Origin of the sequence: Streptomyces scabichelini (assembly GCF_011045015.1) — a bacterium.
GTDB lineage: Bacteria > Actinomycetota > Actinomycetes > Streptomycetales > Streptomycetaceae > Streptomyces > Streptomyces scabichelini.
Map to the genome: position 1 here is coordinate 1 of NZ_JAAKZY010000079.1, position 43,267 is coordinate 43,267.

At 70.1% G+C, this 43,267-nt stretch carries 45 protein-coding genes; 20 read left to right on the forward strand and 25 right to left on the reverse strand.

Annotation, left to right across the window (positions count from 1 at the left end; all coding sequences use genetic code 11):
• The 5 genes from G5C60_RS24110 to G5C60_RS24130 all read right to left on the reverse strand — a co-directional run.
• On the reverse strand, positions 1–451 hold a 451-nt coding region (locus tag G5C60_RS24110; protein ID WP_165262732.1), incomplete at its 3' end, for a TerD family protein.
• A 96-nt stretch (positions 452–547) separates the two neighbouring features.
• Positions 548–1,225 carry a VOC family protein gene (locus G5C60_RS24115; RefSeq protein ID WP_241267027.1) on the reverse strand — a complete coding sequence of 226 codons (678 nt, stop codon included), beginning with the start codon at positions 1,223–1,225 and terminating at the stop codon, positions 548–550.
• Between the two features lie 41 nt (positions 1,226–1,266).
• On the reverse strand, positions 1,267–2,082 hold the full coding sequence (locus G5C60_RS24120) for an SAM-dependent methyltransferase (RefSeq protein WP_165262736.1): 816 nt from the start codon (positions 2,080–2,082) through the stop codon (positions 1,267–1,269).
• 135 nt (positions 2,083–2,217) lie between these two features.
• On the reverse strand, positions 2,218–2,964 hold the full coding sequence (locus G5C60_RS24125) for an MBL fold metallo-hydrolase (protein ID WP_165262811.1): 747 nt from the start codon (positions 2,962–2,964) through the stop codon (positions 2,218–2,220).
• Between the two features lie 103 nt (positions 2,965–3,067).
• The gene (locus tag G5C60_RS24130; protein ID WP_165262738.1) at positions 3,068–3,343 is read right to left on the reverse strand and encodes a YkvA family protein; all 276 of its coding nucleotides are present in this window, start codon (positions 3,341–3,343) and stop codon (positions 3,068–3,070) included.
• 152 nt (positions 3,344–3,495) lie between these two features.
• Between G5C60_RS24130 and G5C60_RS24135 the strand changes: the two genes are divergently transcribed.
• From G5C60_RS24135 to chvE, 3 genes are all read left to right on the forward strand, one after another.
• Positions 3,496–6,726: an amidohydrolase family protein gene (locus tag G5C60_RS24135; protein WP_165262740.1), complete on the forward strand. Its 3,231-nt coding sequence runs from the start codon at positions 3,496–3,498 to the stop codon at positions 6,724–6,726.
• 92 nt (positions 6,727–6,818) lie between these two features.
• Positions 6,819–7,634: an aminoglycoside adenylyltransferase family protein gene (locus G5C60_RS24140; RefSeq protein WP_165262813.1), complete on the forward strand. Its 816-nt coding sequence runs from the start codon at positions 6,819–6,821 to the stop codon at positions 7,632–7,634.
• Positions 7,635–8,015: 381 nt separating this feature from the next.
• The gene (chvE, locus tag G5C60_RS24145; protein WP_420907402.1) at positions 8,016–9,104 is read left to right on the forward strand and encodes a multiple monosaccharide ABC transporter substrate-binding protein; all 1,089 of its coding nucleotides are present in this window, start codon (positions 8,016–8,018) and stop codon (positions 9,102–9,104) included.
• A gap of 34 nt (positions 9,105–9,138) precedes the next feature.
• On the opposite strand, the gene G5C60_RS24150 is transcribed toward chvE, so the two are convergent.
• From G5C60_RS24150 to G5C60_RS24165, 4 genes are all read right to left on the reverse strand, one after another.
• Positions 9,139–9,765, reverse strand: coding sequence for an alpha-ketoglutarate-dependent dioxygenase AlkB (locus G5C60_RS24150; RefSeq protein WP_165262744.1), 627 nt, complete (start codon positions 9,763–9,765; stop codon positions 9,139–9,141).
• 130 nt (positions 9,766–9,895) lie between these two features.
• Positions 9,896–10,246 (reverse strand): DUF8129 domain-containing protein, encoded by a 351-nt coding sequence (locus G5C60_RS24155; RefSeq protein ID WP_165262746.1) that lies wholly within the window; start codon positions 10,244–10,246, stop codon positions 9,896–9,898.
• A gap of 57 nt (positions 10,247–10,303) precedes the next feature.
• A complete protein-coding gene (locus G5C60_RS24160; RefSeq protein WP_165262748.1) occupies positions 10,304–10,672 on the reverse strand; it encodes a DUF6479 family protein in 369 nt (122 codons plus the stop codon).
• A 173-nt stretch (positions 10,673–10,845) separates the two neighbouring features.
• Positions 10,846–11,016 (reverse strand): hydrophobic protein, encoded by a 171-nt coding sequence (locus G5C60_RS24165; RefSeq protein ID WP_165262750.1) that lies wholly within the window; start codon positions 11,014–11,016, stop codon positions 10,846–10,848.
• Positions 11,017–11,347: 331 nt separating this feature from the next.
• Here G5C60_RS24165 and G5C60_RS24170 point away from each other — a divergent pair, with 331 nt between their 5' ends.
• Entirely contained in the window at positions 11,348–12,145 is a 798-nt protein-coding gene (locus G5C60_RS24170; RefSeq protein ID WP_165262752.1) for an RNA polymerase sigma factor SigF, read from the forward strand.
• 283 nt (positions 12,146–12,428) lie between these two features.
• On the opposite strand, the gene G5C60_RS24175 is transcribed toward G5C60_RS24170, so the two are convergent.
• On the reverse strand, positions 12,429–12,743 hold the full coding sequence (locus G5C60_RS24175; protein WP_338145907.1) for an ANTAR domain-containing protein: 315 nt from the start codon (positions 12,741–12,743) through the stop codon (positions 12,429–12,431).
• A gap of 293 nt (positions 12,744–13,036) precedes the next feature.
• Here G5C60_RS24175 and G5C60_RS24180 point away from each other — a divergent pair, with 293 nt between their 5' ends.
• The 3 genes from G5C60_RS24180 to G5C60_RS24190 all read left to right on the forward strand — a co-directional run bounded on the left by G5C60_RS24180 (position 13,037) and on the right by G5C60_RS24190 (position 15,067).
• Complete coding sequence (locus G5C60_RS24180; RefSeq protein WP_165262756.1) at positions 13,037–13,228, forward strand: CsbD family protein; 192 nt, start codon at positions 13,037–13,039, stop codon at positions 13,226–13,228.
• A gap of 128 nt (positions 13,229–13,356) precedes the next feature.
• Positions 13,357–13,557, forward strand: coding sequence for a hypothetical protein (locus G5C60_RS24185; RefSeq protein ID WP_165262758.1), 201 nt, complete (start codon positions 13,357–13,359; stop codon positions 13,555–13,557).
• Positions 13,558–13,606: 49 nt separating this feature from the next.
• Entirely contained in the window at positions 13,607–15,067 is a 1,461-nt protein-coding gene (locus tag G5C60_RS24190; RefSeq protein WP_165262760.1) for an Orn/Lys/Arg family decarboxylase, read from the forward strand.
• Positions 15,068–15,077: 10 nt separating this feature from the next.
• On the opposite strand, the gene ligD is transcribed toward G5C60_RS24190, so the two are convergent.
• From ligD to G5C60_RS24215, 5 genes are all read right to left on the reverse strand, one after another.
• On the reverse strand, positions 15,078–16,088 hold the full coding sequence (gene ligD / locus G5C60_RS24195; RefSeq protein WP_165262762.1) for a non-homologous end-joining DNA ligase: 1,011 nt from the start codon (positions 16,086–16,088) through the stop codon (positions 15,078–15,080).
• A gap of 6 nt (positions 16,089–16,094) precedes the next feature.
• The gene (locus tag G5C60_RS24200) at positions 16,095–16,712 is read right to left on the reverse strand and encodes a DNA polymerase ligase N-terminal domain-containing protein (protein WP_165262764.1); all 618 of its coding nucleotides are present in this window, start codon (positions 16,710–16,712) and stop codon (positions 16,095–16,097) included.
• Positions 16,713–16,979: 267 nt separating this feature from the next.
• Entirely contained in the window at positions 16,980–17,378 is a 399-nt protein-coding gene (locus G5C60_RS24205) for a hypothetical protein (RefSeq protein WP_165262766.1), read from the reverse strand.
• 124 nt (positions 17,379–17,502) lie between these two features.
• Positions 17,503–18,096 (reverse strand): hypothetical protein, encoded by a 594-nt coding sequence (locus G5C60_RS24210; protein WP_165262768.1) that lies wholly within the window; start codon positions 18,094–18,096, stop codon positions 17,503–17,505.
• Positions 18,086–18,712, reverse strand: coding sequence for an RNA polymerase sigma factor (locus G5C60_RS24215; RefSeq protein WP_165262770.1), 627 nt, complete (start codon positions 18,710–18,712; stop codon positions 18,086–18,088). Before G5C60_RS24215 ends, G5C60_RS24210 begins: the two co-directional genes overlap by 11 nt.
• A 251-nt stretch (positions 18,713–18,963) precedes the next feature.
• On the opposite strand from G5C60_RS24215, the gene G5C60_RS24220 reads away from it, so the two are divergent.
• On the forward strand, positions 18,964–19,812 hold the full coding sequence (locus G5C60_RS24220; RefSeq protein ID WP_165262772.1) for a universal stress protein: 849 nt from the start codon (positions 18,964–18,966) through the stop codon (positions 19,810–19,812).
• Here G5C60_RS24220 and G5C60_RS24225 read toward each other — a convergent pair.
• From G5C60_RS24225 to G5C60_RS24235, 3 genes are all read right to left on the reverse strand, one after another.
• Entirely contained in the window at positions 19,773–21,074 is a 1,302-nt protein-coding gene (locus G5C60_RS24225; RefSeq protein ID WP_165262774.1) for a DUF4032 domain-containing protein, read from the reverse strand. The two genes, G5C60_RS24220 and G5C60_RS24225, sit on opposite strands and share 40 nt — an antisense overlap.
• Before the next feature lie 186 nt (positions 21,075–21,260).
• A complete protein-coding gene (locus tag G5C60_RS24230; protein WP_165262776.1) occupies positions 21,261–22,895 on the reverse strand; it encodes a solute symporter family protein in 1,635 nt (544 codons plus the stop codon).
• 17 nt (positions 22,896–22,912) lie between these two features.
• A complete protein-coding gene (locus G5C60_RS24235; RefSeq protein ID WP_241267028.1) occupies positions 22,913–23,290 on the reverse strand; it encodes a DUF485 domain-containing protein in 378 nt (125 codons plus the stop codon).
• Positions 23,291–23,878: 588 nt separating this feature from the next.
• Between G5C60_RS24235 and G5C60_RS24240 the strand changes: the two genes are divergently transcribed.
• Positions 23,879–24,412, forward strand: coding sequence for a hypothetical protein (locus G5C60_RS24240; RefSeq protein WP_165262781.1), 534 nt, complete (start codon positions 23,879–23,881; stop codon positions 24,410–24,412).
• 124 nt (positions 24,413–24,536) lie between these two features.
• On the opposite strand, the gene G5C60_RS24245 is transcribed toward G5C60_RS24240, so the two are convergent.
• Complete coding sequence (locus G5C60_RS24245; protein ID WP_165262783.1) at positions 24,537–25,460, reverse strand: LysR family transcriptional regulator ArgP; 924 nt, start codon at positions 25,458–25,460, stop codon at positions 24,537–24,539.
• A gap of 66 nt (positions 25,461–25,526) precedes the next feature.
• Here G5C60_RS24245 and G5C60_RS24250 point away from each other — a divergent pair, with 66 nt between their 5' ends.
• Entirely contained in the window at positions 25,527–26,138 is a 612-nt protein-coding gene (locus G5C60_RS24250) for a LysE family transporter (protein WP_165262785.1), read from the forward strand.
• Here G5C60_RS24250 and G5C60_RS24255 read toward each other — a convergent pair.
• Positions 26,038–27,024, reverse strand: coding sequence for an EamA family transporter (locus G5C60_RS24255; protein WP_165262787.1), 987 nt, complete (start codon positions 27,022–27,024; stop codon positions 26,038–26,040). The genes G5C60_RS24250 and G5C60_RS24255 overlap by 101 nt on opposite strands.
• 108 nt (positions 27,025–27,132) lie before the next feature.
• Between G5C60_RS24255 and G5C60_RS24260 the strand changes: the two genes are divergently transcribed.
• Positions 27,133–27,759, forward strand: coding sequence for a TetR/AcrR family transcriptional regulator (locus G5C60_RS24260; protein ID WP_165262789.1), 627 nt, complete (start codon positions 27,133–27,135; stop codon positions 27,757–27,759).
• Here G5C60_RS24260 and G5C60_RS24265 read toward each other — a convergent pair.
• Complete coding sequence (locus tag G5C60_RS24265) at positions 27,745–28,527, reverse strand: VOC family protein (protein WP_338145908.1); 783 nt, start codon at positions 28,525–28,527, stop codon at positions 27,745–27,747. The genes G5C60_RS24260 and G5C60_RS24265 overlap by 15 nt on opposite strands.
• 347 nt (positions 28,528–28,874) lie before the next feature.
• Here G5C60_RS24265 and G5C60_RS24270 point away from each other — a divergent pair, with 347 nt between their 5' ends.
• The 8 genes from G5C60_RS24270 to G5C60_RS24305 are packed head-to-tail and all read left to right on the forward strand — an operon-like array spanning position 28,875 to position 37,750.
• Positions 28,875–30,173, forward strand: a complete 1,299-nt coding sequence (locus G5C60_RS24270; RefSeq protein ID WP_165262791.1) for an extracellular solute-binding protein — start codon at positions 28,875–28,877, stop codon at positions 30,171–30,173.
• Positions 30,174–30,180: 7 nt separating this feature from the next.
• Positions 30,181–31,140 (forward strand): carbohydrate ABC transporter permease, encoded by a 960-nt coding sequence (locus tag G5C60_RS24275; protein WP_165262793.1) that lies wholly within the window; start codon positions 30,181–30,183, stop codon positions 31,138–31,140.
• Positions 31,137–32,018: a carbohydrate ABC transporter permease gene (locus tag G5C60_RS24280; protein ID WP_165262795.1), complete on the forward strand. Its 882-nt coding sequence runs from the start codon at positions 31,137–31,139 to the stop codon at positions 32,016–32,018. Before G5C60_RS24275 ends, G5C60_RS24280 begins: the two co-directional genes overlap by 4 nt.
• Before the next feature lie 5 nt (positions 32,019–32,023).
• The gene (locus tag G5C60_RS24285; RefSeq protein WP_241267029.1) at positions 32,024–33,433 is read left to right on the forward strand and encodes a carboxylesterase family protein; all 1,410 of its coding nucleotides are present in this window, start codon (positions 32,024–32,026) and stop codon (positions 33,431–33,433) included.
• Positions 33,427–34,572: an ROK family transcriptional regulator gene (locus tag G5C60_RS24290; protein ID WP_165262797.1), complete on the forward strand. Its 1,146-nt coding sequence runs from the start codon at positions 33,427–33,429 to the stop codon at positions 34,570–34,572. Before G5C60_RS24285 ends, G5C60_RS24290 begins: the two co-directional genes overlap by 7 nt.
• A 54-nt stretch (positions 34,573–34,626) precedes the next feature.
• A complete protein-coding gene (locus G5C60_RS24295) occupies positions 34,627–36,180 on the forward strand; it encodes a GMC oxidoreductase (RefSeq protein ID WP_165262799.1) in 1,554 nt (517 codons plus the stop codon).
• Between the two features lie 14 nt (positions 36,181–36,194).
• Positions 36,195–36,806 (forward strand): tRNA-specific adenosine deaminase, encoded by a 612-nt coding sequence (locus tag G5C60_RS24300; protein ID WP_165262801.1) that lies wholly within the window; start codon positions 36,195–36,197, stop codon positions 36,804–36,806.
• Entirely contained in the window at positions 36,803–37,750 is a 948-nt protein-coding gene (locus G5C60_RS24305; RefSeq protein ID WP_165262803.1) for a sugar phosphate isomerase/epimerase family protein, read from the forward strand. Before G5C60_RS24300 ends, G5C60_RS24305 begins: the two co-directional genes overlap by 4 nt.
• Here G5C60_RS24305 and G5C60_RS24310 read toward each other — a convergent pair.
• On the reverse strand, positions 37,741–38,796 hold the full coding sequence (locus tag G5C60_RS24310) for a Glu/Leu/Phe/Val dehydrogenase (RefSeq protein WP_165262805.1): 1,056 nt from the start codon (positions 38,794–38,796) through the stop codon (positions 37,741–37,743). The two genes, G5C60_RS24305 and G5C60_RS24310, sit on opposite strands and share 10 nt — an antisense overlap.
• A gap of 79 nt (positions 38,797–38,875) precedes the next feature.
• On the opposite strand from G5C60_RS24310, the gene G5C60_RS24315 reads away from it, so the two are divergent.
• Positions 38,876–39,361 (forward strand): Lrp/AsnC ligand binding domain-containing protein, encoded by a 486-nt coding sequence (locus tag G5C60_RS24315; RefSeq protein ID WP_165262807.1) that lies wholly within the window; start codon positions 38,876–38,878, stop codon positions 39,359–39,361.
• Between the two features lie 37 nt (positions 39,362–39,398).
• Here G5C60_RS24315 and glgB read toward each other — a convergent pair whose 3' ends face one another.
• The 3 genes from glgB to G5C60_RS24330 all read right to left on the reverse strand — a co-directional run.
• Positions 39,399–41,555, reverse strand: coding sequence for a 1,4-alpha-glucan branching enzyme (gene glgB, locus G5C60_RS24320; protein WP_165262819.1), 2,157 nt, complete (start codon positions 41,553–41,555; stop codon positions 39,399–39,401).
• Between the two features lie 121 nt (positions 41,556–41,676).
• Positions 41,677–43,077, reverse strand: coding sequence for a maltokinase N-terminal cap-like domain-containing protein (locus G5C60_RS24325; RefSeq protein ID WP_165262809.1), 1,401 nt, complete (start codon positions 43,075–43,077; stop codon positions 41,677–41,679).
• A 28-nt stretch (positions 43,078–43,105) separates the two neighbouring features.
• Positions 43,106–43,267: alpha-glucosidase C-terminal domain-containing protein (locus G5C60_RS24330; RefSeq protein WP_206439945.1), on the reverse strand; the 162-nt coding region annotated here is incomplete at its 5' end.

Consider the following 43,267-nt stretch of genomic DNA (forward strand, 5'->3'; position numbering starts at 1 on the left):
GCGCTATCCCCGCCAACCCGTCCGCGTACCCCTGGCCCAGCGCGCGCAGCTTCCACGTGGTCCCGCGGCGGTAGATCTCGGCGAGCAGCAGCACTGTCTCCCGCTCGGGACGTGCAGGGGTGAACCGGGCGACGACACGGCCGCCCGGGCCGGTCACGCGCAGGCTCGGGGCGGGCAGCCGGCCCAGGGGTGTGCCGGGCTCGGCGGGACTGACGACCACGGTGACCCGGCTCGCCCCGGGCCGCAGGGCGGGCGGATCGACGCTGAGCGTCTCCCCGTGCAGCCGCGCACCGGGCGCGCTCGGCTGGTTGTAGAACACGAAGTCGCCGTCCCCGCGCACCTTGCCGCTGTCATCGGTGATGAGCGCGGACACATCGAACGGGCCTGGCACCTGAAGCGTCAGGGTGCCACCCGGCAGGGGCAGATTGCCTCCGGGAACCAACTCGCTCATCGTGCCGCCGCCTGTCGGGGTGCCGGATCGCCGTACGCGCCCCGAGGGGCGTCGACCGGACAACGTCTCACCGGTGAGCGAGGGTTCCCCGGCCTGTCACGGGGCGAGGAGGCGAAGCGGGAACGATAACCCCTCCGGGCTGCTCAGGCGCAGAACACCGGGACCCGTGTGCTCGCCCCCGGTGAGTGACTGCTGACCGTGGTCGCGTGCGCGGGCGGCGACACGCTCCAAGTCGTCGACCGCGATGACGAGTTCCCACTGGGGTGCGGACGCTTCGGGCCCGTACGCCGTGATGAAATCGGCACGATCGAGGGCGGTGCCGAGCATCTCGCCGTAGAACTGCCGGGCCCGGTCCGGGTGTTCGCAGGCGAGGACCATGGAATGCGGCATGCCATGGGAGTGCGGCGGGATCGCCCAGCCGCTGAACTCGGACGCTTGCCACAGAGAGAAAGGCGCGCCGACCGGATCGATCAGCGTCGCCATGCGTCCCTGATCCCCGGCATCGAAAGGGGCGAGTACAAGCTGTGCGCCGTTCGCCGTCGCCGCCTCGGTGCGACGGTCGACGTCATCGACCGCGAGGTAGTAGGCGATATGCGCAGGCGTTCCCGGCGGATAGACCGGATTGCCGAGGTCGCTGACGCCGCCGAGCTGATGGCCGTCGACGTAGATCTTGGTCGCCCGGCGCCAGTCGTCTTCATCCACCGCGAACTTCCAGCCCAGCACCGTAGAGAAAAAGGCCGCGGTGCCGGGGATGTCACGGGTCTTGAGGTCCATCCAGCAGAACTCGTTCAACGCACTCCTCGCGGACTCGGGCGTTACGGTTTGCGTCCGACCCCGCACCACATCGGGAGCGCGTCGGGGGTGGCCGCGTCCTCGGGGTAGGGACGCCATTGCGGCAGCTGTACGACTCCCGGGTCCAGCACATACGTACCGTCGAAGAACCGGGTGACGTCGCTGTGTGAGCGAGGAGTCGCCGCCGCGTGTTCGGCGGCCCGCTCGTTGTACACGCGCATCGACTCGGCGACTTCGTCGGCTCCGATGTCCGAGGCCGGGTGGGAGAGGACGAGATGGCTGCCGGGGGCCAGCGCGTCGAGGAGGCGGCGGGTGATGGCGTACGGATCGTCGGCGTCCGGGATGTACTGCAGGATCGCCACGAGCATGAGGCCGACCGGCTGGGACAGGTCCAGCGTGTCCTGCGCCGCGGTGAGGATGCGGTCGACGTCCCGCAGGTCCGCCTGCAGGTACTCTGTGGCCCCTTCCGGGTTGCTGACGAGCAGCGCCTGGGCGTGGGCCAGCACGATCGGGTCGTTGTCGACGTACACCACCCGGGCGCTGGGATCGACCCGTTGCGCCACCTCGTGGGTGTTGTCCGCCGTGGGGACGCCGGTTCCGATGTCGAGGAACTGCCGGATGCCCGGCTTGCCCGCCAGCTCGCGCACCGCCCGCCCCAGGAAGGCCCGGTTGGCCCTGACCGCGGGGATGATCTCCGGATTGGCCGCGGCGGCCAGCTCGGCGGCCTCCTGGTCGGCCGGGTAGTTGTCCTTGCCGCCCAGCCAGGCGTTGTACACGCGCGCGGGATGCGCCACGGAGGAGTTGATCGGGGCCATTGCGCCCGCCGGCCGCTCGTGCATGGTGCTCAGCTCCCCACTCGCCGTCATCCGCCTGCCGCGGGCACACAGTAACCGACCACGGATCCGCAACTCGTAAGCGGGCGGCGTCAGTTGCCGGACGAAGAGACGAAGAATCGAAGCGGAACGCCCCAACCGTCAGGAGGCCAGCTCCCGGGCGCGCTGGGCCGCCTGGCGCACGGAACCCTGGTGAACCGGTCCGTGCCCGGGCAGCATCACGTCTCCGGAGAGTGTCTCGAAGGTGTTCAGCGAGGCGAGCGCACGGCCTCGGTCGTGGTGGAACATGACGGGGAGCAGCTGCGGACCCTTCACGCGCGAGGTGGGATGGCCGCTGACCAGTGCGTCGCCCGAGATCACGATCCCCGCCTCCGGCAGGTGGAGGGCGCTGTGGCCGTCGGTGTGGCCGGGGGTGTGCACCGGAACGGGGTGGCCGGGCAGGTCCAGAGGCCCGGCGGAGGGAAACGGCTGGGGGCTTGTGACGGGGACGTGCGCGGTGCCGCCGGACCGGAGCGCGTGCACCGCCCACGGGAGTACGCCGGGGCGCCAGGCGTTCCGCAGGATCCGGTCGATGGACACCTGGTGGAGGAAGTCCCGGCGCGCATGCGGGACTTCGGCCTCGTGGGTATAGACCGGCGTGCCGTACGTACGGCTGAGGTATTCGGCCGAGCCGAGATGGTCGTTGTGTGCGTGCGTGATGAGCACGGCCGCGACCGCCTCGGGCGAACTGCCCACGGCCGACAGCGATTCGAGGACCTTCTCGCGGTCTCCGCGATAGCCGGTGTCCACCAGGGTGACGGCGTCACCTTCGGTGAGGATCACCCAGTTGGTGTTGCTTCCGTGCACCAGATGGACATCGTCGGCGACTTGGCGCATGTGTGCCTGCATCATCTTCCCGACCTTCTGGGTCCCTGCCTGCCTGACACAGCCAAGCAGATGCGTGCTCGCCCCAGGGGTGCCGGTCCGGAACTCAGTGCCTCGGGTCCGGAGCTCAGGGCCGCAGGTCCGCAGAAGTGCGTAGTGACCGCAGGGCCAGGAGCAGGACTCCGATGTCGTCCAGGTAGGCCGGGTCGGGCAGGAGGTCGGCCGGCAGGACGACGTAGGCGACGGCTCCCCAGAAGACCCAGGGGGAGCCCGTCGGGAGTCCCGCGCGCCGCAGAGCGCGCCGGGTCCGGACCAGCCGGACCAGCAGGGCGATCGCCACCGCCAGGGCGGCGGCCAGCAGTACGGCCACGAGGAGGACCACAACCCACGTGCTGGTGTCCATGCGTCCTGCCTCTGCTCGTCCCGGCTTGTCCTTCTTCCGTCCTGTTCAACTTCCCCGGTTCGTTCCCATCGTCACCAACCGGAAGGAACCGACCTGTTTGGCTGAATGGCGCTGTTGCTCACGCGCTCCGAGATACGCGAGCGTGCTGAGCCATGGACCGTGACAGGAGCAATGCCTCCCCTTCTCCGTCCCTCTCCCTCTCCCTCCCCCTCTCCCGTCGACAACTCCTCGCGGCAGCGGGTGCCGCGGGCGCCGCCGGGGCCATCACCGCCGTCGGCTCCGCGCCCGCCACAGCGCGGCCGCGCACCGGGCTCTCGCTGTCCTTCACGGCGGCCACGAACGGCTCGGCGACCCTCGCACCCGGCGGAGACCGGCTGGTCGTCGAGATCCAGAGCATCCTGTGGTCGCTGCCGCGCACCGGAGGCAAGGCCGTCCCCCTCACCCCGGCGGGCCTCGAACCGAACCGGCCCGTGTATGCCCCCGACGGCAAGCTCATCGCGTTCTGCGCGTACGAGGGCGGCGGTTTCCACGTGTGGACGATGCGCCCCGACGGCTCGGAGGTACGGCAGCGCACGGATGGCTCCTGGGACGACCGCGGCCCGGCCTGGTCGCCCGACGGCACCCGTCTCGCCCTCGCCTCCGAGCGTGGCGGGGACCCGGTGACCGGCAGCCCGTACCGCATCCATGTGCTGGACCTGCGCACCGGTGAACTGAACCGCGTCACCGGCCTCCCCGGGCAGGACGGCCCGCTGCAGGACGGAGCGTGGGAGGACTTCGACCCCACCTGGTCGCCGGACGGAAAGCGGATCCTGTTCGTACGGGCCAAGGGCGTCACCAACTCCACCGGCTCCGCGCTGCAAGCGCGGACCGTCGCCGCAGTCCCGGCCGGGGGCACGGGCCCGGTCGTCGTGGAACACACCGAGACCGAGGCCGCCCAGGTCATGACGCCCGCCCTCGCACCGGACGGCCGGCGCCTGGCGTATCTGCGGGTCACCGCGTCACCGAACGGCTCCTGCACGCTTGTCGTCGAAGGCGAACCCGTCACCGTCGCCGGAGACATCGCGCCGGTGCCCCCGCGCTGGACGACGGCGGGAGAGCTGCTGCTCACCGTGGACGGCCACTTCACCCTCGTACGACCGGAGAAACCGGCGGAGCCGGAAACGATCCCCTTCGAGGGCGCGCTCCCCGTGGACCGGCCGCATTACCGCGTCAAGGAGTACGACCTGGGGGAGGGGCGGGCGCGGCCGGTGCGCGGCATCCACCTGCCGGCCCTCTCGCCCGACGGACGGCGGATCGCGTTCGCCGCGCTCAACTCGCTGTGGCTGGCGGACAGTTCGGGCGGCCGGGCGCCGAAGCGGCTGCGCCGGTCGGCGCCCACCCGCTATCTTCTCGGACCCGTGTGGGCGCGCGACGGGCGCTCACTGCTGTACGCCGACGACCGCGACGGACTGCTCGGCGTGTACCGGCGAGATCTCGCCACGGGGGAGGAGACCGCGCTCGCGACCGGCGGCCGGGTCCACCCGGCGCTCTCGCCCGACGGCACGCGACTCGCCTGCCTCGACATGACCGGGCAACTCGTCGTCCGCGATCTGGAGTCCGGTACGGAACGCGTGCTCGCGGCCCCGCTGGGCGCGGGCGGGCTGCCCGGCCGGCCCAGCTGGTCGCCCGACGGCCGCTACGTAACGTTGTGCGACCGCAACCGCCTCAACCTCCGCTTCCGCGAGGGCTACAACCTCATCCGGGTCGTCGACACCACCACCGGCACCGACCGGTTGCACGCCGCGGCACCCCATGTCTCCCTCGCCGACCGGTACGACTCCGGGCCCGTCTGGTCGCCCGACGGACGCTGGATGGCGGTGATCGTCGAATCAGCGCTCTGTCTGCTGCCCGTCGCGCCTGACGGCACCCCGCGGGGCGCCCTGCGCGCCCTCACCACCGAACCGGCCGACCACCCCTCCTGGTCAGGCGACTCGAAGACGCTGCTGTACCTGTCGGGCGCCCGGCTCCGGCTGATCGACGTCGACGGCGGTCCCGCGCGGACGGTCCGCGTACCGCTCGACCAGCGCAGACCCGTACCCGCCGACACGGTGGTGCACGCCGGCCGACTGTGGGACGGCACGGGCGAATCCGTACGCGACGACGTCGACCTCGTGGTACGCGGTGGACGCGTCACCGCGGTCGAACCGCACCGGCGGCGCGGGGCACTGAGACGGATCGACGCCTCGGAGCACACCGTCGTCCCCGGACTCTGGGACACCCACACCCACCCCTGGCAGAGCACCTACGGCGGACGCCAGACCGTCGGCCAGCTCACCTACGGCATCACCACCGCCGTGTCCCTCGGCGGATTCGCCCACGAGCAGGCCCGTATCCGCGAGGCCGTGGCGACCGGACAGCTCGCCGGACCCCGGCTGCTGACCACGGGCGAACTGCTCGACGGAGCCCGCGTCGCGTACAGCATGGGGCGCGCCCACCGCACCGAGGACGGGCTGCGGCGCTCACTGGAGCGGGGCGCCGCGCTCGACTGGGACTTCGTGAAAACCTATGTGCGGGCGCCGAGCTGGGTGATGGCGGAGGCCGCGCGCTTCGCCCACGAGCGGCTCGGCGTGCGGACCGGCGGCCACATGCTGTCGCCGGGCGTCCAGCTCGGCCAGGACCTGACCACTCACTTGCAGGCCACGCAGCGGGCCGAGTTCGGGCACGCGGTGACCGCGTCCGGGCGCGCGTACCAGGACCTGGTGGAGATCTACAGCGCGCGGGGCGTCGACTTCGGCCTCATCGCCACGCCGTTCACCTCCGCGCCGCTCCTCGGCGCGGACCCGGGGCTCGCCGACGACCCCAGGGTGACCGCCGTGATGCCGCCGTGGGACGTCGCCCTGGTCCGGCAGTCGGCGGGCGTGCCGCCGACCCCCGCGCAGCTGGCGACCCTGCGTACCGAGACCGACATCTACCGGAGGGTCCTGGCCGCGGGCGGCCTGGTCGCCCTCGGCACCGACCAGCCCCTCGTTCCCGTCGGCCTCGCCCTCCACCTCGGCCTGCGCGCACTGCACCGGGGTGGACTGTCCCCGGCGGCGGCCCTGCGCACCGCCACCGTGCTGCCCGCCCGGCTCTTCGGCGTCGACGACCACCTCGGCACGCTGCAACCGGGCAGGCTCGCCGACCTGACGGTGGTGGACGGCGACCCGTTCACGGACTTCGACACACTCGTCCGTACGGCCTCCGTGCTCCGGGGCGGGATGCCGTACACGACCGAGGAGCTCGTGGCCGCGTACGAACCCGCGAGCCGCCGCTCGACGGACGAGGCGGACGAGACGGACGAGGACGACTGGCTCGAGGTGGGACGGCTCATGCGGCGGGAGGGGTGCTGCGGCTCAGAGCTCTGAGACGCTGCCTGCTGTCTGCTCCGGCGGTCCGGCCGAAACCCGGATGCCCGGAGACCTCTCGGCCGCCTACCCTCCGAACCGTGATCGACCGCATGCCCCAGACGGATCCCCGCACAGAACCCGCTACAGAACCCCAGACGGACCCCCGGACCGATCCGCAGACCGACGACGTCCTGCGCCTGGTGCACCGCGTACTCGGCACGGACGTCATCGGCGTCTACCTGCACGGCTCCGCCGTACTCGGCGGTCTGCGACCGAGCAGCGACCTCGATGTGTTCGTCGTCCTGCGGCGGCGCACGACGGAGCAGGAGCGCCGGGCCCTGCTCCAAGGACTGCTGGAGGTCTCGGGCGGCGAGGCCCGGAACGGACCAGGCCGCCCCGTAGAACTCACTGTCGTCGCCCAGGGCGACGTCCGTCCCTGGCGCTGTCCGCCCCGCTGCGAGTTCCTCTACGGCGAGTGGCTGCGCGACGAGTTCGAGCGCGGGATGGTGCCCGCTCCGGCGCCCGCGCCCGACCTCGCGCCGCTGATCACGATGGTGTTGCTCGGGAACGCACCGCTGTTCGGCCCGCCCCCGGCGGACGTCCTCGATCCCGTCCCGCACGAGGACCTGCGGTGGGCGATCGTCGCCGGTGTACCGGAGCTGCTCGCCGAGCTGGAGTCGGACACCCGCAACGTCCTGCTGACGCTCGCCCGTGTCCGGGCCACCCTGGAGACGGGGACGATCATGTCGAAGGACGCGGCGGCCACCTGGGTGCTCGACCGGCTTCCGGCCCGGCATCGGCCCGTACTGGCCCGTGCGCGGTCCGTCTATCTCGGGGACGAGACGGAGTCCTGGGAGGGCCTGATGCCGCAGGTCCGCGAGCTCGCCGACCACTTGGTTGCCCAACTGGAGGTACATCGACGCTAGTTGTGCAGCGATCGCGTTCCCAGGGCGGCGGATTCTGTTGCACGCTTGATCGCTGGCCGTGCGCCGTCGCAACGAATGTGACAAAAGAAGACCACAGAGAGTTCACATCGGTATACGCTGCCCGGCACCCCACGTACGAGGCCGCGCGCGTGGGGGCCGGTCATCCCGGCCTGCTCGTGTGCGGGTTCAACGAAATACCGCTCCGAGACCCATACCGAACGGTCTGAATGCTGCACCACCTCACCGAGACCCGGTGAGCCCCGCCGACCCCGGAAGTTCCCCCGCATTCGGGCGTCGGTTCATCTGGCGAACCCACCGGGCGTTCCAGCTGCGCGCTCCAGTTCGGTGAGGTCACTTGTCACTCTGTGAGGAACGATGAGCATGCGCACCCGCACCACCGTGGCCGCGGCCATGTCTGTGGTCGTCTCCCTGTCTCTCGCCGCCTGCGGTGAGAGCGGCGATGCGGGAAGTGGAGGTGCCACGACCGTCGGTATAGCGATGCCCACCACCACGTCCCAGCGGTGGATCGACGACGGCCGGAACATGGTCACCCAGATCGAGGGCTTCGGCTACGAGACCTCCCTGAAGTACGCCGAAGACGACCCGAAGACCCAGGTCGAGCAGGTGGAGGCGATGATCGACCAGGGTGTGGACGCCCTGGTCATCGCCTCGGTCGACGGGCGTTCGCTCACCGATGTGCTGCGCAGGGCGGAATCCGCCCACATCCCCGTGATCTCGTACGACCGCCTGATCCTGAACAGTTCCGACGTGGACTACTACGCCACCTTCGACAACGAGCAGGTCGGTGAGCTCCAGGCCGACTTCCTGATCGAGCGACTCGGACTGGTCAACGGCAGCAAGAAGGGCCCGTTCAACATCGAGGTGTTCGCCGGCTCACCCGACGACAACAACACCGGCTACTTCTTCGAGAGCGCGATGAGGATTCTGCAGCCCTACATCGAGAGCGGCGACCTCGTCGTGAAATCCGGGCAGACCGAGATGGAGCAGGTCACGACGCTGCGCTGGGACGGTGTCAGGGCCAAGAAACGCATGAACGAACTGCTCGACTCCGACTACGCGAACGAGCGCGTCGACGCGGTCCTCTCGCCGTACGACGGCATATCGAGGGGCATCATCGAAGCGCTGAAGGCGCACGGTTACGGCGACGAGGGCAAGCGGCTGCCCATCATCACGGGGCAGGACGCCGAGCCGCTCTCGGTGAAGTCGATCATGGCGGGTGAGCAGGCGCAGACCGTGTACAAGGACACGCGCGAACTCGCGCTCATCACCTCGTACATGGTCAACTCGGTGATCCACAACAAGAAGCCGGTGATCAACGACACCAGCTCGTACGACAACGGGGAGAAGGTCGTGCCCGCGTATCTCCTGGAACCGGTGAGCGTCGACAAGGGCAATTACCGCAAGGAGCTCGTCGAGTCGGGCTACATCGACAAGAGCGACCTCGACTGACTCGACTGAGGCGGCTCGCGGCTGTCGGCTGCGGTCAGTGCACGCCGTGCGGCCGGAACTGGATGCTGATCCGGGGTCCGGTCGCACGCGTGGTCTTGGGAATCGCGTGTTCCCAGGTGCGCTGGCAGGAACCGCCCATCACGATCAGGTCCCCGTGCCCGAGTGGCCGGCGTATCCCGGCGCCGCCGCGCCGAGGGCGCAGGAGCAGGTCGCGCGGCGCGCCCACGGACAGGATGGCGACCATCGTGTCCTCTCGCGCGCCCCGGCCGGTCCGGTCCCCGTGCCAGGCCACGCTGTCGCGGCCGTCCCGGTAGTAGCAGAGTCCGGCGGTGGTGAAGGGCTCGCCCAACTCGTCGGCGTAGTACGAGGAAAGGGTGTCCCGCGCCTCGTCAAGGACGGGGTGCGGCAGCTCGTCGTCGGCACTGTAGTGGGCGAGCAGGCGCGGGACGTCCACCGTGTTCTCGTACATCTGCCGCCGTTCGGCCCGCCACGGCACCTCGGTGGCGAGCCGGGCGAACAGGGCGTCGGCCCCGCGCAGCCATCCCGGCAGCAGATCGATCCAGGCGCCGTCGCCGAGCCGGGTCCTGCGCAGCTCGTGCAGCGGGCCGAGGCGGATGTCGTCGGTCTGGTCGAAGAGCGAGCCCTGGAGGTGCGTGGACATGATTCCAGGTTACGCTCATATTCGAATGCTTGTACGGCAGAGGTGCCCCCCGCTGATGGTGCTCGCCGGCCCCACGACTGCTGGGTGCCGAGCAGGCGCCGAGTCGAACAGAGACCGTGTGGCGGGACGCTCAGGTCTGGTTGCCCTTCGGCCTGCCGCGCTGGTCAGGCGTCCCGTGCGGCGGTGGGTGGGTGGCCTCCGCGGCGGTGGCGGGTGACACCGTCCGGCCCGGGCGCTGCGGAGACTGTTCGGGGCGCACGGCCGTGGGGTCGCCGCCCGTGGGTTCCGCCCCGGAGGCGAGCTCGCCCAGCCGGGCCTTGATCATCTCCACCACCGGTGTGCGGTCGGCGTGCGCGCGCTCGTATTCCAGTACCTGCTCCACCTCGTCGGCCGACAATGCGCGGATACGGCTCCGCAGACCGCCCAGCGGCAGATGGTCGAAGTCGGGCAGGGGCAGGGCCTCGCGGTCGGTGTGGCTCATGTGCGTACTCCTTCCTTCCTGTCCTTCCTGTCGGCATCGCACCCGTGCGTCGAAGGATCAGGTCCGCCCGGGGCCACCACTGCCGAACCCTCCGCTGGAGTTCTCGTCCCACTTCGGCGGATCCTGGTCCGCCGCGCGGCGCGTACGGGTGTTGCCGTGTCCCCGCAGCCGGTGCGGGGTGAGCCGATGACGGCCGCGCGGCACCTCGGCGGGCTCCCGCCGTTCACGGACCTCGTGCACGGGGCCGGAGGCGGGCGGCCGGGGCTGTTCCTCGGGGCGTGGCGGCGCGGGCTCACGGGCGCGGATCCGGCGGCCACGCGACACGGCCCAGATCAGGGCGCCGACGATGACGAGCCCGACCAGGAACGGAATCACGCCGCCCGCCACCGCGGAGGATGCGGCCAGTCGAGTCGTGACGATGTCCATCTCCCGCGAGTACCCGGCGCGGCCGACCGAAACAGCTGTCTGCGGTGCCCGGCACCAGTCGGTCGGTGGCCCGTCCGGTCAGTGGCCCGTTCGCGTGCGGGTCCCGGGCGTCCACGCGAGGGTGACGTAGATCCAACGCCTGAGGCGCAGGAGGAGGACCCTGCGCTGCACGGTCACCACCTGTACCAGCGCGACCGGGTTCCCGTCACCGTGGTGCTGCGCATCAGGAAGCCGAGCAACCAGATGACGAGCACGGCGAGAGCGATCCACCAGAGAGCCTCGACCGCGAATCCCGTCCCGAAAAGGATCAGGATCAGAAGGAGGACCAGCAGGATGGGGACCATGACCTCCACCTCCTGAGGCGCCGGGTTCCCCGATTCGTCGCTCTGCAACGGACGATGTGACGCGGCATTTCCCGGCGGCGGAACTCCGGGTATTTCTCGGCGCCCTGTCACAGTGAAGAATCGGTCGATCGCCCAACGTCACATTATTCCTGATTTCTGTGCCGTTTGACTTGCTGAATAGCGGGCAAATGCCCTATAAGTGCTTCGGACAGGAGGCACGTCCGTGGGAGAGCTGGTCCGCCAGATCGCGGGTGTGTCCCGAACGGTCCGTGTGTGCGCCCTCCCATGGTGACTGTCCAGTCAGCACCTTCTGAGGGAGATGCGACGCACCATGCGAGTCACCGTCAGATCGAAGCAACACCCGCACGATGACGCCCCTGACACGGCCGCGGCCTTCGAAAGGCTTGCCGCTCTGCCCGAGGGGCCCGAGCACGACGCGCTGCGTGACGAGATCGTCCAGGCCTGGCTGCCCATGGCCGAGCGCATCGCCACCCAGTACCGGGGTCGGGGCGAGTCGGTCGAGGATCTGTGCCAGGTCGCGGCACTCGGCCTCGTCAAGGCGGTCGCCCGCTACGACCCGGAGCGTGGCTGCGCCTTCGAGAGTTACGCGATCCCGACGATCACCGGTGAGATCAAGCGCCACTTCCGGGACCATATGTGGGTCCTTCATGTGCCGCGTCGAGTCCAGGACCTGCGCAACCGGGTCCGCACGGCCGCGAAGGACCTGTCGCAGACGGCACCCGGCCGTCGGCCCACCGTCGCCGAGATCGCCGAGCACGCGCGGATGAGCGAGGACGACGTACGTATCGGTCTCGAAGCCCTCGACAGTTTCACCGCACTCTCCCTGGACGCCGAACTGCCGGGCAGCGACGACGGTTACGCGCTGGGAGACATCCTGGGAGAGCCCGACGCCGGGTTCGATCTCGTCGTTGACCGTGAGGCCGTGAAGCCCTGTCTGCAAGAGCTCCCCGAGCGCGAACGGACCATCCTCTATCTGCGCTTCTTCGGAGGGATGACGCAAAGCCGCATCGCGAACCAGCTCGGCATCTCGCAGATGCACGTGTCCCGGCTGCTCAGCGCCTGCTGCGCCGAACTGAGGGAGAAAGCCCTCTCCGAACCGGCAGCCTGATGCCCGGCCCCGCGCCGGTGTGCCCCGGGTGGATTCCCCCACCGCTGTGCCCCGGGTGGATTCACCCGGCCGCCCGGCGCGGACCTGGCCCGGCCGGGCGAGCGAGCGGCGAGCTCACTGCCGAACCCTCCCGGGAGCGGTTCGTCAATGTGCCGCTGTTGTCCGAACTAACCACGTGGGCCGAACCGAAACGCTTCAGGTCCGTTCGAACACAGCGGTTCCTCTGCCCTGTTGAGGAGTCCCGTCGAGGAATCGAGGAATGCCAACGGGTCCGGGACGTCGATCACCGCAGTGGTGGACCGCCCGGAATCTGCGTGGGCCCGTAACGATCGAGCGTGTCTTCCAGCGTTGCTCGGACATCGGGTGGGAGATCGCCTTTCTGCCCCCAGATGAGGATCAGCTCCGCGACATTTCGCAGCTTGATGTTCGTGTGCTGGGAAACGTCCCGCAGCACGGCCCAGCCCTGGTCGGGTGTCACCCGTCCCAGCGCGACCATCATGCCGATCGCCTGATCCACGACGGCATGGGAGGTCACGGCTTCCTTGAGCTGGCCGATCTCCTCCTGCAACTCGACGATCTGGGCCGTGTCGTCGGGCACGGCCGACCCCTGCGGGCCGCCGGCCGGCTCGGCAGTTCCCGAACGGGTGTGTGAGGTCATCGTCGCCTCCGGGGTCGGAGCGCTTACGTGTTTGTCCGTCGTCATCCCTTGGTTCTGGCCTTGCGTGCTTCGTCCGACTCCATCGTCGCCACTTGTCCGGGCACATGCCAGTGCGAGCGCATACGCATGCTGTTTTGCTCGCTCACTGTGGTGAACGATTCACGAATTGCGAAGGTGAAGGCCGGGGCGCAGGGTGGATACGCCAGTCCAACCCCCACGAAGGACGGAAGATCATGGCTAAGGCAAAGGGCAAGGCCAAGCAGATGAAGGGCAAGATGAAGGAGACCACCGGCAGGGCCATGGGCGACAAGGCCCGGGAGGTCGAGGGCCGGGGCGAGCAGACGGCGGGTGAGGCGGAGGAAGCCGCGGCGAAGGCCACCGAGCGGGCGAAGGGCACCGAGCGTGGGAAGAAGTCCGGACGGTAGACCGGGCTCATCGCCGCCGCGCCTCCGGCGGTCGTTTCGGGCTCGGCCCGTGCGGCCGCCGGGGGCGTCCGTGCTCCATGACGGGCCGACCGGACTGCCCACCGTCGCACCGGGGTACTCGCCGCCGTATGCGCAAGCTCATGCGGCGCCCGCTGAGGCGCAAGAAGGGAACCCGTACCGCGGCCGAAGAGGCCCTGGAGGAAGTCAAGGAGCAGGGGCACGAGGACGACACGGACACCTCCGAGGGCCGGGACCGCGGCCCCGGCGACCCCATCACTCCGAGCACCCGGGCGAACCGGGAAGCCACCGAGGTGGACGGCACCGACTGAGCGGTACGCCCCCACAGCAGACGTCACTGCCGGAGGGAGGCCAGCAACCGTGGACCACACACAGGCACCCGTACTCGAGGCCCTGCGGCGCTACCACGAGCGAAGCGAGCTCGCCTTCACCCCGCCCGGCCACAAGCAGGCGCGAGGTGCCGACCCGCAGGCCCGCGCGATACTCGGTGACGCCGTCTACCACACCGACCTCCTGGCGTCAGGAGGCCTCGACGACCGGCGTACGAGCGGACACGTGCTGCTGCGTGCGGAGGAGCTGATGGCGGACGCGGTCCACGCCGAGCACACGTTCTTCACGACGTGCGGCAGCTCCCTGTCCGTCAAGGCGGCGATGCTCGCCGTGGCGGGCCCGGGCGAGAAGCTCATCGTGGGACGCGACGCCCACAAGTCGGTGATCTCCGGCCTGATCCTCTCCGGGATCGAACCGGTCTGGGTCGATCCTCAGTGGGACGTGAAGCAGCGCCTGGCCCATGCACCCGGCCCGGAAGCCTTCGAGGAGGCGCTCACCCGCCATCCGGACGCGCGCGGCGCCGTCGTCACCAGCCCCACCCCGTACGGCGGTTGCGCCGCCCTCGAGGACATCGCGGAGATCTTCCACGTGCGCGACCTGCCCCTCGTCGTCGACGAGGCCTGGGGCGCCCATCTGCCCTTCCACCCGGACCTGCCGCCCTGGGCGATGGACGCCGGCGCGGACGTCTGCGTGACGAGCATCCACAAGATGGGCAGCGGCCTGGAGCAGGGCTCCGTCTACCACCTTCAGGGCTCCCTGATCGAGGCGAAGACCCTGCAGTCGCGCGCCGACCTGTTCGGCACCACCAGCCCCTCGGTCCTCATCTACGCGGGACTCGACGCCTGGCGCCGTCAGATGGCCCTCCACGGGAAGGACCTCCTGGACGACGCGCTGCGGCTGGCCGCGGACGTCCGCTCCGCCATCGACGAGATACCCGGCCTGCACGTCCTGGACCGCGACGACCTCGTGGGGCCCGGCCTGTCCGCCGACTTCGATCCCCTGCCCGTGGTCATCGACGTCAGCGGTCTCGGTACGACCGGCTACCGCGCGGCCGACCTGCTGCGCACCGAGCACCACATCGACGTGCACCTCGCGGACCACCGGCGCATCAACGCCCAGCTCACCCACGCCGACACGACCGCCACCACGCAGCCGCTGATCGACGCGCTGTGGGACCTCGCCGAGCACGCCGGGGAACTGGCCGCGGCGCCGGTCATCGACGTGCCGAGCGGGCGGGACATGCGTCTTGAACAGGCCTGCCGACCCCGCGACGCGTACTTCGGCGCCACGGAAAGCGTGCCGACGGAGCGGGCGGCCGGCCGTGTCTCGGCCGAGATGATCACGCCGTACCCGCCCGGCATCCCGGCCGTCCTGCCGGGAGAACGGCTCACCGAGCCCGTGCTGCGTTACCTGCGCACCGGCCTGCGGGGAGGCATGAACCTTCCGGACGCCTCGGAGCCGCAGCTGCGCACGATCCGCGTCCGCGCGTGAGCGGGCGACGCTATGCCGCGGGCCGCTCGCGGACGACGTCACGCGCGGTCTTGTCGTGTCGCAGTCCGAGGAACCGCGGGTGCCGCAGCATGCCGTCCCGGGTCCACTCGGTGAACTCGATCTGCGCGACCAGCTCCGGCTTCGCCCAGTGGGAACGCGGCTCCCGCACCCGGTCGGCGAAAGGCGACGCGGAGGTGTGGAGGCCGTCCAGGCTCTCGCGGAGAGCGACCAGCGTGCGATGGTCGAAACCCGTGCCCACTTTGCCCGCGTACCGCAACTTGTCCCCGTCGTAGTAGCCGAGCAGCAGCGCACCGAGCCCGACGCGGCTTCCGGCCGGCTCGGTGAATCCGGCGACGACGAACTCCTGACCCTGGGAGCACTTCAGCTTGAGCCAGTCCACCGAACGACGCGGCTGGTAGCGGCTGTCGGCCCGCTTCGCGATCAGCCCCTCCCAGCCGTGGGCGCACGACTCGGCCAGCAACTCCGCGCCGCCCTCGTTGCGATGCGTGCTCATCCGCAGCGGGGTGCGGAACGTCAGGGCCCGCCGCAGCAGCGACTTGCGGGTGCGCAACGGCAGCTGTGTGGTGTCCGCGCCGTCAAGCCGCAGCAGATCGAACAGGTAGTACGTCACGGCGACGCCGCTCGCCTCGATCTCCCGCCGCCGGGTGAGCCCCATCCGCTGCTGGAGCCGGGAGAAGTCGGTACGGCCGTGGGCGAACGCGACGATCTCGCCGTCCGCCGTGAAATCCGTGCACGACTGGGCCGCGAGCGCTTCGGCGATCTCCGGGTACGTGTCGTTGAGCCGGTTGCCGGTGCGGGAGAGCAGCACCACTCGCCCGCTCTCGCGGACCGCAAGGACCCGGACGCCGTCCAGCTTCCGCTCGAAGATCCACCCGCCGGGAAAGTCCCGCCGGTCGCTCAGCGTGGCGAGCATCGGCTGGGCGGCCAGCTCCACGCCGGGGCGTGCCTCGCGCAGCCGCCGGCTCTCGTCGGCGGACAGGGTCCCCAGGAGATCGGTCATCGCCGCTCACTCCTCCCGGGCGACCTGCCGCAGGGTGCGCCCGCTGCGCACCGAGCGGGCCCGCCGCGGATCGGGCGTCCCGGGGGCACCGGGCCTGGCCCGCGCGTCGTCCGTCTTCACCAGCAGCCACGACTCACGTTTGCCATCGCGGAAGCGGGTCAGGGCGTACCCGCCGTGCAGCTTCGAGCCGTCGAGCCAGAACGTGGCGTGTCCGCGCTCCAGCGCCTCGTCGAAGGGCACGGGCCGGCCACGCCGGTCATGGCTCATGGGCCGGTACGTGCCGTGGTCCCAGACGATGACGGTTCCGCCGCCGTACTCGCCCTCGGCGATCACGCCCTCGAACTCCTCGTACTCCAGCGGATGGTCCTCGGTGGGCATGGCGAGCCGCTTGTCCCGCGGATCGGCCGACGGCCCTTTCGGGACGGACCAGGACTTCAGCACGTCGTCGACCTGCAGCCGGAAGTCGAAGTGCATCGTGCTCGCGTCGTGGATCTGCACCACGAAGTGACGCCCGTCGTCCGACGACACGTCCTGGCCGTCGGTTTCCCCGGCGCCGTGAGGCTCCTTGGTCCTGTCGAAGTCACGCTTGCCGCGGTAGGTCCGCAGCCGGTCCTTCTCACCCACGTCCGGCTCCTTCCCCCGGCCCACGGCTCCAGCGGGCCGGCACCGTCTCGCAGCCCCCGGGTACCCCACACGCGCGCGGGCGACTCAGGACCCCGCGATGATCACCACGGCGAGCAGGAAGACACCGCCGCCGATGCCGCCGATGAGCAGCCCGAGGGTGTTGGTCCAGCCGCGGCACGGCGGCAGGGAAAGGGCCGGGCGCGTGCGGGCGCCCGGCCTCTTCCTGCCCGATGAGGACTTTTCCGATGGGGTCTTTTCCGAAGGGGCTCAGGCGCCGCAGACCGGGACGCCGGGCAGCTGGTTGTCCGGGTGGTCGACGTAGTAACTCGCGATGTAGCCGCGGGAGTCACCGCGCGTGATGTAGACCCACCACGGGTTGCCGCCGACGTTCTGCCCCTGCTTCTGGCAGACCGCCTCGAAGGGCTGGTTCGGCTGCAACTGCCCCGCGACCGCGGGGCAGTTGCCCGGCGACGGGAACGCGTCGCAGGCGGCCGGGTCGCCCGGGTTGTCGCGGACGTTGACGTCGGTCGCCCAGACCGTGAAGCTCGCCTGGGCCGACACGCCGTCCGAGGCGGCAGCGGGCGAGGCGGCAGCGGCCGGGCCGGCCAGCCCGGCCGTCAGGGCCGTCGCGGCGAGGGCCGCACCGAGGGCAGTACGAAGTCGCATGGAGATCTCCCCGTGTTGTCGCGCTTGGTCGTCGTGCTTGCCTTACGCACGGCACACGAGGACACGCACCTCCCTGTATGACACCGGGGCGAGTGACCCTCGTCACATCCCAAGGGTGCGGCTGTCAGCGGGAGTTGCCGACCTCGCTCTCGGAACAGGTGCGCACTTCGGCCGTGTTGCGCGTACGGACACCGGGCAGCCAGCCCTCCGCTCCGTCGCGGGTCCTGACGAGGTACCAGCGCGTCGACGTGACGCCGCTCTCGTCGGTGACCAGTGTGCCGCGCGTGACGACGCACGCCGCCGACAGCCGGTCGCCGTGCCAGACGCGGCCCGCCGTGTTGTCCGGGGCCGCGTACTCGGCGTACGGATCCTTCGCCAGTCGCAGCGCGCACTCCATGGTCCGCAGCGGCCGGCACGGACCCTCGGCGTTGAACACCGTCACCGAGAGGGTGAAGCGCCCGCCGTCGGCCGGAGTGTCGGCGGTCGGCCGGACCAGCCACCAGGCGCCCAACACGACGGCGCACACCAGGACGGCGGTTGCCGCGACCGCCCACCCGAGCCGGAGCCGGGTGCCGATGGCTGCCCTGCGGGGCTGGGCGTCGGCGGCCCGAACGCGCTCCCACAGCCCGGGCGGTGTCCCGATCTCCTCGTCGGCGGCTCTGAGCCGGTCGCGCAGCAGTGCGGCCACGCGCTCGTCGGGCTCTGCGTCAGGCCTCATGCCCCGGCTCCTTTCCTGGTCCGTCAGAGCGCTCGCTCTCACTCCCGTCCAGCAGTGAGCGCAGCTTCTCCAGTGCACGCGTGCGATGCCGGGCGGCCGTGCCACGGTGCACTCTCATGATCCGGGCGGCCTGATCGATGGTGTAACCGTCCAGGTCGACGAGTATCACCACTCCCGCCTGCTTGGAAGAGAGCCGCCCCAGCAGCCGTACCGCCTCCATCTCGGCGTCGCGGCGCTCCACTCCGCCGTCCCAGCCCGCGGCGACCACCGGCCCGATCGAGCCAAGGCGGCCCGCCTGCCCGGCGGCATCGGTGGCACCCGACACCTCCAGATCATCCACCAGGACCTGGCGGCGCTCGCGGCGATGGGTGTCGCGTACGACGCTGAGCAGGGCGGTGAAGGCATAGGCGTACGGCTCCGGGTGGTCGAGGAATCGTTGCGGCCGTGCGGCCAGCTTCAGGTAGGCCTCGTGCACGGCGTCCTCGGCCCAGGATCTCGTCCCGGCCAGCATGACGGCTCTTCGGTAGAGCCTGGGCAGCAGCGCGCAGAAGGTCTCGTCGAAGCGGGTCTGTGGCGGTGACGGCGAGGGTGAAGGACCGGTCGGCGGGTGGCCCATGGGCTCGTGTGTCTCCCCGTTGTGAGATCGGGCGGGCCGTCGCCTGCCCGCCGCGTTGTGCACCGAGTGATCATTTACCCGGCGGCGGCGATGACACGCAGGTCTTTTTCCGGCTCGGCGCGCAACCCTCACCTCAACTCCCACCTCGGGCCCGCCCACCCAAGCCACACCGGCCCGCGTCCTGTGTACCGTCGTCAGTCCGGCCGGCGACTCCTGGCCGGGCAGGCGACGCAGGAAAGAGGGGCAGCCGTATGACCCGCCCGATCACCGTGGGAGTGGACGGATCACCCGAGAGCCTGGCGGCTGTGGCATGGGCCGGCCGGGAAGCCGTCCGTCGCGAGCTGCCGCTGCGTCTGGTGCACGCCTGGGAGACGGCCGACGCGGGCGAGCATGCCCCGGGGGCGCGGGACGCGCTGCGGGAGGCCGCGAGCGGCCTCGCCGAGCGGCACCCGCACCTGACGGTGGCCACCGACCTCCTGGACGCGGCACCGGTCGCGTCGCTGGTCGCCGAGGCGGCGGACGCCGAGCTGCTGGCGCTCGGCTCGCGCGGGCACGGAGCGATCGTCGGCTTCCTGCTCGGTTCCGTCGGCCAGCAGGTGACCGCCGAATCCGGGCGCCCCGTCGTCCTCGTACGCGCCGACGACCGTGCCGAACACGAAGCGGCGGGCCGCGAGATCGTCGTGGGACAGCAGGGCGGCCCGGACGACAGCGGCGCCGCCCTGGAGTTCGCCTTCGAGACGGCGCGGGCACGCGGCGCCGCCGTGCGCGCCGTACGTGCCTGGAGCCTGCCGGCGCTCTACACGTTCAGCCCCGGTTCGTTGAAACTCCTCGACGAGGCCGGCGGCCTGGAGCCGTACGAGAAGAAGGCGCTCGACGAAGCGCTGCGGCCCTGGCGGGAACGGTTTCCCGACGTGCCCGTGACCGAGCACGTCGAGATCGGCAGCGCGGGGGAGGTACTGCTGTCGGCGGCTGCCCGGGCCCAGCTGATGGTGGTCGGGCGCCGTGCCCACCGCTCGGCCGTCGGGTCACGGATCGGCTCGGTGGCGCACGCGGTCATGCATCACGCGCCCTGCCCGGTGGCGGTCGTACCGCCGTCCTGAGCGCCCGCCTCGGTCGACGGCGCCGATGGCGCGGCGGCGTCCGGCGACGGCAGCTTCTCCCGGATCTTCGGCAGGATGTGCTTGACGTAGTCCTCGACGGCCGTGTCCAGGCCGATGTCGTGCTGCGCCCGTTCGGACAGGTACCAGCGGTGTTCGAGGAGCCCGTGGTACAGCTCGGCCGCGTCCATGGAGCCGCGCAGATCCCGCGGTACGGCGCGCACGGTGGGCCGGAACACATCGCGCACCCAGCGGTGGGCCAGCACCTCGGGACGCGCGCCGAGAGGGTCGCCGGGTGCGTAGTCGTCCTGGGTGGCCATCCAGCTCTCCAGGTCGTTGAGGAGCCGGCGCGCCTGGTTCTCCTCGGTGTCGAGCCCGGTCAGGCGCAGTAGCTGCCGCTGGTGGTGGCCCGCGTCGACGACCTTGGGGACGAAGGTGACGGTGTCACCGTTAGAGGAGTGCGCGATCTGCATCTCGGCGACGTCGAAGCCGAGTTCGTTGAGCCGCCGGACCCGGCGGTCGATGTAGTGGTGCTTGCCCGCCGGATACACGGACGTACGGGTCAGTTCCTCCCACAGGCTCTGGTAACGCCCGCAGATCTCCGTGCCGAAGTCGATCGGGTCGACGGACGGGTGCAGTGCCCCCGACGCCTCCAGGTCGAGCAGTTCGCCGCTGATGTTCACGCGCGCGAGATCGAGATCGTACGAGCGCTGCCCGTCGCTGAGCTTCTGGCGCAGCTCGCCGGTCTCCGCGTCCACCAGGTACGCGGCGTACGCCCCGGCGTCGCGCCGGAACAGCGTGTTGGACAGGGAGCAGTCACCCCAGGCGAACCCGGCCAGATGGAGCCGCACCAGCAGCACGGCGAGCGCGTCCATCAGCCGGTGCATGGTGGCGGGCCGCATCGTCGTCTCGAACATCGACCGGTAGGGCATCGAGCCGTTCAGGTGCCGGGTGATCAGCACGGGTTCCAGGGGAGTGTCGCCCTGGGTGCGGCCGGTGACCACGGCGACCGGATCCACCGCGGGGATGTTGAGCCGGTGGAGACTGCGCAGCAGCTCGTACTCCCGCAGCGCAGGGCGCTCGGCCAGCTCCTTGACGGCCACCACCTCCGTACCGGCGCGCGCGTACCGCACCACGTGCCGCGAGATGCCGCGCGGCAGCGGCACCAGGTGGCGCTCCGGCCACTCCTCGAGCGGCAGCTGCCAGGGCAGTTCGAGCAGCAGCGCGGGATGCTCCGGGTTGGTGGCGCTGATGTGCAATGCCATCGCTCTTGGGCCCTCGCCTCGCGGTCGTCCGTCACGTCGCAGGAGCATCTCCGCACCTGAACGCCCCGTACGTCAACCTGCGGGAGGTCCGCCGAGCGCCCGTGGCCAAGCGAGTGGCCGGTACCGCAGGGCGCGGTACCGGCCACACCGGTCAGGGCGGAGAGCCGAGGCGTTGCCCGGGTGGTGTCACTGCGGCGCGCCCACCGGCTGCTGCTGCTCCTGCTGGTCGTCGGTGCCGAGCATCGAGCGGACCTCGAACTTCTCGTACACCTCGGGGTCTTCCCCGTGACCGCTCAGCAGGGTGCCGAGCCAGCCCAGCAGGAAACCGGCCGGTACGGACACGATGCCCGGATTCTGGAGGGGGAAGAAGGCGAAGTCCGCGTCGGGGAAGAACGAAGCGGGCGTCGAGGAGACGACGGGGGAGCAGACCACCAGCAGCACGGATATGGCGAGGCCTCCGTACAGGCTCAGCAGGGCGCCGCGGGCGTTGAAGCGACGCCAGAACAGGCTGTAGACCATGGTCGGCAGGATGGCGGACGCGGCGATGGCGAAGGCCAGGAACGCCAGAGTGGCCGTGTTGGCGCCATAGGACACGAGCGCGAGGAGTATCCCGAGGACGCCGATGACGACGGCGGACAACCGGGCCGCGGTCAGCTCCTCCGTCTGGCTCGCCTTCCCCTTGCGGACCACCTGCCCGTACACGTCGTGCGCGAGCGATGAGGCCGCAGCGAGCATGAGTCCTGCGGCGACGGCCATCAGCGTCAGGAACGCCAGACAGGAGATGAGCGCGGTCAGTACGGAGCCGCCGATGGAGTTGGCGAGCAGCAGAACCGCCGCGTCACCCTTGGAGTCGACGTCCGCGATGGCTTGGCGGCCGACGATCGCCGTCGCACCCAGGCCCAGCACGCCGGCGGCCAGACACACGAAGCCGACCAGGCCCGTCGCCCACAGCACCGAGCGGCGCAGCACACGGGTCGAGCGAGGAGCGAGCAGGCGCATCATCACGTGGGGGAGCGCTGCCAGGCCCAGCGCGATGGCGAGTTGCAGGCTGAAGAAGTCGAGCTTGCTGGTCGTACTCCCTCCGTAGCGCAGCCCCGGCTCCAGGAACCGTTGCCCCATCCCGCTGCCGTCGGCGGCGGCGCCGAGGAGGTCGTTGAGGTTCCAGCCGTAGCGGTGCAGCACGATGATGGCGGTCACCGTGACGCCCACGACCAGCATGACGGCCTTGACGATCTGGATGAAGGTCGCGCCGGGCATCCCGCCGAGCGCCACGTACAGCACGACGAGGGTGCCGATGAGTACGACGCACATGGTGCGGGTGGTGCTGCTCGGCGCGCCGATGAACTGGGTCAACAGGGCCACGCTGCCGACGAGTTGGGCGACGATGTAGAGAACGCAGATGGTCAGCGTGCAGGCGGCCAGGGCGATGCGGACGGAGCGCTGGTTGCGGGGCAGACGCAGGGCCAGGGTGTCGCCGAGGGTGAACTTGCCCGAGTTGCGCAGGGGTTCGGCGATCAGCAGCACCACCATCATCCAGGCGACGACGGTGCCGACGAGGTAGAGCAGACCGTCGTATCCGGTCAGTGCGACCAGTCCGGTGCTGCCCAGGAGAGTGGCGGCGGACAAGTAGTCACCGCACATCGCCAGCCCGTTGCGCAGGGGTGACATGGTCCGGTTGCCAAGATAGAAGTCGCTGATCTCGTCGCCCTGCGGGGCGGTGATGAGGGCCGAGAACATGCTGACGACCACGACCGACACGAACAGGACGAAGGTCAGCTTCAGACTGAAGCCGCCGACGACACCCTCGGAGAGAGTCATCATGCGACCTTCGGAGAGAGTCACCACGAACCGAACCGCCTCTGCTGGGGAACACGGGCCTGCTGATCACGAGCCTGCTCGGCCTCGTCACGGGCGATCTCCGCACGGAGACGGTCGGCGGCCGGGTCGATCCGCCGGTCCATGTGCAGCGTGTACCGCCACGCGGTCACGGCCATGACGACGAACTGGCCCACGCCGCCCACCAGTCCCACCGTCACATGGCCGATCAGCTCCTGGTTCAGCACTCCGGGCGCGAAACTCGACAGCAGCACCATCAGGAGGAAGCCGCCGACCGAGATCAGCAGCGCGACGATGCCGAAGGAGCGGTGGGCGCTGCGTATCGCGCGGAAGTCGGGATGGGAGCCGACTCTGTTCTCCGCCGGAGGCGCGGGTGGCATCTGTCCTGAATGGGAGCTGTAGGGCGAGCTGGAGTGTGTTGGCATACCGTGCCTTGTCTGATGCCTGGACGCGGAAATTGCTCACTGAATATGCGGTAAGGGTTGAACGGGATTCAAATTTTCGGATCGCGCAGGTCGGGAATTCGCCCGAAATGACACTGAAATCCTCATCCCGGCCATGCCGGGCGGCCCCGCTGGTGGGGTGGTCAGCGCGGCCGATCGGATTGTGGCATTCCATCGTTTCAACAATCAACCGCGTCAATGCAATTGTCCGATAGTGACTCTCATTCGACGCGCGTCATCTTTTCCCGCCCGGGTGTCCCGCTCGAGCGTCTCGCCCGAGCTCCTCGCCTGACCGCATCCGTGCCGGTGACACGCCCGTGTGCGGAGGCCATGGGACGCGAGCGGGACGTGATGTGCAGCACGCGCGTCCGGCCACCGACGGAGCCCGGTGCGCGGATACTGGCTGGGCAGCGCTTGATCAGCGATCAAGTGGGGCAAAATCCCTGGCCACAGCCCATTCTGCTCATTTGACACGTCGTCGCGCGCACAGATAGGAAGCAGCTCTCTGAACGCGAGAGGTGAACTGTGTACGAGCCGAACGTGGTGGGGGACTGGCAGGAGTACGGCGAGGAGCATGCCGGCCTGCGTGTCCGTGTCCACGGCCTGGAGAAGGCGGAGCCGCCGCGGGGGCGCGACGACGCGGCCGAGGGCCTGACCTACTTCAGGTTCCGGGTGACCGTCGAGAACCGTACGACGGACTACTTCGGCATCCATCTCGAAGACGGCCAGCTCGACGTCCGCGCCGGCGCCGACGGCGAGAGCGCCTTCCTGGACTGGCGGAACTCGCAGTTCATCGAGGGTTTCGACGTCTACCCGCTGCGCCGGGTCACGGCAGTCCTCTACGCCGCCGCCGACGAGACCCGGGTGCCCCAGGTGGACGTCCAGGTCCAGCTGAAGGTCGACGACGAGTGGACCCACCGGTATCTCTGGTCGGGCGGCATCGACCTGCGCGAGCCGGCCGTCGGCGTCGGAGCCCGTCCTGACGGCCCCAAGGACAGCCTCGCCGCCCAGGTGACCAGCTTCCTCAGGAAGGAAGAAGGGCCGGGTCCGACCGCTTGATGTTTGTTCAGCCTGGATTTGTGAGGATATAGAGAAAGGAATTACTTCGACCTTGACAATCCGGGCGCCGCTTCTTCGGTGAACTCGTCCTTCTTTTTACTTGACGAACCGCCTCGGGAATCGGTCAGCCACGTCGCCCCGTATCGAGAGCTTCCGTGGCCGCCGAGGCGACGACCTCGGCGACGGTTGCCAGTGCCGGGAAATCGAGTTTCCACTGCTGCCAGAACAGGGGAATGTCGATCTTCCGGTCCGGCGCGAGATTGACAAGTCGACCCGCCTCCAGCAGAGGCGCGGCCTGCACCTCGGGCACCATGCCCCAGCCCATCCCGGCGGTGACCGCCTCGACGAAGCCCTCCGAGGTCGGTACGAAGTGGCGCAGCGAGCTCGCACCGTGCCGGCCGCGCCCCAGTCCCCGTACGAACCCGTCCTGAAGGTCGTCGCGCCGGTCGAAGCTCACCACGGGGGCGTCGGCGATGACGTCCCGCAGCGGCGCGTCGGGCCAGCCGCCGAGCCGGCGCGCGGCGAAGCCGGGGCTCGCCGCCGGGACATAACTCATACGGCCCAGACTGCGGACGGAACAGCCGGCCACCGGGTCCGGCGACGAGGTCACCGCCGCCATCACCAGCCCCTCGCGCAGCAGCGCGGCCGTGTGGTCCTGGTCCTCGCGGCGCAGCTCGTAACAGACCTGCAGCTCCTCGGGCACGCGCGTGAGCGCCGGCAGGAACCAGGTCGCCAGCGAGTCGGAGTTCACCGCGATCGACAGGCGCGTCGGTTCATGGGAGCCGCTCATGCCGAGCTCGGCGTGGGCGTCGCGTTCCAGCCGGGCCAGCTGGCGTGCGAAACGCACGACGACCTCGCCGGACTCGGTCGGCCGAACCGGTTTCGTACGGATCAGCAGGACGCGCCCCGTGCGCTGTTCGAGCGCCTTGACGCGCTGGCTGACCGCCGAGGGCGTCACTTGAAGGGCGCCGGCCGCGGCGTCGAACGTGCCCTCGTCCACCACGGCGAGCAGGGTGCGCACCTGGTCGAGGGGAAGCTCCGTCATCATGACGGCTAATGTTACTTAAGAATCCTTAGCTGTACTTCTGCTGCCCGGCTTTCTAGCGTCGAGGCCGTGACCAACGCTCTGACCGCCGCGGCCGCCGGATTCGGCACCGGCCTCTCGCTCATCGTCGCCATCGGCGCCCAGAACGCCTTCGTACTGCGTCAGGGCATCCGCCGGGAGTCGCTGCTCGCCGTGGTGGGCATCTGTGCCCTGTCCGACGCGGCGCTCATCGCCCTGGGCGTCGCCGGTGTCGGCGCCGTGGTGGTGGCCTGGCCGTCGGCGCTCACCGTGGTCGCGCTGGTCGGCGGCGTCTTCCTGCTCGCCTATGGATGCCTCGCCGCACGGCGGGTGTTCCGCCCTTCGGCCCTGCGGGTGCAAGCCGGTTCCGCGGGATCGCGGCGGCGCGCCGTGCTCACCTGTCTGGCGATCACGTGGCTCAACCCGCACGTCTACCTCGACACCGTGTTCCTTCTCGGCTCCGTCGCCGCCGACCGCGGCCCGCTCCGCTGGACCTTCGGCCTCGGCGCCGCCCTCGCCAGCCTGTGCTGGTTCGCCGCGCTGGGCTTCGGCGCCAGGGCTCTCAGCCGCTTCCTGGCCCGTCCGTCGGCATGGCGCGTACTGGACGGTCTGGTCGCCGCGACGATGATCGCCCTCGGGGCCACGCTGATCGCCGGAGCGTGAGCCCTCGCGGCCCCGGATCCTGCAGGTCGCCCCGATGGACAACGGCCACCGCCAGCAGGCCGAGCGCCAGACCCACCGCCGTCTGTGCCCCGAACGGCTCCCCGAACATCAGGGCACCCCACACGGCCGTCACCGGTGCCATCAGGAACATGAGGGTGTTCACCTTGGTCACCCCGGACCGCCGCAGGATCAGCCAGTACAGCCCGTATCCCCCGAAGGTGGAAAGGACCACGAGCCAGGCCACGGCGGTCCAGAAGGATGCGCTTGCGGGCGGTGCCGCCGCTCCCGTCCCCACGGCAAGTGCCGTGAAAATGACGGCACTTGTGACGCCGTGGACGGTCATCGCCACCACCGGGCGGACCTCCCTGCAGGACCGGCGGTCCAGAAACGTCGCCGCCACCAGGCAGAGCATGCCGGCGAACGGGACGAGATACGCCCACCAGGCGGCGCCCGTCCCGGCTCCGGCGTCCGCCGCGGTGACGATGAGGACGCCGGTCACACCCAGACCGAGGCCGAGCCACTGCGTTCGGGAGACCGGCAGACCCAGCAGGGGTCCGGCCAGCGCTCCGGCCACCAACGGCTGCGTGCCGTCGATCAGGGCCGTCGTACCGCTGGAGACGCCCAGCTCGATCGCGTAATAGACCGTGAGGAGATAGCCGCTCTGCGACAGCGCTCCGACGACGACCTGCCGCACGACGTCGCGCGCCCTCAGCCCGCGCCACGACGCCCGCGCCACCGTCAGGGCCACGACGCCCAGGACGAGGGCCAGCGGAAGGAAACGCCACATGAGGAGCGTGACCGCCGACGCGCTGCCGGACCCGAGCTTGGCTCCGATGAAGCCGGAACTCCAGGCCACGACGAATGCGATCGACAACAGGACGTTCACGGCACGAACACCTCCGGATGTGAGTGAAGCGAAGTCGGCGGACCGAACGCCGAGTAGACCGATCTGTATACCTGCGGCCGAGTATACAGATCGGTCTACACTGGTGCCATGACGACCGCGAACACACCCCGTCGGGTGGCTCTGACCCCCGGAGCCCGCCGCGCGCTGGCAGCGGCCGGGCGGCTGTTCTACGAGCGCGGCATCCATGCGGTCGGCGTCGATCTCATCGCGGCCGAGGCCGGCGTCACCAAGAAGACGCTGTACGACCGTTTTGGCTCCAAGGAGCAGATCGTCGTCGAATACCTCGCCGACCGCGACGAGCGCTGGCGGGTCTTCCTGGCGCCTCGCCTCGACGCGGCTCCCACCCCCCATGACGGAGTCCTGGCCGTCTTCGACGCCTCACGCGACTGGATGGAGGCGCACAGTCCCCGAGGCTGCAGCATGGTCAACGCCCATGCGGAGATCGACGATCCGTCACATCCCGCGTACGCGATCATCACCGGGCAGAAGGAGTGGATGCTCGCCCTGTTCGCGGACCTGGTACGCCCCCTCGTGCCGGGCGCGGCCGCCGAATCCCTGGCCCGCACCCTGATGCTGCTCCACGAGGGCGCCCTCGTGGCGCACGGCCTGCGCATCTTCCCCGGGGCGCTGGACCACGCCCGTGAGGAAGCGCGGCTACTGCTGGTGACGCCGACGACGGGCCGTGGCCCCGTCGGGCGCTCAGGAGTCGGATGAACTGTTGTCGAAGGCTGCTGGTTCCTGCGTCAGCCACTCTTTGAGGCGTTCGGCGTTGCGCAGTTCGCTCTCCACTCGCTGCCGCTCCGCGTCGGTGAGCTGGATCGTCCCCAGCTCCCGGATCCAGTCATCGATCTCGTCCTGCTCGTCCAAGGCGGTCGCCAGCTCGACGAGGGTCGCCAACGCCAGCGCCCGGTCGACAGCCAGGGCCTGCGGTCCGTGCCTGCGCAGCGCCGATTTGACCGCCCGGAACGCCGCGCGGTCGTCGTTCTTGAACTCGCGGAGGATTCGGGCGTTGTCGAGAGCCTTCGCCAGCCCGTGCAGCTTCTTGGAACCGCCGTACTCCAGCTCCGCCGGTTCGTCGCGCTGGATGAAGATCAGCGAGTTGCCGGACGGGTCGAGGAGAGTGAAGCGGGACTGCCCGGGGCGGAAGCGCGTGATGCGTGGACGCCCGGTCGCCAGCACCTTGCCGTAGGCGGCCCGCATGGCCTGGGTGAACGCGGCGTGGTATGGCGCGACGGTGTCGACCATGACCAGGCAGCCGCCGCCGTCTTCCCGGTTCGGGTCGTATCCCTGGGGCGGCTTGCCGAAATGCACATCGATGCCGCTCCAGCGCAGAGCGAGGTAGAGGTAGGGCTTCGTCTGCCGGTAGGTGACCTCGAAGCCGAGGGCCTGGTAGAAGTCCAGCGTCTCCTGCACCGCTGAGCACGGCAGCAGGGGCACTGTCGTCTCGTTCGCGTACGTCGACTCCGTCAATGCTTCTGGCACCAGTTCCCCCACTGACTCTCAGGCTCCCCGCGCTACCCCGGCCGACTTGCGTACAGCGGCGCGATCGGACTTTGACCGTACGCCTCAGAGCGTACTAATCAAACTTTATTAGTGTCACGACAATCGCGAGTCACTGACCGATCGTTACAAAGCAGGACGAATCAATTTCGCTACAAGTTCCGAAATTATTCGTGATGGGTCCGCCATGTGGCCGAAATGCATCCCTCCTAGCTTCGCTGTCGGACGCACAGACCCCGTCCATCGCAGCGGGTTCGACGGACCGAAAAAGCTACTTCCGCCGGAAATCCCCACTGCCCTCAGCGCCTTCCTGAGACAGGAGCCCTCCAGTGCCCAATCTCTCCAGACGCGGCGCCTTGAAGCTGACCGCCGGCATGGCTGTCCTCGGCACCCTCGGCCTGACGGGCTGTGGGCGCGAGGAGGACACCGCCGCCGCGAAGGCCTCCGCCAAGCCCGTCGACGACTCCCCGGCCACCGGCACCGTCAAAGTCTGGGCCGCCCAGGGCGACGCCGACGTGCTAGAGAAGGTCATCAAGCCCTTCAAGGCCGCGAACCCCGACGTCACCGTGAAGGTCACGCTGATCCCGAACGCCGAGTACTACACCAAGCTGCAGTCGGCGATCGCGGCGGGCAAGGGGCCCGATGTCGCCCAGCTCTTCCCGGAGTCGCAGGCGCAGTTCCTCGATCCGTCGATCCTCCAGGCCGTTCCGGACGGCCTCGTGGACCCGGACAGCTTCTTCAAGAGCCTCTGGGACGCGGGTGTGGTTAAGGACGTGGCCTACACGGTGCCCTGGTACGCCTACACCTACGCGCTGGTCTACCGCGCCGACCTGGCCAAGAAAGCCGGTGTCGAAGCGCCGACGACGTGGGACGAGATGGTGCCGTTCTTCAAGGCGCTCCAGGGTGCCGGCGCCGGGCACGGTCTCGCGGCCGACAACGGCTGGGACATCTTCAACGGCCAGGACGTCGCGATGTACGCCTGGCAGGCCGGCGGCTCACTGCTCTCCGGCGGGAAATGGACACTCGACACACCGGCGACGGTGGACGCGCTCAAGTACAACGCGTCGTTCTTCACCTCGGGCGTCGCCGACACCGCCACGCCCACGTTCCTGGACGCGCAGCCGTACTTCGTCAGCGGCAAGACCGCCACGATGATCACCGGCCCGTGGGTCGTCGGCCAGCTCGACACCGCAGCGAAGAAGAAAGGCTGGACCGCGTCCCACGTCGCCACCGCACCGCTGCCGGCCGGGTCGTCGGGCAGTGTCTCCTTCTCCGCCGGTGGCAGCTGGGGCGTGCTCGCAGGCAGCGGCAGCGCGGACGCGTCGTGGAAGCTCGTCCGGTACATGGCGGAGCCGAGCACCCAGGTCGCGCAGTACAAGGCCTACAGCTCGCTGCCGGCGGTCATCTCCGCCTGGGACGACTCCGCCATCAAGGACCAGCCGCTGCTCGACGCCTTCCTCACGCAGCTGAAGAACACCCGGGCGTTCCCGCAGGTCAGCACCTGGCAGCAGGTCGCGACCCGGATGGGCAAGGAGATGGAAGCCGTGGCCAAGGGCACGGCGACCGCCGAGAAGGCCGCCGCGAACATCCAGTCGTACGCCGAGAGCCTCGGCACGGGTGCGAAGTGATCCGCGGATGACCACCACGATCGCCCAGAGAAAGCCGGGGAAGCCGGTGACGCCGCGCAGGGAGCGTCCGGGGGCGGCCCGCCCGCGCCGCTTCCGGGGCGCCCGTCGCACGGCGGTCGCCTGGCTGTTCATCGCCCCGTTCGCTCTCGTGTTCCTGCTCTACACGGCAGTCCCCACCGTCGCGGCGCTCGGCTTCAGCCTCACCGACCTGCGGGGCACGGATCTGCGGAGTCCGCTCGCGGTCGACTTCACCGGCCTGGACAACTTCGTCCGGCTGTTCCAGGACGAGAGCTTCCTGCGCGACATCCTGAACACCGCCCTGTTCGTGGCCGTCGGTGTGCCGCTGACCATGTTGATCGGATTCGCGCTGGCCCTCGCGCTGAACTCCGGCATCCGCCGGCTGCGCGGCACCTTCCGCACGCTCTTCTTCGCGCCGGTCGTCACCAACGTCGTGGCGGTCGCCCTGATCTGGCAGTACGCCTTCTACGCCGACGGCACCGTCAACAAAGCGCTCGGTGCCGTCGGCCTCGCCGGACCGAACTGGCTGGACGATCCGAACCTCGCCATGCCCGTGGTCATCCTGCTCGGCGTGTGGCGCAACTTCGGCACCGCGATGGTGCTGTTCCTCGCCGGTCTGCAGGCCATTCCGGACGACGTGTACGAGGCCGCCTCCCTCGACGGGGCGGGACGGTGGCGGCAGTTGAGGCACATCACCCTGCCGCTGCTGCTGCCGACCACCTTGATGGTGTCGGTGCTGCTGACCGTCTTCTACCTCCAGGTCTTCGACGAGCCGTACCTGCTCACAGACGGCGGCCCGCTCGGCTCCACCGAGTCCGTGGCGCTGTACACCTACCACCAGTTCGGGGCCGGCGAGTTCGGGATGTCCTCGGCCGCGTCCTTCGTGATGCTCGTCCTGGTGGCCGTGGTGAGTCTTGTCCAGTTCCGACTGCTGAGGCCCCGCGCATGACAGCTCTCGCCGCATTGCGGAACGCCGCAACCACCACCGACCGCATCCCCCGGCCCAGCCGGTCCGTCGCCCGGCCGCTGCTGTACGGCGCGCTGGTGCTGTGCGCGCTGCTCACGATGCTGCCGTTCTTCTGGGTGATCAGCGGCTCGCTGCGCAGCCTCGACGAGATCCGCTCCGACCCCGGCGCCTGGCTCCCGCACGACGTCACCTTCGACAACTTCCTACGGCTGTTCAGAACCGAGGGCTTCGACCATTTCATGGTCAACAGCCTCGTGGTCGCGGTCATGGTGGTGGCCGGCAACATCGTCGCCGCGTCGGCAGCCGGCTACGCCCTCGCGAAACTCGACTTCGCCGGCAAGCGGATCGCGTTCGGCGCGGTCATGGCGGCTCTGATGGTGCCGTTCACAGCGGTGTTCGTCACGCAGTTCGTGATCACCGTCAACCTTGGCCTTGCGGACACCCTCACCGGCATCGCCCTGCCCGGCGTGGCGATGCCGATGTCGGTCTTCATCATGCGGCAGTACGCGATGTCGATCCCCGACGAACTCCTCGAGGCGGCCCGGATCGACGGCGCGGGCGAGTTCCGGATCTTCTTCCGGATCTTCCTCCCGCTGGCCGGACCCGCTGTCGCGACGATCACGATCATGTCGTTCCTCGCCTCGTGGAACAACTTCATCTGGCCGCTCATCGTCGCCCAGAGCATGTCCACCTACACACTGCCGGTCGGCCTCGCGGCCACAAGTCAGGCAGCCGCCAATGTCACGGACTACGGCCTGATGCTCGCCGGTGCGATCGTCGTGATGCTGCCGGTGCTGCTGCTCTTCCTGTTCCTGCAGCGCTACTTCGTGCAGGGCATCTCCGGAACGGGAATGCGGTGAGCGTGATGAATTCCCTTGACGCGCCGGGCGAGCGAAGCGAGATGGGGATCCCCCCGGCCGAAGGCTGGGGGACGGCCACCGTGCACGCTCCCGCCGGCACGATCATCGGCCGGCGCAGCGGTCAGGTACGGCGCTTCCTGGGCATCCCCTTCGCCGAACCACCCACCGGGCCACAGCGGTTCGCCGCGCCCGCCCGACGCGGCAGGTTCACCGAGCCGTACGACGCGTCCCGGCACGGCCCCACCTCCCAGCGCGTGCCGCTGTTCGCCACGACCACCGTGCCGGAGCCGTCGGTGCCGGGCGACGACGTGCTGAACCTCGGCATCGTCGCCCCGGCCGCGGACGACGACCGCGCGCCCTTCCCGGTCCTGGTGTGGATCCACGGCGGCGGCTTCCTCGCGGGGAGCCCGGCCAGTCCCTGGTACGACGGCCGCGCCTTCGCCCGCGACGGCGTCGTCTGCGTCACCGTCGGCTACCGGCTCGGCGTCGACGGATTCGCCGTACTGGACGACGTCCCCACCAACCTCGGGCTGCGTGATCTGCTGCTCGCCCTCGACTGGGTGCGGGAGAACATCGCCGCCTTCGGCGGGGACCCGGAACAGGTCACGGTCGCCGGCCAGTCGGCCGGGGGAGCGGCGGTGCTCGCACTGCTCTCGTCGCCCGCCGGCGACGGCCGCTTCCAGCGGGCGGTCAGCCTGTCCGGCGGCTTCTTCCAAGCGGGCGCGGTACGCGACTTCCTCGGGCGTCTCGGGGACAGGCTCGGTGTTCCGGCGACGCGAGCCGGATTCGTCGGACGGACCGTGGAAGACGTCCAGCGGGCCGTCCTCGACCTGCGCGATGAAAGAGGCGACGACACGCTCGTGCTGGGCCCGTTCGTCGGCGACGACATCCTGCCGGTGCCGGTCGCCCAGGGACTCGCCGTGCACGGGCACGACGTGCCTCTGCTGCTCGGCGCGACAGGGGACGAGTTCGACAGCGGCGCCACGGAGGGCTCCGCCCGCGCGGCGGGAACCCGCCTCACCGACACCCTGTTCCGCGCCGCCTGCCCGCGCACCGCGGAAGCCCGACGCGCCGCCCGCCCCGGCACCTGGCTGTACTCCTTCGAATGGCCCTCGCCCGTGCTGGGCGGCGCCGCGCACTGTGCCGACATCCCCTACTTCTTCGACGTACTCGACGCACCAGGAGTGACCGAGGCCCTCGGCGCCGACCCGCCTCAGCAACTGGCCACTTCGATGCACGCCGATCTGGTCGCGTTCATCCGAGGCGAAGAACCGGCCTGGGCACGGGCGACCGGCTCGCTCGGCGATCCGGCGCGCGAGTACGGCCGTATCGGCGCGCCGCTCGTGGCCGACACCACGGGCGTGTTCGACCCCGTCGTACGACCGGTATCCCGGGCGGCGGCGGGGACATGCTGATGCCGGGGATGAACCAGAGCGCCGTCCGCCGCGTCAACACCTCCGTCATCCTGCGCGCACTGGCGGTATCGGCCGAACCGACGACGCTCACCGCGCTCGCCGACCAGGCCCGCCTCTCACGCCGCACCATCGAGCTCATCCTGGACTCGCTCGTCGAGGCGGGCTGGGTCGCGGAGCTGGAGCGGGTGCCGATCAGCGGCTCGGCGGGGCGCCCCGCGCGACGGTACGAACTGCGCGCCGAACACGCACTGTTGGCGGCCGTGTACATCACCACCTCGGACGCGTCCGAGGTGGTCGCCGACGTGCGAGGCCGCATCCTCGGCCGGGCGCAGGGGCCACTGCGCGCCTACCAGGACCCGCAGGCCACGCTCGACGACGCGGCGGCGCTGGTCCTTCGGGCGCTCGACGACGCGGGCGGGTCGGCAGACCGGCTGCGCGCAGGGGCGGTCGCGGGCGGCGGCGCGATCGACGACGAGGGAGTCGTACGGCGGCTGGTGCACACGACGCACTGGGAAGGTGTGCACCTCCCCGAGGAGCTCAAGCGGCGTATCCCGGTGCCGTGGTTCGCGGACAACGACACCAACCTCGGTGCGCTCGCGGAGCGTTGGCGGGGCGTGGCCGGCGACCACGACAACGTCGTCTGGGCGATCCTCGGCAACCGCACCGGTCTCGGCATCCTCATACGAGGCGCAGTGCACCGCGGTCTCGACGGCGCTGCGGGCGAGATCGTCGAGGCACGGTCCATACCGACGGCCTCGGTCGAGAACCACCCGGTGGCCTGGCTGAGCTCACCCGAACCGGCAGAGCGGGCCGTCGCCCTCGCCCGCTGCGAAGCCGCCAGAGCGGGCGAGGCGTCCGCGCTCGCGGAGGTCGACGAGTTCGTGGAGAACATCGCGTCGATCCTCACCATCCTGTCGTGGACGGTCGCCCCCTCGCTCATCGTGCTCGGCGGCGGTCTGGAGGACGCGGCCGATGTGCTGCTGCCCCGGGTGCGTGAGGCGATGCGCGACGCCCGCGCCCCCGCGATAGAGCTGCGCGCCACCGGCCTGGGCCGCGACGCCGCCCTCGTCGGCGCCGTGAAGCTGGCCCTCGACCGCATGGACACCGAGCTGTTCGGCCCGCTCGTCCCACGCGCGTGACCGCACCCCCACCCCTCCCCCCAGCACCCGTGGCACAACACATGGAGTCTCACCTTGACCGACACCTCCCGCACCGACGTCCTCATCGTGGGCAGCGGCATCATGGGATCCGTCGTGGCCCGGCAACTGCGCGCCGGCGATCCGGCGTTGGGCATCACCATGGTGGACGGCGGCAGCGCGATCGGTGAGGCTCCCGGTCTGCACCTGCACGACCTCGACGACCCGGACCTCTGGGCGCGCTACAACGAACGGGTCGCCACCGGCATCCAGGGCATGTACACGGGTGCCGAGGTGGTGCGCGGGGTAGCGGACAGCCTCACCGACCTGACGCCCGGCATGTTCCACGCTCTGGCCTTCGGCGAGGACGCCGAGGCGATGCCCGCGACGGCGCTCGCGTGGAACGCGGGCGGCATGGGCGTCCACTGGACCGCCGCGACCCCGTGGCCCGCCGGGGACGAGGTGTTCGACTTCGGCGACCCCGCAGGCTGGGCGGCGGACCTCGACACCGCGCGCCGGGTGCTCACCGTCACGCCCGCCGCGATCGGCCCGACCGAGGTCGGCCGGACCGTAATCGACGTACTGCGCCGACGCTTCGACGGCGTCGGACCGGCCGACCGGCAGCCGCAGCCGATGCCCATGGCCGTCACCGCGACGGCATCGGGCCCCATGCCACGCACGGCTCCCGGGACGATCTTCCCCACCCTCGCGTCCGGCGGCGACCCGGGCTTCACCCTGGTGACCGGCACGCTCGCGACATCACTCGTCGTCTCGGAGGGCCGCGTCGCCGGCGCCCGGCTGCGCCGCGTCGCCGACGGCTTCGAGTCGGAACTCCTCGCGGACGCCGTGGTGGTGTGCGCCGACGCGTTGCGCACCCCGCAACTGCTGTTCGCCTCGGGCATCCGGCCCCACGCGCTGGGCCGCCACCTCAACGAGCACGCGTTCATCACCGCCCGGGTCCTGCTCGACCTGGACCGGTTCGGCATCGACCTCGACGCCCTGCCCCTGCCGCGACCCGGCGAGTTCAGCACGGACTCGCTGTGGCTGCCGCAGAACGGAACGGCGCAGCCGTTCCACGGCCAGATCATGAACCGCACATACGTCGACGAGGACGGCCGCCCCCTCGCGCACTCCGTGGGCCTGTCGCTGTACGCCCCCGTCGAGTCCCGCCCCGAGAACCGGCTCGTGTTCTCCGAGACCGAGACCGACCTCGCCGGGATGCCGCGGATCACCGTCGAGTTCGGCTACTCCGACGCCGACCGCGCGCTGATCGGGCGGGCACTCGACGAAGTCCGGTCGATGGCCGAGGAGTTCGGCCCGTTCGATCCCGCGACCGAACGGGCACTGCTCCCGCCCGGATCGTCACTGCACCTGACCGGCACCGTCCGGGGCGGCGTCGCCGACGACGGCACCAGCGTGTGCGACCCGGACGGCCGGGTGTGGGGCTACGACAACCTGTACCTCGCCGGCAACGGGGTGATCCCCACCGCGATGGCCGCCAACGTCACCCTGACCGGCGCGGTGACCGCCGTACGGGCCGCCCGCGCCGTCATCCAGCAGAACGCGGCACTCGCCGCACACCGACTCGCCGCACACACACCGAGCTACTGAGAGGAAGCCCGACCGTGATCGACATCGCGAAGGAATACCGCGTGGCACTGCCGGCGTGGATCGACGACGAGCTGGCCGACGTGCCCGCCGCCGTCCCCGGCCGCGACGACCGGATGCGCCTGGTGCACCGGCTCGCGGACCGCAACTGGCGTGAGGGCAACGGCGGTCCGTTCGCAGCCCTCGTCGCCGAGCGGGACACCGGCCGGATCGTCTCGGTCGGCGTGAACGTCGTCCTCGCCTCCGGCGTCTCCAGCGCACACGCCGAGGTCGTCGCCCTCGGCCTCGCCCAGACGGCGACCGGCGGCTGGGACCTCGGCGGCGACGGCCTGCCGGCGCACGAGCTGGTCGTGAACTGGCGCCCGTGCATCCAGTGTTACGGCGCGGCGATGTGGTCAGGCGTACGCGGCCTCGTGGTCGCCGGAGAGGGACCGGAACTGGAGGAGATCACCACGTTCGACGAAGGCCCGCTCGGCGCGGACTGGGCCGAACAGTTCGAGGCGCGCGGCATCGCGGTCGTACGGGACGTGCTCCGGGACGAGGCGCTGGCCGTGTTCCGCGGCTATCGAAAGGCTGTCGACGCCGCCGACGGCCTCGTCGTCTACAACGCCCGCGGAGGTGCCGCATGACACCGCCGCAAGACACCACCGAACCGCGGTTCGCGACCGACGTCATCACCTTCTACCACCCCGATTTCTGGGGCCTCGAAACCGCGGACGCCGTGCGCGACCGGGCCCTCGCCGACCCCGAGCGCTTCTGGGAGCGGGTGATGGACGCGCTGGCCGAAGCCGGGGTCACCGGCATCGAGTTGACCTTCGCACCCGGCGACATCGACTCGGCCTTGCGGGCCTTCGGCGACGCACCGTCGTTCCGCCGTGCACTAGAGGCCCGAGGCCTGTGCGTCGTGAGCGCCTTCGTCGCCGGAAGCGACAGCCCCGACTGGCGACACGGCGACAACCTGCCCGCGATCGTCGCCGACGCCGAGCGCCGCGCGGCCTTCCTCGCCGACGTGGGGGCGGACGTACTCGTCGCCGGACTGCCCATGCGTACGACGTTCGGGACGCGCCCGCCCTTCTTCGTCGACGCCGCCTACATGACCAGGATGGCCGACATCGCCCACGTGGTCGGCGAGGCCGTCGCGCGGCAGGGCGTGAAGCTCGCCTTCCACACGGAGTCCAACAGCACCCTCTGGTACGAGCGGGACATCGACCTGTTCATGGCGCTGACCGACCCGCGCTATGTGTGGCTGTGCCCCGACTCCTGCCACATCGCCCTCGGCGGAGGCGACCCCGTCGCCGTCGCGCGCCGCCACTCCCAGCGCATCGCCCTGGCGCACTGGAAGGACGCGGTGAAACCGATCGACACCGAACTCACCATCGACGAAACGGTCTTCGCCCAGCAGCAGCCCTACATGACCGAGCTGGGCACGGGCATCGTGGACTGGAAGGGATGGGCCGACGCGATGTCACGCACTCCCGGCGCCGGCACGATACTCATCGAACTGGACGAGGCGGCCGACCCCGTCGCCGCGCTCAGGGCGGGGACGGCCGTCGCGAAGAAGGCTCAGACGTGATCGACTTCGTCGTACGGCGCGAGCCTGCTCTCGGCGAGGTTCGTCGCTTCGTGCAGTGCAGTGGTGCCGTTCCTGCGGGCCGCGTCGAGCAGGAGGCCCACGGTGTTGCCGATGTCCTGCACCCGTCGCTCGGCGGCTTCGTGGGTGAGACGGTCGGCTCCGATGCTGAGTGTGTAGACCACGCCGCCCGCGCCGGCGACGAAGTCGGGGACCCAGACGATGCCCCGCTGCGCGAGCAGGCCGGCCATCGAGTCGTCGGTGAGCTGGTTGTTGGCGGGGCCCACCACGAGCCGTACGTCGAGTTCGGGAACTGTTTCCGCGTTGAGCACTCCGCCGACGGCGGCGGGCACCAGGACGTCCGCAGGCGTGGCGAGCGCCTTGTCGGCCTCGATCCAGCCGAGCCCCGACCGCAGGGCGGCGTCCCGCTTCGTCTCGTCCACGTCGGAGACCAGCACACGAGCGCCGTCCGCCGCCAGTCCGGTCGCGATGCGGCTGCCGACGGAGCCGAAGCCGCTGACCACGACGGTGCGCCCGGTGAGCGAGGCAGTCCCGAACACGTGCTCCGCGCCCGAGCGCAGGGCGGCGAGCACGCCGGTGGCCGTCGGGACGCCGGAGTTTCCGGTGCCGCCCTGCTCCTCCGGCAGGCAGTACACGTACGGGGAGGAACGACGCAGTGCGACCATGTCGTCGGGGCTGGTGCCCACGTCAGGGCCCGCGCGGTACGAGCCCTCGAAAGAGGCGATGAACTCTCCCATGTCGGCCAATGCCGCTCGGCGCAGCGCCGGAGTGAGTTCGACGTGCGGGTCGAGAGCGATCACGCTTTTGCCGCCGCCGAAGTCGAGGCCGGACACGGCGCACTTGTAGGTCATCGCCTCGGACAGCCGTAGCGCGTCCGCGAGACCGTCGCGCCAGCTTTCGTAGCGCCGCATCCGGCAACCACCGACGGCCGGGCCCAGGGCACGGGAATGGACCGCGACGATCAGGGGCAGCCCCGAGCGGGAGCCGCGGCGGATCGCCACCTCGTCGTGTTCGAGTGTCTGCATCATGGCGCCGACGCTAGGCAGGTGATCCGGTCCACCAGTATCTTCCCGAACTAAATTCGGAAGAGAGCGCCGAGAGGTGATCGTGGACGACATTGATACGGGAATCCTGCGGCATCTGCAGGAGGATGCACGGCAATCCAACCGGGCCATCGCGCAGAAGATGGGTATCGCACCGTCCACCTGTCTGGAGCGCATCCGGCTGCTGCGGCAGCGCGGCGTGATCCGTGGCTACCACGCGCAGGTCTCACTGCCGGCGCTGAACCGCGGTGTGCAGGCGATGGTGGCGACCCAGGTGCGGCCGCTCAGCCGGGAGTTGGTGGCGGACTTCGAGCGGTCGGTGTCCCGGCTGCCCGAAGTCCTGTCCGTCTACACCATGGCGGGCAGCGACGACTTCCTCGTCCACGTCACGGCACCGGACATCGAGCACCTGCACGCGTTCCTGCTCGACCGGTTCACCAATCGCCGCGAGATTCTCAGCTTCCGCACCTCGATCATTTACCAGCACCTGACCAATCCGGTACTGGAGCCACTGCCGGGGAGGCAGGGCCAGAGCCTTTCGGCGACGTGATCCGCGGTGAACGATGCCTGACCCGGGGTGAAAACCCCTACGCCGGCCGCAGCCACACCGTCGCCAGCGGTGGCAGCGTCAGATGGATGCTCCCCGTCCGACCGCCGGCCCCGAGGGACTCCGTCTTGATGGGGTCGGGGTGGGTCACGTCGCTGCCGCCGTAACGGGCGGCGTCCGTGTTCAGCACCTCAGCCCAGGCGGGGACGTCCTCCGGGACGAAAAGCCGGTACTCGTGCCGGACCACCGGCGAAAAGTTGGACACCGCCAGCAGCGGAGCACCCGCCGCGTCGAAGCGCAGGAACGCGAACACGTTGTCGTCCGCCGCGTCCCCCACGACCCAGGAGAACCCGGCCGGGACGGTGTCCTGCTCCCAGAGGGCGGGAGTCGCCGCGTACTGGCGATTGAGATCGCGGACGAGGTCGCATACGCCGCGATGGTCCGCCTGCGCACCGTACGCCGGATCGAGCAGCCACCATTCGGGCCCCTGCTCCTCCGACCACTCCGCGCCCTGCGCGAACTCCTGGCCCATGAAGAGGAGTTGCTTGCCCGGGTGCGCCCACATGAAGCCCAGGTACGCGCGCTGGTTGGCGCGCCGCTGCCACCAGTCACCCGGCATCTTGGACACCAACGCCTGCTTGCCGTGAACGACTTCGTCGTGCGAGATCGGCAGGACGTAGTTCTCGCTGTACGCGTACACCATCGAGAACGTCATCTCGTTGTGGTGGTACTTCCGGTGTACCGGGTCCTTCGACACATAGACCAACGAGTCGTGCATCCAGCCCATGTTCCACTTCAGTCCGAAGCCGAGACCGCCGTCACAAGTGGGCCGGGTGACACCGTCCCAGGCGGTGGACTCCTCGGCGATGGTGATGACACCGGGACTGCGGCGGTAGACGGTGGCGTTCATCTCCTGCAAGAAGGCGACGGCGTCGAGGTTCTCGCAGCCGCCGTGCACGTTCGGTGTCCACTGCCCCGGTTCGCGCGAGTAGTCGAGGTACAGCATCGAGGCGACGGCATCGACCCGTAGTCCGTCGATGTGGAACTCCTCGCACCAGTACACGGCGTTGGCGACCAGGAAGTTGCGCACCTCGCGGCGGCCGTAGTCGAACTCCAGCGTCCCCCAGTCGGGATGCGCGGCCCGGAGAGGGTCCTCGTGCTCGTACAGCGGCCGGCCGTCGAACTCGGCCAGCGCCCAGTCGTCGCGCGGGAAGTGCGCGGGCACCCAGTCCATGATCACGCCGATGCCGGCCTGGTGGAGGGAGTCGACGAGGTACTTGAAGTCGTCGGGGGTGCCGAGCCGGGCCGTGGGCGCGTAGAAGCCGGTGATCTGGTAGCCCCAGGAGCCGCCGAAGGGGTGCTCGGCGACCGGCATCAGCTCCACATGCGTGAAGCCCAGGTCGGAGACGTAACGGGGGAGTTGCTCGGCCAGCTGACGATACGTCAGCCCTGGGCGCCAGGAGGCGAGATGGACCTCGTACACCGAGAACGGCGACAGGTGCACGGGGCGCCGTCCGCGCCGGGCCATCCACTCGCCGTCCCGCCACTCATGACGCGACACGTGGACCACGGAAGCCGTCGCGGGCGGCACCTCCGCGCTACGGGCCATCGGGTCCGCACGCTGGGTCCTGGAGCCGTCGGGGCGCGTGATGTCGAACTTGTACAAGGCGCCTTCACCGAGCCCCGGCACGAACAGCTCCCACACGCCGGAGGAGCCCAGCGAGCGCATCGGGAACGCGGTGCCGTCCCAATGGTTGAAGTCCCCGACGACGCGTACGCCGCGCGCGTTCGGCGCCCAGACCGTGAAGCGGGTGCCGGTCACACCCTGATGCTCCATCGGCTCGGCACCGAGCGCCTTCCACAGCTGCTCATGGCGGCCCTCACTGAAGAGATGCAGATCGAACTCGCCGAGGGAAGGCAGGAACCGGTAAGGGTCCTGCCACTCGAACTCGTCGTCCCCGTACGTCACCAGCAGCGTGTACTCGGGAATCGAGTCGAGCGGCAGCACACCCGAGAAGAGACCGTCACCCAGGCCCTCCAGCTCCGTGCGCCGCCCGTTCGCCGAGACGGCCACGGCATCGGCGTACGGACGCAACGCGCGAAAGACCACACCGCCGGGCACCGGATGCGCCCCGAGCACCGCATGGGGGTCGTGGTGGGCGCCCGCGAGCAGACGCTCCCGATCGGTCGCGTCCATCGAAAGGGGCAGCCGTACGCCGGGGCCGCGGCGCCTCGGTCCGCGCGCCCCGGTCTTGGTGGCGGGCGTCCTGGACGGCGGGGGAGCGGAGATGTCGCGAGTTGCCACGGTGTCAGCCTCCTCAGGCGCTGTGGAAGAACGAAGGGGCCGGCGGACCACTGCCGGAGGGGGTTCGGTCGCTTTCGGCGAGACGGGCGACAGCCGCCAGCGGTACGGGCAGCCAGTCGGGCCGGTGCCGGGCCTCGTACAGCACCTCGTACACGGCCCTGTCCGTCTCGTACGCGCGCAGCAGCCCGGGCTCGTCCCGCGGATCCCACCCCGCCTCGGCGGCGTACCCCGCGCAGTAGGCGTCCCGGCAGCGCCGTGCCCACGCCGGACGCCACGGGCGGCGGCTGCGTGCGGCGTAGTCGAACGAGCGCAGCATGCCCGCGACATCGCGTACGGGGGACTGGCGGCGCCGGCGTTCCGCGAGCGGGCGGGCCGGCTCGCCCTCGAAGTCGATGACGAACCACCGCCGCCCGGCGCGCAGCACCTGGCCGAGGTGGAAGTCACCGTGAATCCGCTGCGCGGGACGGGTCGCGTCGAGATCGGCGAGCGCGTCGAAAGCGGCCCGCAGCCCGGGCGCGTAGGGCAGGAGAGCGGGCACGGACTGACTCGTGGCGGCCAGGCGGTCGATCATCGCGGCCGCAAGCCGCCTGTTCCGGCGCTGAGTCGGGGCATCGCACGGGAAGGCGGCCGCCAGCGCCAGATGCACCTCGGCGGTGGCCCGCCCCAGTTCGTACGCCTCCTCGGTGAAATCCCGTCCCGAGGTGAGGGACTGAAGCGCCAGAGTCCACCCGTCCGTGGCCTCGGGCAGGAACGGCTGAAGCACACCGAGCGTCGCTTCCTGCGGCTGTGAGGTCCGAAACCACGCCACGGGAGGAGGGACGCGCGTGCAGCCCTGGCGGACCAGCGCCCACGGCACCTCCAGATCCGGGTTGATGCCGGCCCGGACCCGGCGGAAGACCTTCAGAATGTACGAATCCCCGTACACCAGCGAGGAGTTGGACTGCTCGGCCTCGAGGAGCCGTGGGGTGAGTCCGGCGGGCACCGTCACCTGTGCGTCGCACTCGAAGCGCAGCGGGCCGGCCGTTCCCGGATGGCGCAGCCGCTCCAGAAGGAGTCCGGTGGACCGGGGGTCCAGGAAGGCGTCGTACACCATCAGACCGGCCAGCGGACCCTCGCTCGGCCGGCCTATGAAGGCGTGGACGAGTCCGGGAGGCAGGACATCCCGAACGCCGAGCAGCAGTTGGTAGCAGTCACCGGACGAAGGTCCGTCGGCGCCATGTTGAGCGTGCACCAGAAGATGCAGACAGCCCGGATGCAACTCGGTCACCGACACCAGCGTCATATCCGTGACGGGCCGCCCCTTGCCCGCGAACCACCGCTGCCGCGGCAGCCAGGCCCGCAGCAACCCTGCGACCGAGGTCAGCAGCGGAGCGGAGCCGAAGCGGGCCGGACGGTACGGCGCGGTCTCGGGCATGAAGGCGCATCCTTTCAATGGCACACGATCAAGATCGCCAGCTGGCACTGGTGGGGACCGCCCTGCGCAGTCGGAACCAGTAGAAGCCGTGGCCGGCGAGGGTGAGGAGGTAGGGCAGGTCGCCGATGGCGGGGAAGCGGACGCCGCCGATGAGTTCGACGGGGTGGCGGCCGTTGAAGGTCTGCAGGTC

Bases quoted from the DNA above. Each gene is read 5' to 3' on its own strand.
- G5C60_RS24115 (WP_241267027.1), bottom strand. From the start codon at position 1,225: ATGGACCTCAAGACCCGTGACATCCCCGGCACCGCGGCCTTTTTCTCT.
- G5C60_RS24120 (WP_165262736.1), bottom strand. From the start codon at position 2,082: ATGCACGAGCGGCCGGCGGGCGCAATGGCCCCGATCAACTCCTCCGTG.
- G5C60_RS24125 (WP_165262811.1), bottom strand. From the start codon at position 2,964: ATGCAGGCACACATGCGCCAAGTCGCCGACGATGTCCATCTGGTGCAC.
- G5C60_RS24130 (WP_165262738.1), bottom strand. From the start codon at position 3,343: ATGGACACCAGCACGTGGGTTGTGGTCCTCCTCGTGGCCGTACTGCTG.
- G5C60_RS24135 (WP_165262740.1), top strand. From the start codon at position 3,496: ATGGACCGTGACAGGAGCAATGCCTCCCCTTCTCCGTCCCTCTCCCTC.
- G5C60_RS24140 (WP_165262813.1), top strand. From the start codon at position 6,819: ATGCCCCAGACGGATCCCCGCACAGAACCCGCTACAGAACCCCAGACG.
- chvE (WP_420907402.1), top strand. From the start codon at position 8,016: ATGCGCACCCGCACCACCGTGGCCGCGGCCATGTCTGTGGTCGTCTCC.
- G5C60_RS24150 (WP_165262744.1), bottom strand. From the start codon at position 9,765: ATGTCCACGCACCTCCAGGGCTCGCTCTTCGACCAGACCGACGACATC.
- G5C60_RS24155 (WP_165262746.1), bottom strand. From the start codon at position 10,246: ATGAGCCACACCGACCGCGAGGCCCTGCCCCTGCCCGACTTCGACCAT.
- G5C60_RS24160 (WP_165262748.1), bottom strand. From the start codon at position 10,672: ATGGACATCGTCACGACTCGACTGGCCGCATCCTCCGCGGTGGCGGGC.
- G5C60_RS24165 (WP_165262750.1), bottom strand. From the start codon at position 11,016: ATGGTCCCCATCCTGCTGGTCCTCCTTCTGATCCTGATCCTTTTCGGG.
- G5C60_RS24170 (WP_165262752.1), top strand. From the start codon at position 11,348: ATGCGAGTCACCGTCAGATCGAAGCAACACCCGCACGATGACGCCCCT.
- G5C60_RS24180 (WP_165262756.1), top strand. From the start codon at position 13,037: ATGGCTAAGGCAAAGGGCAAGGCCAAGCAGATGAAGGGCAAGATGAAG.
- G5C60_RS24185 (WP_165262758.1), top strand. From the start codon at position 13,357: ATGCGCAAGCTCATGCGGCGCCCGCTGAGGCGCAAGAAGGGAACCCGT.
- ligD (WP_165262762.1), bottom strand. From the start codon at position 16,088: ATGACCGATCTCCTGGGGACCCTGTCCGCCGACGAGAGCCGGCGGCTG.
- G5C60_RS24205 (WP_165262766.1), bottom strand. From the start codon at position 17,378: ATGCGACTTCGTACTGCCCTCGGTGCGGCCCTCGCCGCGACGGCCCTG.
- G5C60_RS24210 (WP_165262768.1), bottom strand. From the start codon at position 18,096: ATGAGGCCTGACGCAGAGCCCGACGAGCGCGTGGCCGCACTGCTGCGC.
- G5C60_RS24215 (WP_165262770.1), bottom strand. From the start codon at position 18,712: ATGGGCCACCCGCCGACCGGTCCTTCACCCTCGCCGTCACCGCCACAG.
- G5C60_RS24220 (WP_165262772.1), top strand. From the start codon at position 18,964: ATGACCCGCCCGATCACCGTGGGAGTGGACGGATCACCCGAGAGCCTG.
- G5C60_RS24225 (WP_165262774.1), bottom strand. From the start codon at position 21,074: ATGGCATTGCACATCAGCGCCACCAACCCGGAGCATCCCGCGCTGCTG.
- G5C60_RS24230 (WP_165262776.1), bottom strand. From the start codon at position 22,895: ATGATGACTCTCTCCGAGGGTGTCGTCGGCGGCTTCAGTCTGAAGCTG.
- G5C60_RS24235 (WP_241267028.1), bottom strand. From the start codon at position 23,290: ATGCCACCCGCGCCTCCGGCGGAGAACAGAGTCGGCTCCCATCCCGAC.
- G5C60_RS24245 (WP_165262783.1), bottom strand. From the start codon at position 25,460: ATGATGACGGAGCTTCCCCTCGACCAGGTGCGCACCCTGCTCGCCGTG.
- G5C60_RS24260 (WP_165262789.1), top strand. From the start codon at position 27,133: ATGACGACCGCGAACACACCCCGTCGGGTGGCTCTGACCCCCGGAGCC.
- G5C60_RS24275 (WP_165262793.1), top strand. From the start codon at position 30,181: ATGACCACCACGATCGCCCAGAGAAAGCCGGGGAAGCCGGTGACGCCG.
- G5C60_RS24280 (WP_165262795.1), top strand. From the start codon at position 31,137: ATGACAGCTCTCGCCGCATTGCGGAACGCCGCAACCACCACCGACCGC.
- G5C60_RS24285 (WP_241267029.1), top strand. From the start codon at position 32,024: ATGAATTCCCTTGACGCGCCGGGCGAGCGAAGCGAGATGGGGATCCCC.
- G5C60_RS24290 (WP_165262797.1), top strand. From the start codon at position 33,427: ATGCTGATGCCGGGGATGAACCAGAGCGCCGTCCGCCGCGTCAACACC.
- G5C60_RS24305 (WP_165262803.1), top strand. From the start codon at position 36,803: ATGACACCGCCGCAAGACACCACCGAACCGCGGTTCGCGACCGACGTC.
- G5C60_RS24310 (WP_165262805.1), bottom strand. From the start codon at position 38,796: ATGATGCAGACACTCGAACACGACGAGGTGGCGATCCGCCGCGGCTCC.
- glgB (WP_165262819.1), bottom strand. From the start codon at position 41,555: ATGGACGCGACCGATCGGGAGCGTCTGCTCGCGGGCGCCCACCACGAC.
- G5C60_RS24325 (WP_165262809.1), bottom strand. From the start codon at position 43,077: ATGCCCGAGACCGCGCCGTACCGTCCGGCCCGCTTCGGCTCCGCTCCG.